Raw genomic sequence first — 54,421 nt, forward strand, 5'->3', positions numbered from 1 at the left:
GGTCCGCCGGACGGGGCGCCTCAGGCGGCGCTGCCGACGGATTCGGCCGCCGCGCGGACCACCTGGCGGCGCGTGCGCACGGCCGCGGCCAGGCGATCGAGCACGGCCACCGTCGTGTCCCAGTCCACGCAGCCGTCCGTGATGCTCTGACCATACACCAGGGGCTTGCCCGGCACCAGATCCTGGCGCCCGCCCACCAGGTGGCTTTCCACCATGACGCCGAACAGGCGCGTGTCGCCGGCCTCGACCTGGGTGCAGATGTCCTCGATCACCAGGGGCTGGCGCGCGTAGTCCTTGCTGCTGTTGGCATGGCTGGCGTCCACCATGACGCGCGGGCGCATGCCGGCCTTTTCCAGGGCCTGGGCCGCGGCCTGGACGTGCTCGGCCTGGTAGTTGGGCGCCTTGCCACCGCGCAGGATCACGTGGCAGTCCTCGTTGCCGCGCGTGGACACGATGGCGGAATGCCCGCCCTTGGTGACCGACAGGAAGTAGTGCGGCTGCGACGAGGCCTTGAGCGCGTCGATGGCGATGCGGGTGTTGCCGTCGGTGCCGTTCTTGAAACCCACCGGGCAGGACAGCCCCGAGGCCAGCTCGCGGTGCACCTGGCTTTCGGTGGTGCGCGCCCCGATGGCTCCCCAGGACACCAGGTCGGCGATGTACTGCGGCGTGATCATGTCCAGGAACTCGGTGCCGGCCGGCAGGCCCAGCGCGTTGATGTCGATCAGCAGTTCGCGCGCGGTGCGCAGGCCCTGGTTGATGTCGAAGCTGCCGTCCAGGCCCGGGTCGTTGATCAGGCCCTTCCAGCCCACCGTGGTGCGGGGCTTCTCGAAGTACACCCGCATGACGATTTCCAGGTCGGCGCCCAGGCGCTCGCGCTGCGGCGCCAGGCGGCGGGCGTATTCCATGGCCGCCTGGGTGTCGTGGATGGAACACGGGCCGACCACGACGACCAGGCGGTCGTCCGCGCCGTACAGGACATTGTGGATGGCGTGCCGCGCATCGTGGACCGTGCGGGAGATGTCCGCCGTGCAGGGAAATTCGCGCATCACATGAGCGGGCGGAGCCAGCTCGCGGATTTCTCGGATGCGGGTATCGTCGGTATTGTGTGACACGGTCATGCTCCATTCATGGGCCGGATGCGGGGGCGGCAACAAAAAAGCCGCCTGGCAGCGCCGGCGGCTTTTTCGGGAATGTGTGGTCTACCTTTTTGTACAGCGATTCCCTTCCTCCACCAGCGGCTTTGGAAACGTAAAAAAGTAGAAAAAATAAGGAATCGAGTGCATTGGTGAATCCTAGCACAGTCCCCGCCCCCGGGGCAAGAAAGTTGCTCCGGCGAAGCCCGCCGGACATCCCGCGCCCGAAGGATTTCCTACGCTCCCCCAGCCTTTTCCATGCGATCCGGACGTTCCGCATGAATTGATGGGTGAATCCTAGCATGGCCCCCACCCTCGACGGCAAGAAAATTGCTCCGGTGCCGCCAGAAGGATTTTCCGCCCTCGTGACCACCTTCCGGTTCCCACGGCCCTCTCCGATGCGCCCCTCCTGATTCCATTGAAATATTTCTTGTGAATTGATTAGCACACAAATCATTCTATAATGCATCATTCCACCAGACATCATTTCATCCATACAAGGAGGCCTCCATGAGATCCGCATCGAAGCAATCCTCGCCGAAAACCTGGCTGCTCGCCGCGGCCGCCGCTTGCGTCCTGGGCCCGGGCGCCGCCGCGCAGGCCGCCGACCTGGCCGCCATCCGCGAAAGCGGCACGCTGCGGGTGGCCATCGCCAATGAGATTCCCTACGGCTACATGGACCTGAACGGAGAAGCCAAGGGCGCCGGGCCGGACGTGGCCAAGCACATCGCCAAGGCCCTGGGCATCGGCAAGATCGAATGGACCACCACGGCGTTCGGCTCCCTGATCCCGGGCCTGCAGGCCGACCGCTACGACATGGTGGCCGCCGAGATGGCCATCCTGCCGCAGCGCTGCGAGCAGGTGCTCTATTCCGAGCCGAACAGCTCCTACGGCGAGGGCCTGCTGGTCGCCAAGGGCAATCCGAAGAACCTCCACGGCTACGAAAGCTTCGCCACCTCCAACGGCAAGATCGCCGTCATGGCCGGCGCCGACCAGCTGGAAATCCTCCAGGCCCTGAAAGTCCCCGCCAGCCGGATCGTCACCATCGCCAACAACGCCGACGCGATCTCCACGGTCACCACCGGGCGCGCGGACGGCTACGCCGCCACCAGCCTGACCGTCAGCCAGCTGGCCGCCAAGAGCAAGGGCAAGGCCGAGGCCGCCCGCGGCTTCAAGGACCCGGTGGTCGACGGCCAGCCCGTGCGCAGCTGGGGCGGCTTCGCCTTCTCCAAGGACTCGAAGAACCTGCGCGACGCCGTGAACCAGGAACTGGCGAAATTCAAGAAGACCGAAGACTGGAAGAAGATCATGAGCGGCTACGGCTTTTCCGCCGAGGACGCCTCGCAGTCCTTCGAGCGCACCACGGCGCAGCTCTGCGCCGGGTAAGACCGGTCCGCGCCCGGCATGGACTGGCTGTCCTACCTGAACCCCCTGTTGCAGGGCGCCTGGGTCACGATCCGGCTGGCCCTGTATTCCACCCTGCTGGGGGCGGTGTTCTCCTTCCTGTTCGGCATCGGCCGGCTGTCCGGTTCCGCCCCCTGCCGCTGGGCCTCGATCGCCCTGATCGAGATCTTCCGCGGGACCTCGCTGCTGGTGCAGCTGTTCTGGCTGTTCTTCGCCCTGCCGGTGCTGGGGCAGGCCCTGGGCGTCGACCTGCGCCTGCCGCCGGTGGTGGCGGGCACGCTGGCCCTGAGCCTGAACATCGGCGCCTACGGGGCCGAAGTCGTGCGCGGCGCCATCCAGGCCGTGCCGCGCAGCCAGCACGAGGCGGCCAAGGCGCTGGATTTCACGCCGCGCCAGATCCTGTGGCGCATCGCCATCCCGCAGGCCGTCCCGGAAATGATGCCCAGCTTCTGCAACCTGGCGGTGCAGAACCTGAAGGACACGGCCCTGGTGTCGCTGATCGGCCTGGGCGACCTGGCCTTCCAGGCCGAGCGCGTGCGCAACTTCACCCAGGACAGCATCGGCGTCTACACCCTGCTGCTGCTCATGTATTTCGGCATGGCGCTGGTGCTGGCCGGCCTGATGCGCCTCCTGGAAACCCGCGTCGGGCGCTGGCGCCCCAAGGGGATCTGAATGCTGTTCGGCATCGAATGGAACACCGCCAACGACTGGGTCTTCGCCTGGTCGATCCTGCCCATCCTGCTGCGCGGCCTGGTCGTCACGATCGAGGCCACCTTGCTGGGCTTCGCGGTCGGCGCCGCATTGGGCCTGGTCCTGGCGGCCCTGAAGAGCGTGCGCTTCCGGCTGATCTCATGGCCGGCGCGCGTGTTCACGGAATTCCTGCGCGACACCCCGCTGCTGGTGCAGCTGTTCTTCCTGTACTACGTGCTGCCGGAATACGGGCTGGTGCTGCCCGCCTTCCTGACCGGCGCGCTGGCGCTGGGGGTGCAGTACAGCGCCTACATGTCCGAGGTCTACCGCGCCGGCCTGGAATCGATCACCCGGGGCCAGACCGAGGCCGCGCGCGCGCTGGACATCTCGCCCCTGCGCACCTTCGCGGTCGTCATCCTGCCCCAGGCGATCCCCCGCATCATCCCGGCCCTGGGCAACTACCTGGTGTCCATCATGAAGGACGTGCCGGTGCTGTCCGTGGTGTCCATCCTGGAAATGCTCAACGTCGCGCGCATCATCGGCGACCGCAGCTTCAACTACATGGTGCCGCTGACCCTGGTGGGCGTGCTCTACCTGATCCTGACCCTGGTCGCCTCCGCCGGCGTGCGCCTGCTGGACGAACGCCTGCCCAAGCGCGGCATCCCCTTACGCTGAACCAATATGAACGACGCCTCGAACCCATCCGATCCGGCCTCTCCCATCATCGTCATGGACCAGGTCGTCAAGCGCTTCGGCGATGCCATCGTGCTCGATCACCTGGACTTCCAGGTGGCCAAGGGCGAGAAGGTCACTATCATCGGCCCCTCAGGCTCGGGCAAGTCCACGGTGCTGCGCATCCTGATGACGCTGGAGACCATCGACGCGGGCATGATCCACGTGGCCGGCAAGCCCCTGTGGCACGAATACCGCGACGGCCGCCCCGTGCCCGCGGGGGAAGCCCACCTGCGCGCCATGCGCAAGGAAATGGGCATGGTGTTCCAGCAGTTCAATCTGTTCCCCCACATGACGGTGCGGCGCAACGTCACCGAATCGCCCGTCCACGTGCTGGGCCTGTCGAAGGAGGAAGCGGAACGGCGCGCCCACGAATACCTGGACCTTGTCGGCATGACCGAGCATGCCGACAAGTTTCCCGGCCAGTTGTCCGGCGGCCAGCAGCAGCGCGTGGCCATCGCCCGCGCGCTGGCGATGCGCCCGAACATCATGCTGTTCGACGAACCGACCTCGGCCCTGGACCCGGAGCTGGTCGGCGAGGTGCTGACCGTCATCCGCCGCCTGTCCGAGGAGCACGACCTGACCATGCTGCTGGTCACGCACGAAATGGAATTCGCCCGCCAGATCTCGGACCGGGTGTGCTTCTTCGACCGGGGCGTGATCGTGGAACAGGCGCCGCCCGAGGACATGTTCACCGCACCCCGGGAGGAACGCACCCGGGAATTCCTGAAGACCTTCATCGAGACCCGGCAGACCGGCGGCTGAGCGGCCGGTCCGGAGCTAGGCGGCCACCCGCAGCGGCGTCAGCGGCTCGGCCGAACGCCGCGCCGCGATGTGCTCGGGCCGTGGCTTCATGCCGTGGAACGGCGCCGCCAGGCGGTTCTCCACGCTGTTGTAGACCATGAAGACATTGCTGCGCGGCCAGGGCGACAGATTGCCGGCCGAGCCATGCAGCGTATTGCAGTCGAAGAACACCACCGAGCCGGCGGGTGCGATCGCCGCCTCCAGCCCGCCCCGCTCCGCCAGCAAGCGCAGGCTGACCGGATCGGGCACTCCGACTTCCTGGCGGCGCAGCGAGGTGCGGTAGTGATCCTCCGGCGTCTCGCCGACGCAGGCCACGAACTGCCGGTGCGAGCCCGGGATCAGCATCAGCGGCCCATTGAAGGCCGTGTTGTCCGTCAGCAGCACCGAGCAGCTCAGCGCCCGCATCGCCGGCATGCCGTCCTCGACGTGCCAGGTCTCGAAATCGGAATGCCAGTAGAACTCCTTGCCGTCGAGCGCGGGCTTCATGTTCACCCGCGACTGGTGGATGTAGACCTCGGACCCCAGGATCTGGCGCGCCACGTCCAGCAGCCGGGGATCGCGCGGCAGGTCGGCCAGCCGCCGCCCCAGTTCGTGCACGCGGAAGATCGAGCGCAGCGCCGTGCCGCCCGGCTCGCGGATCACCTCCTCGCCCTCGCGCACCGCCGGATCGCGCTCCAGCGCCTGGGCCTCCTCGCGCAGGGCCTGGATCTCCCCGGCGTCGAACACCCCGGGCAGGACCAGGAAACCGTCCCGCTCGTAGGCCCGCAGCCGCGCCTCGTCCAGCGCGTCGGCGTAACGGCCCTCGTCATACACCACGGGATCGCCGCGCGCGATCAGCGCCGCGTCCCGCCCCGTCCGCGATACGTAGAAATCCTTCATCTTTCATGTCCTCCTGTCGGATGCGGGCGCCCGCGCCCCGCCCGGGACGGGGCGCGCGGCCGGCCTCAGGCCCCGGACGCCTCGGCGGCCGGATAGACGCCGGAGGCGTCGTGGACCTCCCGGCCCGTCAGCGGCGGATTGAATACGCAGATCACCCGCAGCGGCCGCTCGCCGCCGCGCAGCCAGTGCTCGTCGTGCCGGTCCAGTGCATAGACCACCCCGGGGCCCAGGGCGTATTTCCGGCCGTCGGCGATGGTCTCGACCTCGCCGTCGCCCTCGATGCACCAGACGGCCTCCAGATGATTGCGATAATGGATGTGCGTCTCGGTTCCGGGAAAGATCACGGTCTCGTGGAACGAGAACCCCATGCCGTCGGCCGACAGCAGCACCCGGCGGCTGGTCCAGTTGTCCGTGACGATTTCCTGGTCCGTCCCGATGACGTCCCTGACATTGCGCACGATCATCGCCCGCCTCCCGCGACCTTCAGCGTCCGGGGCCGGCGGCCCTCGCCGGCCAGGACCTCGCCCACGCTGCGCTCGATGATCTCCAGCCCCTGCTGCAGCAGCTCGCGCGGGATGGTCAGGGCAGGCAACACCTTCAGCACCTCGTCGTGCGCGCCCGAAGTCTCGATCACCACGCCCTGCTCGAAGGCCCGGCGCGCGATCCGGCCGGCCAGCCCCTCGCCCACCGGCGCGACCAGGCCCTGGATCAGCCCGCGCCCGCGCACGCCCAGGCCCGCGTCCCGGCAGCTGTGCGCCAGGTTCTCCAGCCAGTCGCGCACCAGGCGCTCCTTGGCCGCGACCTCCGCGCTCAGCGCCTCGTCGGCCCAGTAGGTCTCCAGCGCCTGGGCCGCCGTGACGAACGCCAGGTTGTTGCCGCGGAAAGTGCCGCTGTGCGCGCCCGGCTCCCAGATGTCCAGTTCCCGGCGCAGCAGCACCAGCGCCATGGGCAGGCCGAAGCCCGACAGGGACTTCGACAGCGTGACGATGTCCGGCGAAATCCCCGCCGCTTCGAAACTGAAAAAGCCGCCGGTGCGCCCGCAGCCGACCTGGATGTCGTCCACGATCAGCAGCATGTCGTGGCGCCGGCACAGGCGTTCCAGCTCGCGCAGCCAGCGCTGCGAGGCCACGTTCACCCCGCCCTCGCCCTGGACCGTCTCGACGATCACCGCCGCCGGCTGGTCCAGTCCGCTGCTGGGGTCGTCCAGCATGCGCTCCAGGTAGGCCATGGTGTTCACGTCCGGGCCGAAATAGCCGTCGTAGGGCATGAAGCTGATGTTGCCCAGCGCCACGCCGGCGGCCTTGCGGAACTTCCGGTTGGCCGTGGCCGCCAGCGAGCCGCCGGACACGCCGTGGAAGCCGTGGGTGAAGGAAATCACGTTCTGGCGGCCCTTGACCTGGCGCGCGATCTTCAGCGCCGCCTCGACCGCGTTGGTGCCCGTGGGGCCGGTGAACTGCAGCACGTAATCCAGGCCGCGCGGCTCGAGCACCAGCCGGCCCAGCGTCTGCATGAAATATTTCTTGGCGCTGGTGGCCATGTCCAGGCCGTGCGTCACGCCGTCGGACTCCAGGTACGCCATCATGCGCTCGCGCAGGACCGGGTTGTTGTGGCCGTAGTTCAGGGTGCCCGCGCCGCTGAAGAAATCGATGTAGCGGCGGCCGTCCTCGTCAAACAGCTCCGAGCCGCGCGCCTTGCTGAAAATGACTGGAAACGACCGGACGTAGCCTCTGACTTCAGACTCCATCCGGTCGAAAATTTTCAAGTCCATGGGTTCCTCCTTCTCATCGTTCATGGGGTCCGGCCCGGTTCGGGGACCGGCGGGGTGAAGGGGCCGATGCGCAGCAGCGGTTCGGCCTCGTGCGCGTCCGCGCCGAACAGCGCGGCGTCGAACAGGGCCGTCTCGTCCAGCGGGGCGTCCAGGCGGGCGGCCAGCCTGGAAAACAGCCTGCGCGAGGCCCGGTTTCCGGGCCCCACGGTGGTCTCGACCCAGCGTGCCGGGCTCGGCGCCCGGCGCGACAGCAGGCCCAGCAGCATGTCCAGGCCCAGCCCCCGGCCGCGCGCCCGGGGGTCCACCGCCACCTGCCAGACGAACAGCGTGTCGTCCCGGCCCGGAGGGCGGTAGCCCGACACCATGCCCAGCAGGCCGTCCTCATCCTCGGCCAGGATGCAGGTGTCGGGGAAATGCTCCGCCAGGAGCAGATAGAGATAGACGGAATTCAGGTCCAGCGGCGGGCAGCGCGCCACCAGGTCCCGCAGGGCCGGCCCGTCCGCGCGGGCCGGCGGACGCAGCCGCGCCGTGCCGTCCGGTGGCGGCCCCGCGTTCAAACCACCAGTCCGGATTCGGGCGCGACGCTGCCCACGGGGACGTCCAGCATGGGGGACTGGGGGTCGGCCGCCGGGGCCAGCCCCGTGCCGGATTCGATCAGGCCCACCACGCGCTCCAGCGACAGCGTGATCGTGGCCTGCTCCAGTTCCGGCAGCGCCTGCAGCGCCTCGGCCAGCTTCTGCTGCAAGGGCGAGGGCGTGTCCCGCGCCAGGTCGCGCCCCGCCTCGGTCGCGCTGACGAACACGATGCGGCGGTCCGCGCGGCCGCGCTCGCGCACGATCAGGCCCTTGTCCTCCAGCCGGTCGAGGATGCCGACGACCGTGCTGGCGCTGACGTGGACCTCGCGGCTGATGGCCGTGGCCGTCATCGGCCCTTTCTCGATCACGGTCCGCAGGCAGACCAGCTGGGGGCCGGTGATGTGGCTGCAGGCCGACAGCTGCCGGGAATGCAGGGCCACGGCCCGGGTGATGCGGCGCAAGGCCCGCAGGATCCGCAAGTCGTAGGCCTGCTGGGCATCCGTCTGGGTATTCATGGCGATGGAAAGTCCTCAAAAATTGATTTCTGTTGAAATCATAAGCCCATGAATCATGTGGGTCAATAGTCATCGGCACCCATTCATGGCGTTCCGGACAGACAGCGCGGAAAACCGCCGGACCCGCGCCTGGCGCCGGCACCGACATCACGGGGCGATGAAGACAAGATCATTTCCAATCATTTTTTTATTATGTTTGCGATAAAGAATCATTCTCGTTAAGATTCCGGTCGTTCATGTTCCTGAATGCAGCCTGAACAATTCCTGACTGAATCCTGACTTTCAACCAACCCGGCCACGCGCCCCCATCACAATGCCTCCCATCCTCCGCCCCGCTCCGCTCGCCCTCGCCTTGCTGCCCGCCCTGCTGCCGGCGGCCGCCCACGCGCAATCCGACGTGAAACAGCTCGACAAGGTCGTCGTCACCGCCACCGGCTACGAACAGGCCGTCGAGGACGCGCCCGCCTCCATCAGCGTCCTGCCACGCGAAGAGCTCGAGAAACGGTCCTACCGGGACATCACCGACGCCCTGAAGGACGTGCCCGGCGTGGTCGTCACGGGCGGCGCGAGCTCCAGCGACATCAGCATCCGGGGCATGTCCTCGGCCTATACCCTGATCCTGGTCGACGGCAAGCGCCAGAACTCCCGTGAAACCCGCCCCAACAGCGACAACGCCGGCATCGAACAGGGCTGGCTGCCGCCGCTGCAGGCGATCGAACGCATCGAGGTCATCCGGGGCCCGATGTCCTCGCTCTACGGCTCCGAGGCCATGGGCGGGGTCATCAACATCATCACGCGCAAGGTCCACAAGGAATGGACCGGTTCCCTGCGCACGGAAGGCACGTTCCAGGAAGACCGCGATTCCGGCGACATCCACCAGGGGAGCGTCTATCTGGCGGGCCCGATCCAGGAGGACCGCCTGGGGCTGCAGATCTACGGCCAGCAGGTCCGCCGCCAGGAGGACGAGATCCTCAACGGGTTCAATCGGCAGGAAACCCGCGCCGGCACCCTGAAGCTGACGCTGACGCCCAACGCCGACCACGACCTGGTCGCGGAATTCAGCCGTACCCTGCAGACGCGCGCCTCCACGCCCGGCAAGACGGTCGCCCGCGAGAACTGCGCGAAGGGCAAATGCACGCCCAACGCATTCTCCGAATCCAAGTACGCGCGTGATCTCTATTCCCTGCGGCACGCCGGCCGCTGGGGCTGGGCCACCTCGAACACCTACATCCAGCGGGACGAGACCGCCAACCCCGGCCGCGACATGTTCCTGAAGAACACCGAATTCAACACCCAATGGACCCTGCCCCTCGCCAGCCACACGCTGACCGGCGGCTTCCAGTTCCTGCGCGAGGAATTGCGGGACAGCGGCAACCAGTACAAATCCAGCGTGAACCGCCTCGAACGGGACCAGTGGTCCGTCTTCGCTGAGGACGAGTGGTCGCTGACGGACCGTTTCGCCCTGACGGGCGGCGTGCGCATGACCCACGACGAGCACTACGGCAGCCACTGGACTCCGCGCCTGTACGGCGTCTGGCACGCGACCGACACGCTCAGCGTCAAGGGCGGCGTGTCCACCGGCTTCAAGGCGCCCGGCCTGCGCCAGGCCGTGGCCGACTGGGGCCAGATCACCGGTGGCGGCGGCGTCCCCGCGATCATCATGGGCAACCCCGACCTCAAGCCGGAGAAAAGCCTCAGCCAGGAGCTCGGGGTGGTCTGGGACAACCGCAGCGACCTGAGCGCGAGCCTCACCCTGTTCAACACCGACTTCAAGGACAAGATCTCCGAAGTCCGCACCTGCACGGACCCCGGCAACCAGCCGAACTGCCACGTCCAGCCGGGAGACCAGGGCTACAAGTTCATCAGCGAGCGCATCAACGTGGACAAGGCCGTGATGCGCGGGGTGGAAGCCACCGCGACCTGGTCCGTCACCGAACGCCTGCGCCTGGCCGCGAACTACACCTATACCCACTCGAAGCAGAAGAGCGGGCCGTTCGAAGGCCAGCCGCTGAACAAGATGCCGCGCCACATGGCCAACGCGACCCTCGATTGGGATGCGACGGAGCGGACCGGCCTGTGGTCCCGGGTCAACTTCCGCGGCCGCACGTCGGAATACCTGAGCCGCACCAGCATGGCCGACGGCACCCCGTCCCACACGTTCGTCGACGTCGGCCTGAACTACCGCCTGAACAAGCACACGAGCCTCGGGGTCGGGATCTACAACGTCCTCGACAAGCGCATCGACTACGAAGACTTCGACACGGTGCTGGACGGCCGCCGCTACTGGGCGCAGATGACTGTCGGGTTCTGACCGAGGCACCCTCGGACCACGGCTTCGGCCATGTATGAAAAGGGCCCCCGCAAACAGGTTGCGGGGGCCCTGGCTCGACCGGGCGTCCGGCCGAGGCGGGGTCAGTGCCCCGAATGCGGGTCGATCGGCTCGTCGCTGTGGAAGATCGAGGCATCCTCCTTGCCCTTCACCGTCAGGAAGCCGGCCAGGCCCTTTTCCATCCGCGACAGGGCGTGGTCCACCAGCATGTAGCGGCCCGGGTAGTCGGTCTTGAATTCCACCATCGTGGCCCCGCCCGGAGGCACCAGCGTGGTCTGCACGTCGGTCAGGGGCTTGCTGGTCAGGGAAGCCTGGTCGTAGACCCGGTCGAAGACCTCGCCGATGAGGTGCAGGCTGGAAGTCAGGTTGGGCCCGCCGACGCCGAAGAAGATGCGCACCGTGTCCCCGACCCTGGATTCCATGTTGTAGACCTTGGTCAGCGCATCCATGGAGCCGTTGAACATCATGTGCTCGGGGTTTTCCGCCAGCAGCTTCTCCAGCGAGAATTCCTGCAGGCCGCTGCTGCCGTGCGCCTGGGCGGTGTAGAGCTCGCCCTGCATGACGTAGAACTCGCGGTCCACCTTGGGCAGGCCGCCCTCGGGCTCGACCAGGATCATGCCGTACATGCCGTTGGTGATGTGCTGGGCCACCATCGGCGTGGCGCAGTGGTAGACGAACAGGCCGGGATGCAGCGCCTTGAAGGTGAAGGACTTGGTCTGGCCCGGGGGCACCTGGGTCACGGCGGCTCCGCCTCCGGGCCCGGTGACCGCGTGGAAGTCCACGGAGTGGATGTGCGTGCTGTCCTTCGCGTTGGACACGTTGACCGTGACCGTGTCGCCGACCCGCACCCGGATGAACGGCCCCGGCACCTTGTTGTTGAAGGTCCAGAACCGGTAGGTGCTGTTGTCGCCCAGGCGGCCCTCGACTTCCGTGGTCAGCAGGTCCACCGTGACCTTCTGCGGACCCCGCTTGCCCACCGGGGTGCCGACGACGGACGGATCGTGCGCGATCTGCGGCGCCTCGACCTTGGCTTCCTGGGATGGTTCGCCGACGATGAGCTTGCCGACCATCCCCGCCGCCTTGTGGCCCGGCAGGGTGCACAGGTATTCGAAGGTGCCGTTCTTCGCCGCGCGGAACACGATGGCCGTGGCCGCGTTCTTGCCCGAGATCTGGTCCGAATGCGCATGGAATTCCGGTACCGCGATGTCGTGGGTGGCCCCGTCGGCGTTGACGAGGTTGATCTGCACCACCGCCCCTTCGGGCACCTTCAGGTCGGGGTTGACGGCGTCGGTGATCGCGCCGCGTTCGCCGATGAACACCAGCTTGCCGCCGGAGATCGACGTGCGCAGCGTGAAGATGACGTCCGGCTTGTAGGTCACCCCCGGGTTGCCGCCCGAAGCGCCGGCATGATCGGCCCAGGCCGCGCCGGCCAGCCCGAGACTGGCCGCGCACAGCAGGGCGCCGCCCAACAATCGCCCGAAAAGCTTCATGATTTCCCCTACTTGCTTGTTTGACAACGAAATGATTTCTACTTGGATGATGTAGGCTGAGACTTTTGATGTCAACCCACTATGCAGCAACGACCCTTCAAGCGTGGGGAAATCCGCTCGAAAAGCCGACAAATCTCAAGTTTTGCATCCAAGCACGACTAAAAGAATAGTGCAGACCCCAAATGTCCCGGCAAAGAACTTATAATCCCTCACGAGATCAGGGGCCTTTCCCTGAAACTCATCTTTTTGGCAGGTTCTAATTTTGCTGGCTGACCCCCCTTCCTCCGGGCCGATCCGCAGGACCAATGCGCCCCGGCGCATTCCGGTGGCGCCCGAGTCGACACGATGTTCCACGTGCATGCTGAACGCCATCTGCCTGCCGTTGGGCATGACGCGCCAGGACGTGGTCAAGATGGACGAATTGATCAAGGAGCGCTTCCGCCTGTCCAAGGGCGGCACGCTGTATCGCCAGGGCGACGCCGCGGATGCCATCTACGGCCTGCGGTCCGGGTCGATCAAGACCCAGATCGAGGACGCCAACGGGCAGGTCCAGATCACCGGCTTCCTGCTGCCCGGCGAAGTCCTGGGCCTGGACGGCCTGATGAGCGAACAGCAGGTTTCCCATGCCATCGCCCTGGAAGATTCGGAAGTCTGCATCATCCGGCTGGACGAGATGGACCAGCTGGCGCCCCAGCTGCCTTCGCTGCAGCGCCAGCTGCGCCGCCTGATGAGCAAGGAGATCGGCCGTTCCCACCAGCTGCTGCTGGCGCTGGGCAGCCTGCGATCGGAACAGCGCCTGGCGGCCTTCCTGCTGAACCTGTCCCAACGCCTCCAGGTGCTGGGCTATTCGCCCTATGAATTCATCCTGCGCATGAGCCGCGAGGAAATCGGCAATTTCCTGGGCCTGACCCTGGAAACCGTCAGCCGGCTGTTTTCGCGCTTCGCCCGCGAAGGACTGATCCGGGTCCAGCAGCGCGAAGTCCACATCCTGGACATGGCCGGCCTGCAGGCCCTGTCGGGCACGGACTGCAGCTAGGCTCCCTTGAGCGGCATGCAGGCCGCGAGGTGGATGCAAGCGGCCGTAGGCTGCGCAGCGTGGGGGCCTTTTTCGCCGCCGGGCCGCCCCAAGGCGAAAAGCGCCCCCGCGGAGTGCAACAAGCGGCCGTAGGCTGCGCAGCGTGGGGGCTCTTTATTCCACCGGATCGCCGAATTCGTCCAGCTCGACCCCGCGCGGGGCGATGCGCAGCGTGAGCGCGCTAGACAGGGCCGCCATGATCCAGAAAATGAAGAAACCCACGGTGTACACCGTGAGGCGGCCGGCCTGGAGATGCCCCAGGAACACGACGTCCAGGGGATCGACCAGCGCGAACACGACCGCGCTCGCCGCCCCCGCCATGAGGAAGGACGGCCACAGGATCCACATCAGATTGCGCACGTGCAAAGCCTGTCTCCCATATGTGAACAGTGAATTCAGCGTTGCGCCGCCGGGGCCGCCGGAGCGGTGACGACCAGGCCCTGCCGGGCCCCTCCGTCGATGATAGCCTGATCCCCGTAGGACTGGAACGCCAGCACGATGGTGATGATGCAGCCGACCACCGATACGGCGGGTCCCAGGATCAGCAGCCAGGGCCAGCGGTGCCGCCACCAGGGCCGGCCTTCGGACAGCCCTTCCGTTTCCCGTGTCTTCGATGTCATGGTGTTTTCCTCCCGGGACCTAGTTCGGTACATAGAAACTGGACTGCTCGACCACCGAGGCGGATTCGCCGGAATCCCGCTTGCCGGAGGTCTCGAACCGGATGTCGTACAGGCCCGGCTTGAGCCCGTCGGCGGGCGCCCGCAGCACCACCGGCACCAGCCGGTTGGCCGAGCCGTCCACCCGCACCCGGGTGGCGCCCTGGTCGGCGGTCTGCAGGACCAGGCCCGGCACGCCCGTGGCGCGCAGGTCCAGTTCGACCGGACTTTCGTCCGAATTGATGATCTGCAGCCGGTAGACGTTCTCGATCAGGCCGCCGGCGACTTCGCGCCCGAGCGCCCCCCGGTCGCGGATCACGTCCACCCGCAGCGTCGTGCGCGTGGCCAGCGAGAAGACGAACGCGATGGCGATCGCCCCCAGCAGGGCCGAATAGGCCAGCACGCGGGGACGCAGCATGCGGCGGCGCACCTGCGGCTGGGTCAGCCGCTCCGTGATGGCGTTGCCGGACGTGTAGCGGATCAGGCCACGCTCGTAGCCCATCTTGTCCATCACCGTATCGCAGGCGTCCACGCAGGCCCCGCAGCCGATGCACATGTACTGCAGGCCGTCGCGGATGTCGATGCCGGTCGGACAGACCTGCACGCACAGGCTGCAGTCCACGCAGTCGCCCATGCCGGCTTCCTTGTGGTCGATCTTGCGCGAGCGCCCGCCGCGCGGTTCGCCGCGCACGTGATCGTAGGTCACGACGAAGGTGTCGTCGTCCACCATCACGCTCTGGAAGCGGGCGTAGGGGCACATGTACTTGCAGACGGCCTCGCGCATGAAGCCGGCGTTGCCCCAGGTGGCGAAGGCGTAGAACAGCATCCAGAACCACTGCCAGGGACCGAGGTCGAAGGCCATCAGGTGCGCGCCCAGTTCGCGGATCGGCGCGAAATAGCCGATGAAGGTGTAGCCCGTCCACAGGGCCAGGACCACCCACAGGAAGTGCTTGGTCGCCTTGATGCGCAATTTCCGGGCGTTCCAGGGCTGCTCGTCCAGGCGGATGCGGGCCAGGCGGTCGCCCTCGACCCTGGCCTCGATCCACATGAACAGTTCGGTGTAGACCGTCTGGGGACAGGCGTAGCCGCAGAACAGGCGCCCCGCCATGGCGGTGAACAGGAACAGGGCGAAGGCCGACAGCACCAGCAGCACCGTCAGGTAGATCACGTCCTGGGGCCACAGCACCATGCCGAACAGGTAGAACTTGCGCGCGCCCAGGTCGAACAGCACGGCCTGGCGGCCGCCCCATTCGATCCAGGGCAGGCCATAGAAGACCAGCTGGGTCAGGAACACCATCAGCACGCGGATGCGTGCGAAATTTCCCTGGACGGACCGGGGATAGATCTTCGAGCGGACCTCGGCCAGCGCCTTCTCGACCTGGGGCGAAGTCCCGCCCCCGGAGCCCTTGCGTATCCGGCGCGCGGGCTGCCAGGCCGGGTCGTCGCGCGGCGGCTGCGCTTCGGCCTGCGAGGAGGGGTCCTTCTGCATGGTGTCCTCTGTCCGTGAATGGTTGCCTGTACGACAGGCCCTTCTGAAAATGGGGGCGGCCGGCCCCGCGCGACGGGGCCGGCCGGCTGCGGGTTAGCGGTTGGACTGGCCCCAGACCCAGGCCGCCAGCAGGCGGATCTGCTCGGGGGTCAGGTTCTGCTTCTGGGCCGGCATCTGGTTGTCGCGGCCATTCAGGATGGTCTCGACGATGGTCGCCTCGGAACTGCCGTACAGCCAGACGTCGTCGGTCAGGTTCGGGGCGCCCAGCGCCTGGTTGCCCTTGCCGTCGATGCCGTGGCAGGCCACGCAGTAGGTCTCGAACCCGCGCTTGCCGGCGTTGACCCGCAGCGGATCGTGGGCCAGCCCGGACAGGGAGCGGACGTACTGGGCGATGGCGGAAGCCTCGTCGGGCTTGATCGCCGCGCCCCAGGGCGGCATCACGCCGTGGCGGCCTTCCGTGATGGTCTCCAGGATCTGATCCGGCGCCCCGCCGTGCAGCCAGTCGCCGTCGGTCAGGTTGGGGAAGCCGCGGCCGCCCTTGGCGTCCGACCCGTGGCACTGGGCACAGTTGTTCAGGAACAGGCGCTGGCCGATGTCCCGCGCCTGGTCGTCGCGGGCGATGTCCTCGATCGGCATGTCGCGGAAGCGCTCGTACACGGGCTGGATGCGCGCGTTGAACGCCTCCTGCTCCTGCAGGACCTGCTGGCCCGCCGTGAAGCCGAGCGTGCCCTTCCAGGAACCCAGCCCCGGATACAGCACCAGGTAGCCCAGCGCGAAGATGCACAGCCCCAGGTACATCACCGTCCACCAGCGCGGCACCGGGTTGTTCAGTTCGGTCAGGTCGCCATCCCAGACGTGGCCGGTGTCCTCGACCTGCTCGACGTTGCGCTTGAGCCAGGCGCGCTGGGAAAACAGCAGGTACACGCACCAGGCGATCCCGCCCAGGGCGATGACCGCGATGTAGTAGCTCCAGAAACTGCTGACGAAATCACTCATTTGATTCCCCGGTGTTCTTGTCGTTCTGATATTCCTCGGGCAGGGCGAAGGGCAGCATCGCCGCCTGCCGGTTGGCCTCGGCCCGATGCGCCGACCAGGCCCACCACACGATGCCGGCGAACGTCGCCATCGCCAGCGCCGTCACGATCCCATTGATGACGCCGAGCATGTCAGCTTCCTCCCTTGGCCATGGCTTCCTGGGCGGCGGCACGCCCGCCCACGCCCAGGCCCTGCAGGAAGGCCACGACCGCGTCTTCCTCGGTCTTGCCCTTGAGCTGCTCGGGCGCGGCGGCGATTTCCTCGTCCGTGTAGGGCACGCCCAGGGTGCGCAGGACCTTCATGCGGGCCTGGACGTCGGTGCCCTCGACCGTATTCTTCTGCAGCCAGGGATAGGCCGGCATGTTGGATTCCTTGACCACGTCGCGCGGATTGCGCAGGTGGATGCGGTGCCATTCGTCGGAATAGCGCTGGCCGACGCGGGCCAGGTCCGGACCCGTGCGCTTGGAACCCCACAGGAAGGGATGGTCGTAGACGGATTCCGCGGCGATCGAGTAGGGGCCGTAGCGCTGGACCTCCGACTGCAGCTTGCGGACCTGCTGGGAATGGCAGCCCACGCAGCCCTCGCGGATGTAGATGTCGCGGCCCACCAGCCGCAGGGCCTCGTAGGGCTTGACGCCCTCGGCCGCCGTGGTGGTGGAATGCTGGAAGAACAGCGGAATGATCTGCACCAGGCCGGAGAACGACACCACCAGGATGCTGAAGATGATCAGCAGGCCGACGTTGCGCTCCAGCATTTCATGGGAGAAGCGTTTCTTGGTACCAGACATGGTCAACTCCTTAGGCCGACGCCGGCACGGCGGATTGGGGGGCGGCATGGGCATCCGGGCTTTCCAGGGGCACCGCCGGATTGACCCGGGGCTGGCCGCGCACCGTCAGCCAGGTGTTCCAGGCCATCAGGCCCATGCCCGACAGGAAGAGCAGGCCGCCCGTCATGCGGATGACGTAGAACGGGTAAGTGGACTTCACGGCCTCGACGAAGCTGTAGGTCAGCATGCCGTCCTCGCCCGTGGCGCGCCACATCAGGCCCTGCATCACGCCCGCGATCCACATCGAGGCGATGTACAGCACCACCCCCAGCGTCGCCAGCCAGAAGTGCAGGTTGATGAAGTCCGGACGGGCCATGCTTTCGCGGCCGTACAGGCGCGGGATCAGGTAGTACAGCGAGCCGCAGGTGATCATGGCCACCCAGCCCAGCGCGCCCGAGTGCACGTGGCCGATCGTCCAGTCGGTGTAGTGCGACAGCGCATTGACCGTGCGGATCGACATCATGGAGCCTTCGAAAGTCGACATGCCGTAGAAGGACAGCGCCACCACCAGGAACTTCAGGATGGGGTCGGTGCGCAGCTTGTGCCAGGCGCCCGAGAGCGTCATGATGCCGTTGATCATCCCGCCCCAGGACGGCGCCAGCAGGATCAGCGAGAACGCCATGCCCAGCGACTGGGTCCAGTCGGGCAGCGAGGTGTACAGCAGGTGGTGCGGACCGGCCCACATGTAGGTGAAGGCCAGCGCCCAGAAGTGCACGATCGACAGGCGGTAGGAATAGATCGGGCGGCCCGCCTGCTTGGGCACGAAGTAGTACATCATGCCCAGGAAGCTGGTGGTCAGGAAGAAGCCCACGGCATTGTGGCCGTACCACCACTGCACCATGGCGTCCTGCACGCCGGCGTAGGCGGAATAGGACTTCCACATCGACACCGGCAGTTCCAGGTTGTTGAAGATGTGCAGGATGGCGATCGTCAGGATGTAGGATCCGAAGAACCAGTTCGCCACGTAGATGTGCTTGACGCGGCGCTTGACGATGGTGCCGAAGAACACGATGGCGTAGGCCACCCAGACCAGGGTGATCAGGATGTCCAGCGGCCATTCGAGCTCGGCGTATTCCTTGGTCGAGGTGAAGCCCATGGGCAGGGTGATCACCGCGCCGACGAGCACCGCCTGCCAGCCCCAGAAGGTGAAGGCGGCGAGCTTGTCGGAGAACAGGCGCGCCTGACAGGTGCGCTGCACGACGTAGTAGGACGTGGCGAACAGGGCGCTGCCGCCGAAGGCGAAGATCACCCCGTTGGTGTGCAGCGGCCGCAGGCGCCCGTAGCTGAGCCAGGGCGTGTTGAAGTTCAGTTCCGGCCAGATCAATTGCGACGCGATCAATACCCCGACGGCCATCCCCACCACGCCCCAGAAGATCGTGGCGATGGTGAACTGCCTGACGACGCCGTAATTGAAGGTTTCGGCCGGTGTCCCGGCTGTACCGGTCGTGCCCATAAGCGTTCCCCTCAGAACAAGTTAAGACATGAATTTTTGAAAAGCTGAATAATCCCTTACCTGCCTCGAAACATCCTTGATCTAGGTCAAGGTGCTCCGGGGCGGGCCCGATCGTCATCGTCCAGGATGGCGGTGGCCGCATCCCGGGTGTCGTCGAACTGGCCGGCGAAGATCGCCCACCAGAACGCCGCGCCGATCCCCAGGACGAACAGCAGGGAAATCGGCAAAAGCAGAAACAGCGCGTCCATGGCCGTCAGCCCGACATGGCGTCGGCGGGCCGGACGGCCCCCCGCTGCCCGGCCGCGCCGCCGCCCGCCGGGCGCGCCAGGCGCCAGGCGTTGGCCGCGACGGCCAGGGAGGACAGCAGCATGGTGATGGCGGCCACCCAGGGCTGCACCCAGCCGCAGGCGGCCAGGGGCGCCATCAGCAGGTGCCAGGCCAGGGACCCATGGAGATTCTGGCGCGCGACGCGCCGCATGGCGCGATCCAGCGCGGCGGGATCGCGCACCCCGTCCGCGCCCGCGCGCAGCCGCGCCGCGTGGCGGGCCGCCAGGGCGGCCGGCACCGACATGGACATGGCGCAGGGACAGCTCATGACCAGCAGGGCGACCGTCACGGCGACCGCGTGGTCGGGCCGGACGTTCCACCAGTACAGGCCGACCAGGGCGGCCAGCAGGATCTGGGCACAGACGAACCAGAAGGCCAGGCGGTCGGCCGAACGCAGCAGTTCGGCGTCCCGGCCTTCGTGGGGCTGGCCGCTGACGGCCTGGCGGGCACAGGTTTCGAGGAAACGGGCCGTCAGCAGGAAGGCCACGAACATGGACACCGAATCGAAATAGACTTCCCCCGCGTCGCGCCAGGTGGCGATGACGCTGGGCACGAAAGCGGCCAGTATCCCCAGCGCCACCGGCACGTCCATGCCGACGCGCCGGCGCGCCAGGGCGCGCCAGGCGCCGCGCCACACGGGCCAGGCGCAGTACAGGACCAGGGGAACGCACAGGGTCAGGCTGAGCCAGTTCATCAGCACGATGGCCTGCTCCAGGGACTGCTGGGCGTCGGGGGCGCGCACGCCATGGCGCAGATAACCTGGGAAGGCCAGCATCATGACCTGCATCATCACCAGCCAGGCCAGCCCGGTGCGGGCCAGCATGTGCCGCCGCGCACTGCGCATGGCATCGGTCATGTTCGGCGGAGGCGTGAAGAGGGATGGAGCGCGCATACGGGCACTATAGCCACGCGCCAGGAAGCAAACTTTGATGCAGATCAAAACCATCTCCGGACCAGGGGAACTCTGGCCCGCCCGCCGCGACAATTTGCTTCCTATATAATTTGATTTGCAAATCAATTTATATGGAATCCCCCGATGAAGAATCCGACGACGGCCCATCCGTCCGGTCCCCGTTCGCGCTTCGGCATCCGCTTCTCGCTGCTGGCCCGCCGCTGGCGCCACAGGCTCGACGCGCACCTCGCACGGGCCGGGCTCACCGACGCGACCTGGGTACCGCTGATCCACCTGGACGAGACGGGCGGCGGGATGAGCCAGAAAGACCTAGCGCTGCTGGTCGGCGTGGACGGCTCGAGCCTGGTCCGGGTGCTCGACATCCTCGAACGCCAGGGCCTGGTCGAACGGCGGCGCTGCGAGACCGACGGACGCGCCCGGCTGGTGCGCCTCACGCCCGATGGCGAGCGGCGCGTAGCCGGCATCCGCCAGGAACTCGGCAAAGGCGAACGGGCGCTGCTGGCCGATCTTTCGGAACAGGAGATCGCCGCCATGCTGGAATGCTTCGACCGCATCGACCGCCGGATCGCCGCGCTCGAGCGCGCGGCGGCGGACAATGGCCCGGGAGCGCTGTGACATGACCGGAACCCCGATGCCCCGCGATCCCGAGGATTCCAGCCTGCCTATGCGCCGGCGCGACGCGGTGCGCCATCTCCTGCACACGCGCCGCTTCGAGGAAAGCGTGAAGCTGGGCACGCCACCCCCGGTGCGCAACTCGGCGCTCGCGGGCCTGCAGGCGGCGCTCGCCACCGCCCTCTGCGTACCGCTGTTCCTGCTCTCGCCCTGGGCGCACCTGGTGGGCTTCGCATCGCTGGGCGCGCTGGTCGCGCTGTTCGGGCGCTTCGCCCCGAGGCGCAGCCGCACGGGCATCGTGCTGCAATGCGCGTTCTGGCAGACCTTCGGGGTCTTCGCCATGTCGGCGACCGCCTGGCTGGGCTGGCCGCGGGCGGCCCAGCTGGCCCTGCTGGCCGCGTCCTGCGGCTTCTACCTGCTGATCAGCTTCCGGAACCGGTTCGGCGCACCCGGCCCGCTGATCTTCATCTTCGCGGTCGGCGCCTCGATGGCGGACACGCTGGACCTGGCGCAAGTCGCCGAACGCGCGCTGGCGACCGCGATCGCCGCCGCACTCGCCTGGCTGATCTGCGTCGCCAGCGAAACCCTGCGCCACCCGCCGACGCCGGAGCGCCCCTTTCCCAAGGACCCGGAGCGGTCCCCAAGCGGGCTGCGCTTCATGGCGGCGCGCGTCGCGATCGCGGCGCTCATCGTCGTCTTCGCCAGCCACGCCCTGGGCCTGAGCCACCCGGCCTGGGCGGCGATGGGGGCGGTCGCCGTCATGCAGGGCAGCCATCTCCATGTCAGCATGCACCGCGCCCTGCAGCGCATGGCCGGCACGATGGTGGGCGCGGCATTCGCGTGGCTGCTGCTCGTCCAGCAGCCCTCGGCCTGGCTGATCCTGGCCGTGCTCGCGCTGCTGCAGGTCCTCACGGAAATCGTGATCGGCGTGAACTACGGCCTCGCGCAGGTGCTCGTCACACCCATGGCCCTGCTGATGACCCATCTCGCCGCGCCCGCCGCGGCCGGCGCGGCCCTGGCGCCGGAGAGGGTGGCCGACACCCTGCTGGGCGCCCTGATCGGCATCGTGATCGCCGTGGCGCTCTCGAGCATCGAGGACCGGCGGATGCTCGCGCATCACCACCAGACGCGCCTGCCCGGCTGAAGCGTTGCGCGAAACGCGGGCGAAAAAAACGGGAAGGCATACGCCTTCCCGAAAGCACACCGCAGGGAAGCCCCTCTTCTTCCCTGCCCTCTCTCAAATCATCGCAATCAGGCCACCTGCGTTTCGTGCGCCTGGTCGAACTGGGCTTCCTCGGTCGAGCCGGTCAGCGCCGTGGTGGACGATTGGCCGCCTTCGATGGTCTGGGTCACGGCGTCGAAATAGCCCACCCCGACCTCGCGCTGGTGCTTGACGGCGGTGAAGCCCTTGTCCGCGGCGGCGAATTCCTTCTGCTGCAGTTCCACGAAGGCGCTCATCTGCGTGCGGGCATAGCCGTAGGCCAGATCGAACATGCCGTAGTTCAGGGCGTGGAAGCCGGCCAGCGTGATGAACTGGAACTTGTAGCCCATGGCGCCCAGCTCGCGCTGGAACTTGGCGACCGTGGCGTCGTCCAGGTTCTTCTTCCAGTTGAACGAGGGCGAGCAGTTGTAGGCCAGCATCTTGCCCGGGAACTGGCGGTGGATGGCCTCGGCGAACTTGCGCGCGTATTCCAGGTTGGGCGTGGAGGTCTCGCACCAGATCAGGTCGGCGTAGGGGGCATAGGCCAGCCCGCGGGAAATCGCCTGGTCCAGGCCGGCGCGGGTGCGGTAGAAGCCTTCCACGGTGCGCTCGCCGGTGACGAAGGGCGCGTCGTTCTCGTCGATGTTGCTGGTCAGCAGGTCGGCGGCCTCGGCGTCGGTGCGCGCCACCAGCAGGGTCGGCACGTTCAGCACGTCGGCCGCCAGGCGGGCCGACACCAGCTTGGCCACGGCCTCGCGGGTGGGCACCAGCACCTTGCCGCCCATGTGGCCGCATTTCTTGACGGAAGCCAGCTGGTCTTCGAAGTGCACGCCGGCGGCGCCCGCCTCGATCATGGACTTCATCAGTTCGAAGGCGTTCAGCACGCCGCCGAAGCCGGCCTCGGCGTCGGCCACGATCGGGGCGAAGTAATCGATGTAGCCCGCGTCGCCCGGATTCTTGCCTTCCATCCACTGGATCTGGTCACAGCGCGTCAGCGTATTGTTGATGCGCTTGACCACGCTGGGCACGGAGTTGGCCGGGTACAGCGACTGGTCAGGGTACATTTCGCCGGCGATGTTGGCATCGCCCGCCACCTGCCAGCCCGACAGGTAGATGGCCTTCAGGCCGGCCTTGACCTGCTGCATGGCCTGGTTGCCGGTCAGCGCGCCCAGCGCGTTCACGAAGTCTTCGGTATGCAGCAGATCCCACAGCCGTTCGGCGCCGCGGCGCGCCAGGGTGTGTTCCACCACTACCGAGCCGCGCAGCCGCACCACTTCGTCGGCGCCGTAGCCCCGCTTGATGCCTTGCCAGCGGGCGTCTTCGGCCCAGCTGCGTTGCAGATTGCGCACTTCGGTTTCGCGAGAGGTCATGATGGTGCTCCTGAGAAAGAAGAAAAAACAAACCGTCGATGAGGAACAGTCTACGCCTATGACGCGCTGCACACATGACTTCTATCTTATATAAGATAGAAAATTTTTATCTTTTAAATCATATATATATGATATTTATTCCATGTCGTGAAATAATATTCCTGGTTATGAAAATGGAGAACGCGCAGCGCAGCATTCGGTTTTCACATCCTGGAATCAAAACGCCATGATGTGAAAAACCAGCCGGGAAACGGCACGGGCGGCAGTAGAATGATGAGCGCCGTCCCCTCCGAGGGACCATCGGACCGACCTCTTCGCAACGCCATGAACCCCGATTCCCTTTCCGCCAGCCCGCTGGGACGATCCACCCCGGGTTCGACGCGCTACGATCCGGCTCTGCTATTCCCGATCGCCCGCGCCGACACGCGCGCCGGGCTGGACCTGCCCCAGGCGGCCCACGGCGCCGACATCTGGAACGCCTACGAGCTGTCCTGGCTGAACGCCAAGGGCAAGCCCGTCGTGGCGATCGGCCGCTTCACCGTCCCCATGGACAGCCCCAGCCTGATCGAGTCCAAGTCCCTCAAGCTCTATCTGAACAGCTACAACGAAGAACGCTTCGAGTACGCGGACATCGTCCGCCAGCGACTGCACACGGACCTGTCGCGGGCCTGCGGCAAGCCGGTTCACGTGGAGATCCTGTCGGTGCGCCCGGCCTTCGAACTGAGCTGCGCGCCGCTGCGCGGCACCTGCATCGACGACCAGGACCTGGATTTCGATGCGGTCCAGGCGCCGCGGCCCGACAGCCTGGCCCTGTCGGACCCCGCCCCCTTCGTGCGCGAGAACCTGGTGTCCGAACTGCTGAAATCCAACTGCCCCGTGACCGGCCAACCCGACTGGGCCAGCCTGCAGATCCGCTATGCCGGCCCGCGCATCGACCACGCCGGGCTGCTGCGCTACATCGTGTCGCTGCGCCGCCACCAGGAATTCCACGAGCTGTGCGTGGAAAAGATCTACGGGGAAATCATGCGGCGCTGCGCGCCGGAGGAACTGCTGGTCTACGCGCGCTACACCCGGCGCGGCGGGCTGGACATCAACCCCTGGCGGGCCAGCTACCAGCCCACCGACATCGGCCAGACGCGGACGCTGCGGCAGTAGGCGCTGCCAAAAGGGAGGCCTCGGTCCGGGGTCAATGGCCTCGTGCGATCTGATCCCGGACCTGCTGGCGGAACTCAACCGGACTCAAGCCAGCGTGCTTGCGGAAGAAACGGCTGAAATACACCTCGTCCTCAAACCCCAGGCGTCCCGCCAGCACCTTGATGGCGTCTGACGTATAGACCAAGTCGCGCTGTGCCTCGCGAACCAGGCGAGCATTGATCACGGCGGAAGCCGGCATCCCCAGAACATCCCTGCACAGGCGCGACAGATTACCCACCGTCATGCCCAATTCATCCGCATAGGCGCTCAGAGCCACATGATCCTTGAACCGCTGGTCCACCAGTTCACGGAATTTCTGGATCTGCCGCGCCTTGCGAGTGCTCCCCGCCCGCAGCGGCAAGCCTTTGCTGTGGCGAATGCGGCCAATCCTCATCACCAGAGCTGACAGCAGGGACATGCAGATCCCCGACTGGCCGACCCGATGGCTGCGAAATTCGTCGAAGATCCCCTCGAACAAGGGCGCCAGCCCCCCGGCCTCAGGATCATTCTCGTCGAATTCCATCACGATCGGCTCGCGCACCGCCTGCAGCATGTCGGGCTCGGCCGCCCCCACCATCAATTCCAGCACGTGCTGAACCGCCGTGATCACAGGCCCGTCGACCTCCGGCAGAAAGCTGAATGAGTGCACTATCTGTTCTGGAATTGACAAAATGCACGGAGCCTTCACATGCCAGATCCGGCCATCGATCCCGATGGCGCCGCCCCCCTTGGTCAGGTGCAGTATCTGGATGAAGGATTGATGCAGATGAGGCTTGATTTCCCAATTATTTAGCGAAGATCGCTTGGGAATCGATTCAATGTGCACGGAATCGACCCAATGATCGAGTCCTTGCGTCGCATACAAACCATAGCTAGGGATTTCCCTCATCCTGCTTTCCTGGCCATCAGAAAATGCACGAATTGTCCTGCCACATGCATGAATTGTCAATTCAATAGGCTTCAAATATCCAGATAATGAAAAAACGCGCAAACGTCCGGCGGATACGTCGAGAAAGCGGCGCGAGGCGCCGCAGAATGCGCATCGAACGGAGACAAATATGCAAGATTCCCATTGGCTCGGGCTGCAGGGCCGCGCCTGCGCCGTGACCGGCGCCGCGCGCGGTATCGGCCGGGGCATCGCCCAGGCGCTGGCCGACGCCGGTGCCCGCGTCGCCCTGCTGGACTACGATGCCGGCGCCTGCGAAGAAACCGCGGCCGCCCTGCGCGCTCAGGGTGCCGACGCCACCGCGTTCGCCTGCGACACCTCGGACCCCGACAGCGTCGCCCGAGCCGCGACTGCGGTGCACGACGTGCTGGGCCCCTGCGCCGGCCTGGTCAACAACGCAGGGATTCTGCGGTCCGGCGCCCTGCAGGACGTGGAGCTCCAGGAGTGGAACCGCGTGCTGGATGTGAACCTGACTGGCTACCTGCTGACCGCGCGGACATTCGCCGCCCGGATGAGGGACGGCGGAGGGGGAAGCATCGTGCACATCGCCTCGATCTCGGGCAGCTTTCCCCAAACCCGCAGCGGCGCCTACAGCGCCAGCAAGGCGGGGGTCATGCTCATGTCGCGCCAGATGGCCGTCGAATGGGGCGCGGACGGCATCCGCAGCAACACAGTCTGCCCCGGCATGATCCGCACGCACCTGTCGGCGGCTTTCTATGCCGAACCCGGCAACGAGCAGAAACGCGCAGCCATGACCGCCAGCCGCCGGGTCGGCGAGACGGACGACATCGCCAACGCGGCCCTGTTCCTGCTCAGCCCCCGGTCGAGCTACATCAATGCCGCCGACCTCGCCGTGAACGGCGGCATGGACGCCATGCTGATGGACATGGTTCCGCGGCCGGGATTCAACCACACGGCCGCCCCCGACACAACCCGGCAATGAGGCTCGACATGAACACATCTCCACTGCAAGATGGCGCGCATTGCGACGTCCTCGTGATCGGCGCAGGCGTATCGGGCCTGACGACCGCGATCGTCGCGGCCAAGAAGGGCCTGAAAGTCATCGTGGCGGAAAAGGCCCCGGTGTTCGGCGGCACCGCCGCCTATTCGGGCGGGGTTCTCTGGATCCCGGGCAACCACATCGCACGCAAGGCGGGCATCCCGGATTCACGGGAAGCGGCCCTGACCTACATCCGCAACGAGGCCGGCGCCTATTTCGACCCCGAGGCCACCGACGCCTTCCTGGACACGGCGCCCGAAATGGCGGAATTCTTCGAACGGGAAACCCACGTCCAATTCGTCCCCACGCTGTACCCGGACTACCATCCCGACCGCGAAGGCGGCGCCCAGCAGGGACGCTCCATCCTCGCGAAACCCTTCGACATCCGGGCCCTGGGACCGGACATGAAGCGCCTGCGCCCGCCCCTGCGTTCGATCACCTTCATCGGCATGATGTTCAATTCATCGAACGCGGACATCAAGCACTTCTTCAATGCAACCCGGTCTCTGACCTCGTTCCTATACGTCGCCAAGCGCTTGGCCGCCCACATCAAGGAGCTTGCCCTGTACCGCCGGGGAGTCAATGTCACGAGCGGCAACGCGCTCATGGCTCGTCTGGCGAAAACGGCGCTGGACCTGGGCATCCCCATTCACACGGAATGCCCCGCGCGCAGCCTGATCGAGGAAAACGGCCGCATCACGGGCGCGATGCTCTCCACGCCGCACGGCGAGGTCCGCATCCTGGGCGACAGGGCCGTGGTCCTGGCGGCAGGAGGTTTTCCCCACGACGAGGCGCGCATCCGGGAAATCTACCCGCACCTGAAGCGGGGTGGGGAACACCTGTCCCCAACTCCCGATGAAAACACGGGCGACGGCATCCGGATGGCCGAGCGGCTCGGCGCGTCGCTGGCCACGGACTACCCCAACGCATCGGCCTGGATGCCCGTGTCCCGTGTCCCGCACGGGCGGGGCCGGTACGATGTTTTCCCGCACCTGCTGGACCGCTACAAACCTGGCGTGATCGGTGTCCTGCGCAACGGCCGGCGCTTCACCAACGAGTCGAATTCCTACCATGACGTAGGCCAGGCGATGATCGAGGCCTGCGCGCCGTCCACGGAAACCGCGATGTGGCTGATCTGCGATCAGGCCACCATCGGCAAGTACGGCCTGGGCTATGCCAAACCGGCGCCCCTGCCCCTGGGACCCATGCTGCGGCGGGGCTACCTGCACAAGGGCCGCACGCTGAAGGAACTGGCACAGGCCGCCGGCATCGATCCCGACGGACTCGAAGCCACGGTCCGCGCCTACAACGAGCATGCGAAGAACGGCCAGGACCCCGAGTTCCACCGCGGCGCCACGGCCTTCAACCGCTACTTGGCCGACCCCGAGCACCGGCCCAACCCCTGCGTCGGCCCGATCCTCCATGCCCCCTTCTATGCCCTGAAGGTGGTGATGGGAGACCTGGGGACTTTCGACGGCATCCGCACTACCGTGACGGGAGAAGTCCTGGATGGCGAATCCAGGCCGATCCCGGGCCTGTACGCCGTCGGCAATGACCGGGCCAGCATCATGGGCGGCAGCTATCCCGCAGCCGGCATCACGCTCGGACCGAACATGACATTCAGCTACATCACCGCGCTGCACATCGCCCGGACCGGTACCTGAGACCGCCACACCCGGCAGGAGACCCCATGCACATCGACGAAACCCTTTCCCTGGTGGATCACCGGATCTACACCATCGCCCTGCGCAAGATGCCGGAATTCCTGGACGTCTTCGACCGGCTGGCCATGCCGATCCTGCTGGAGACCCTGGGCAACCCCATCGGCATCTACACCAGCCACGTCGGGCCGCTCAATCAGGTCGTGCATCTATGGGCCTACAAAGATCTGGCGGACTACCAGGCACGTTGCCTGCGCCGCGACACGCACCCGGACTTCCCCGCCTATCTCGAGGCATCGAGCCACCTGATCGTCGCGCAGGAGAACCGGCTGCTGACCTGCGCACGGCTGCCGAGCATGCGGGAGCGCCTCCAATGACGACACATACCCCCAACCCGGCGCCGGTGGCCATCGTCACGGGCGCGGCCACCGGTATCGGCTGGGCGACGGCCCGGCTGCTCGCAGTCGAGGGCCACCGCTTGAGCCTGCTGGACCTGGACGGCGCCCGGGCCCGGGAGCGCGCCGACGAACTCGGCCCCGGCCACCTTGGCGTAGCCTGCGACGTCGCCGCCGAGGCAGCCGTCGACGAAGCCATCGCCCGCACCCTGGAGCGGTTCGGCCGCATCGACGTCCTGGTCAACAACGCGGGCATCGGCGACCAATCGGCCGCCACCGTGGACCAGTCGGCGGAACGCTTCGACCAAGTCCTGGACGTTCATCTGCGCGGCACATTCCTGATGTGCCGCGCCGTGGCAGCCCATATGCTCGTCCGTAAACGCGGCGCCATCGTCAACCTGAGCTCGATCGCGGGCATGGCCGGCATCCCGGGACGCAACGCCTATTCCGCCGCCAAGGCCGGCATCGCGGCCATGACACGCTCGATGGCCTGCGAGTGGGCGCGCGCCGGCATCCGGGTGAACGCCGTCGCGCCGGGATACGCCCGCACGGCCCTGGTGGAAGAGCTGGAGGCCCGCCATGCCATCGACACACGCGGCATCGCGGCACGCACGCCGATGGGACGCCTGGCACGGCCCGAGGAAATCGCCGCCGTGATCGCGTTCCTGGTCTCGGATCGCGCCAGCTACGTCACCGGGACGACGATCCACGCCGACGGCGGCTGGCTCGCCCTGGGCGCGCCCGAAGACTCCCTGGCGCCGCAAAGCGTCTGATCCCTCACGGAGACCGCGAACATCATGCTCGCCATCAACATCATCAACGGCCTGGTCTACGGCGCCCTGCTGGCCATCGTCGCCTCGGGACTGGCGCTCATCTACGGACTGAGGCGCGTCGTCAACTTCGCCCACGGGTCGCTCTACATGCTGGGGGCCTACATCGGCTACACCGTCGCGATCCATGCCGGCTTCTGGGCCGCCCTGGCCGCCGCCCCCCTGGCCATGTTCCTGATCGGTGTCCTGCTCGACCGCTACGGCCTGAGGCTGCTGCGCGATTACGACCCGCTCAGCGTGATCCTGGTCACGTTCGGTCTGCTGCTGATCATCGAGGATCTGGTGCAGACGCTCTGGGGCAAGGGCAACCTCTCGCTGGCCGAACCCGACATCCTGAGCCACTCGCTGCACATCGCGGGGATGACGCTCCCGGCCTACCGGATCGCGGTGGTCGCCGTCGGCATCCTGGTCGCCATCGGGCTGACGTTCTGGCTGCAAAAGACCCGCATGGGGCTCTTCGTGCGGGCATCGAGCACCGACCCCGACACCACCGCCATGCAGGGCGTCAACACGGACCGCCTCGGCGCCTTCGTGGTTGGCCTGGGAACCGCGCTCGCGGGGTTCGCGGGCATCGTGACGGCGCCCTTCCTGTCACTGTCCCCGACCATGGGCAGCAGCGTCCTCATCGACTCGTTCATGGTCGTGGTGATCGGCGGCCTGGGCAGCCTGCCCGGCGCATTTCTCGCCGCCCTGGTCCTGGGCCAGGTGCAAACGCTGGGAGCCACCTATCTCCCCGAGATATCGGCTTCCCTACCCTTCATCCTGATGATCGCCATCCTGATCTGGAGGCCGGCGGGCATCGCCGGAAACCGCACATGAATACCCTGTTCCGTCCCGGCCGGCTCACCCTGACGACGATAAGCTGCATCGCCCTGACCGTGGTCATCGGCCAGGTCGTCACTTCCGCAACAGCCCTTTCCATCCTGACCCAGGCCGCCATCTTCGCGCTGTTCGCCACCGGCGTGGGCGTCCTGTTGAAGCAGAACGGCATGGTGAGCTTCGGCCACGCCGCATTTTTCGGCCTGAGCGCGTATTGCGTCGCCATCTTCCTTCAGGAGACTCTCCTGCCGGCCGAGCTCGTCATTCTGATCAGCCTGGCCGCGACGGCGATATTCGCTTTCGTCCTGGCCCTGGTCATCGTGCGGGTCCCCGGCATCGCATTCGCCATGCTCACGCTGGCCTTTGGCCAATTGTTCTACCAGCTGACGCTGAAATCCCGCGGCCTGACCGGGGGCGCGGACGGCATCAGCATCGCCTGGCCGGACACGCTGTTCGGCATCCCGACCTCGACGCTCCTGGAGAACAGCATCATCTTCACCATCAGCTGGGCCCTCCTCATCCTCGCCCTGGCGCTCCTGGTGCGCCTGCATCATAGCCGCTTCGGCCAAATGACCGAGGCAATCCGGGACAATCCGGAACGCGCCACCTTCATCGGCATCCGCCCCACCCTCCCTCGAGCCTTGATCTTCACGCTGTCGGCGGTGATCACGGCGGCCGCCGGCATCCTGGCCTCCTTCAACTCCGGCTTCATCTCTCCCGACAGCCTGCACTGGAGCGTCTCCGGCACCGTACTCATGATGGTCGTCGTCGGCGGCTACTGGAACGTCACGGGCCCGGCGCTTGGGGCCGTCATCTACGTTGTCGCCAAGGATCTGATCGGGGACCTGTCGACACACTGGCTGTCCCTGTTCGGCCTCCTGCTGATCGTGATCGTCGTGTTCACGGACAACGGGCTGAGCGGCGCGCTGCGCTCGCTCGCTGCCCGGGCCCGCACGCCCTCCGCCCCCCGCCACCCCTAGCCGAGATGCCCCATGACGAACGAAAACATGATCCTGAGAGTGACCGACGTGGCCGTCCATTACGGCGGCGTGAAAGCCGTGGACGGCGTGTCCTTCGACCTGCGCCAAGGCGAAATCCGCGGCCTGATCGGTCCAAACGGCGCAGGCAAGTCCACCGTCATCGACGCCATCAGCGGACGGCACGGCCTGACGCGCGGCACGGTCCGCCTGGCGGGCCAGGACATCACACGCTGCAGCGTGATCGACCGACGCAGGCGGGGACTCGCCCGATCCTTCCAGCGAACCAGCATCTTCCCTAACATGACCGTCAGCGCGCAGATCGGCCTGGCGGCCCATAAAGTCGGCGCCGAAGCACCGGAACAGGATGCCCGGCGAGTGATGGATCAGCTCGATCTGTCGGGCGAGGCCGACGCCACGGCCGGCAGCCTGGGCTATGGGCAGCAACGCCGCCTCGATCTGGCGCTCGCTCTGGTGGGCCGGCCCATCGTGCTGCTCCTGGACGAGCCCATGGCCGGCCTGTCCCCCCAGGAATCCGCCGATCTGGCGAGCCATCTGCTGAAACTCACCGGCGACTGGGGCGTGTCCATCCTGCTGGTGGAGCACGACACCGACACCCTGTTCAGCATCTCGAATTCCGTCACGGTCTTCGAGCTCGGACGCGTCATCGCCAGCGGCCGGCCGGAAGAAGTCAGGATCGAGCCTCGCGTGCGCGAGGCCTACCTGGGGAGCGCCGCATGAAAACCCTGCTTCACATGGACGACGTACACGCCTACTACGGCGCGGCGCACATCCTGCAAGGACTCAGCCTGCGGGTCGACGAAGGTGAACGGGTCGCCCTGATCGGACGCAACGGGGTGGGAAAGACCACCACGGTCAACACCCTGATGGGCATCGCCCGCCTCGGGTCGGGCGAGATCCGGCTGGACGGCACCCTCGTGCGCAAGGCGCTGCCCTACACCCCCGCCCAGTTCCAGATCGCCATCGTCCCGCAGGGCCGGTGCATCATCGCGAACCTGACGATCGAGGAAAACCTGCTGCTGGGCTCGGCGAGCCGGCGCTCCGGCCCCTGGAACCTGCGGGAAATCTACCGCCTGTTCCCGATCCTGAAGGAACGCGCACGCACGCCCGGCACCGCGCTTTCGGGAGGCCAGCAGCAGATGCTGGCCATCGGCCGCGCTCTGATGGCCAACCCCAGGCTGATGATCCTCGACGAACCCACCGAAGGACTCGCGCCCGTCATCGTCGATCAACTGGCGGACACCCTGAACCAGGTGACCCACCAGGGGACGGCCATCCTGCTCATCGAGCAGAACCTGGGGCTGGTGGCCCGCACGACCGCACGCTATTACGCCGTCGAAAAGGGCCGCATCACGACCAGCGGCGCCGTCGATCCCGCCAACCTCAACGAGCTTCACAGCCACATCGCAGTCTGACACCCCGCAGTCCGATACCTACCCCGACAGGAGACAACATCATGAAAACCAGCCCATTCAAACTTTCCCTCATGGCGCTCGCGATCGCCGCCTGCGTGACCGGCACGAACGCACAGGCGGCCGACAAGGATCCGCTCAAGATCGGCGCAGTGACCTCGCTGTCCGGCGTGTTCGCACAGCAGGGCGAGGAGGTCCTGCGCGCCATCCAGTTCGCCGTGGACGAGGCCAACGCCAACGGCGGCGTCGATGGTCGCGAAGTCATGATAAAGACCGGCGACGACGAAAGTACCCCCAAGGAGGGGCTCCAGGCATCCGAAAAACTCGCACGTGACGGCTACAAGTTCCTCATTGGGCCCATCGCCTCGTCCATCACCATGGCCATCGGCCAGAACCTCAACCGCTGGGACGCAATGCTCGTGGCCACGGTCAGCAAGAGCGACAAAATCACCGGCGACAGTTGCAAGCCCAGGATGTTCCGGACCAATCACTCGGACGCCATGGACGTGGCCATGTTCGACCAGTGGATGAAGGACATTCCGCAAAAGAACTTCGCCATCCTCGCAGCCGATTATGCCTGGGGCCATGACTCCGCGAAGACCTTCACCAAAGCGGCCGAAGCCCAGGGCAAGAAGGTCTCCCTGACGCTCTTTCCACCGCTGGGGACCAAGGATTTCGCTCCCTATATCTCCCAGATCAAGGCAGACCCGAACATAGACGGGCTGTGGGTGGCGCTTGTCGGAAGCGACCTCATCGCCTACGCCAAGCAGGCGCAAAGTTTCGGACTCACGTCCAAGACGACGCTGGGCCACGCCATGATCATGAACTTCGCGGTCAACGCGACCGGCAATGCCATGAAGGGGATCGAAGGCAACATGGAATACGGCGCCGAAATCGACACGCCCAGGAACAAGGCCTTCGTCAAGGCCTGGGAAGCCAAATTCCACCGGGTGCCGACCGACAATGAAGGCGCGGCTTACAACGGCATGGAAGCCATCTTCGCCGGCGTGAAAAAAGCGGACAGCGTGGATCCCGGCAAGGTCGCCAAGGCGCTGGGCGGACTGGAATACGACACCATCTACGGTCCGGCCACGATGCGCGCCCAGGACCACCAACTGGTAATCCCCAACTACGTGGGCGAAGTCAGGGAAGCCGGCGGCACGCTGCGGCCGGTGATCACCCACAGCTTCCCGGCCTCGATCGTCCCCGCACCCTCGGGTGAATGCAAGATGCGCTGAAGAAACCCGTCGGCGAGGCCCCACGCGGGGCCCGCCACGAGGACGGCCCCTAGGCCCGGTCGCGGATCTCCGGCCAGGCCTTCCTCAGGTAGTAGCACATCGACCAGACCGTGAGGATGGCGGCGACCACGATCAGGACTTCGCCGACGATGTGGGTGGAAACGCCTTCCAGGGGCTGCCAGTACAGCAGGCAGGGGATGGCGACCATCTGCGCGGCGGTCTTGAACTTGCCCAGCCAGTGGACGGCCACGCTGCTGCTGGCGCCGATCTTCGCCATCCATTCGCGCAGCGCGGAAATGGTGATTTCCCGGCCGATGATCACCAGGGCGATCAGGGAATCGACGCGGTCCAGGTTCAGCAGGATCAGCAGCGCCGCGCAGACCATCAGCTTGTCGGCCACCGGGTCCAGGAAGGCGCCGAACGCCGAGGTCTGGTTCCAGCGCCGCGCCAGCCAGCCATCGAGCCAGTCGGTGGCGGCGGCCACGATGAAGGCCAGGGCGGCGGCCGTGTCGCGCCAGCCCGACCCGGTCCAGGCGTCGGGCAGGTAGTACAGTCCCACGATCAGGGGGATCATGGCGATGCGCAGCCAGGTCAGGGCGATGGGGATATTGAGCGGCATGATAGGCGTAATACTACCCTAAGGAACCGCCCGCCGCCCGGGCGCCCGGCCCGTTGCGCGCCGCGGCCGCCCGTCGGGACTCCGCGAGGGCGGCCGACGCGCCCGCGGCCCCTACCTCAGGGCATGGTAGATGCGTTCGGCCAGCGCCTCGGAAATCCCCTCGACGCCGCGCAGTTCGTCGATGCTGGCGTCCGCCACCCCGCTGAAGCCGCCAAAGCGCGCCAGCAGGTTCTGACGCCGCTGCTTGCCCACGCCCTCGATGTCTTCCAGGCGCGAGACGTTGCGGGCCTTGGCCCGCTTGGCGCGCATGCCGGTGATGGCGAAGCGGTGGGCCTCGTCGCGGATCTGCGCCACCAGCATCAGGGCGGCGGATTCCACCCCCAGCGCCACCGGGGGCCGGCCGTCGACGAAGACCAGGGTCTCCAGGCCGACCTTGCGGTGGTCGCCCTTCTTCACCCCGACGATGCGGCTGACGTCCAGCCCCAGTTCGACGAAGACCTGGCGCGCGATCCCGACCTGGCCCTCGCCGCCGTCGATCAGCACCACGTCGGGCATCTCGGCATCGCCGTCGGCCACCCGCGCGTAGCGCCGCGTGAGCGCCTGGCGCATGGCGGCGTAGTCGTCGCCCGGCTCGATGCCGGCGATGTTGAAGCGCCGGTACAGCGACGATTGCATGGCGTGATGGCGGTACACCACGCAGGACGCCTGGGTGGCCTCGCCCGCCGTATGGCTGATGTCGAAGCACTCGATGTGCAGGGCGTCGAGCGCGTCGTCATCCGTGTCCAGGTCCAGCTCCACGGCCAGCGCCCGCGTGCGCGCCTCGCGCGCGCTGGATTCGGACAGGCGCTGCGCCAGCGCCATCCGGGCGTTGCGCTGCGCCTGTTCCAGCCAGGCGCGGCGCGCGCCCTGGGGGCGGGTCAGCACGCGGATGCGGTGGCCGTGCTGCTCGGCCAGCAGCGCCGCCAGGTCGGGGTCGGACAGGGCGTGCGAACACACCAGCACGGGCGGGGCCGGGTTGTCGGCGTAGTGCTGGGCCACGAAGGCGCTCAGCACTTCCTCGGCGGATTCGTCCTGGGCCTGGGTGGGGAACAGGGGCTTGTCGCCCAGGTGCCGGCCGGCCCGCACCATCGCCAGGTTGACGCACACGCGTCCGCCCGCGAGTTCCACCGCGATGATGTCGACGCTGTCGTCGCCCACCTGCTCCATGGTCTGCTGCTGCAGGACCTTCGCCAGCGCGCGCATCTGGTCGCGCAGCGCGGCGGCCTGCTCGAAATCCTGGCGCTCGGCGGCGGCGGTCATGCGCCGCTCGATGTCCTCCAGGACTTCGCCGGCCCGGCCTTCCAGGAAGCGGATGGCGCGCTCGACGTCGGCCCGGTAGTCCTCGGGCGAGATCAGGTTGACGCAGGGCGCGGAGCAGCGGCCGATCTGGTAGAGCAGGCACGGGCGCGTGCGGTGGGCGTAGACGCTGTCCTCGCAGGTGCGCAGGCGAAAGACCTTCTGCAGGATCTGGATGGTCTCGCGCACCGCCCAGGAATTGGGATAGGGGCCGAAGAAGCGGCCCGGCCCGTGGGTGCTGCCCCGGTAGTACACGATGCGCGGGGCCTCGTGCGCGGTGATGTGCAGGTAGGGGTAGGACTTGTCGTCCCGGAAGAGGATGTTGTAGCGGGGCTTGAGGCGCTTGATCAGGTTGTTTTCCAGGATCAGGGCCTCGGCCTCGGTGCGCGTGACCGTGATCTCGGTGCGCGCCACGCGCGCCAGCATGTGCTCGATGCGCGGACCATGGCCGGACTTCTGGAAATACGAGCTGACGCGGCGCTTCAGGTCGCGCGCCTTGCCGACGTACAGGACCTCGCCCTGTGCGTCGATGTGGCGGTAGACCCCCGGCAGGTGCGGCAGGTCAGATAGAAAGGTTTTCAGATCGAAGGCTTCGGGCACGGAGATACCTCGGATCGGACAGCAGCCCCGTCCAGTCGGGCGCGGGCCGGAACGGCATCAGCCGCCGGATGCGGCGCACGGCCTGGGGGTCCAGGGGGCGGTCCGCCAGCGCCGCCAGCAGCTCGTCGGCCAGGTCGGGGCGATTGCACACCAGCACCATGTCGCAGCCGGCCTCCAGCGCGGCCCGGGCCCGGGCGTGGATGTCGCCGGCCACGCTCGCGCCTTCCATGGTGAGGTCGTCCGAGAACACCACGCCATCGTATTCCATCCGGCCGCGCAGGATGTCGGTCACCCAGCGGCGCGAGAATCCGGCCGGCTCGGGCGCCACTTGCGGATAGATGACGTGGGCCGGCATCACGGCCGGCAGCGCCAGGTCGCCCAGCCAGCGGTACGGCGCGGCGTCGGCGTCCAGGATCTCGTCCAGCGGCCGGTCGTCGACGGGGATCGCCAGGTGGGAATCGGCCGCCACCGCGCCGTGACCGGGGAAGTGCTTGCCGCAGGCCGCCATGCCGGCCTGGGACAGGCCCTGGATCAGCGCGCGGGCCAGCAGAGCCACGGCCGCCGGATCCTCGTGCAGCGCCCGGTTGCCGATCACCTGACTGACCCCGTAATCCAGGTCCAGCACGGGCGTGAAGCTGAAATCCACGCCGCAGGCGCGCAGCTCGCTCGCCAGCACGAAGCCGGTCTCGGTGGCCGCGCGCAAGGCGGCCTGGGGATCCCGGTCGTACCAATGGCCGAAGACCCGCATGGCCGGCAGCGGGGTGAAGCCGTCCGTGCGGAAGCGCTGGACCCGGCCGCCCTCGTGGTCCACGGCGATCAGCAGGGGCTCGTCGCGCGCACCGTGGATGGCGGCGCACAGGGCGGAGAGCTGGGCCCGGTCGGAGAAATTGCGCGCGAAGAGGATCACGCCGCCGACCTGGGGGTGGCGCAGGCGGACGCGCTCGGCGTCCGTCAGTTCCAGCCCGGCCACGTCGACCATGACGGGGCCCGGGGCCATGAGGGCGGCGCGGCCGCCGGAATGCGCGTTCTGTGGCGTGGTCATGCGGTGCTTTCCTTGGGGTGCGGCCCGGCGGGCAGGGCCTCGATCACGACGAAGGCCGCCACCATGTCGGCCTCGTCGGTCATGGACACGTGCGCCCGGCCGAAGCGGGCGGCGTACCAGTCGGCCAGGGGGCCGGACAGGTGGATCTCGGGCGCCCCGCCGGGCCGGTTCAGGATCTGCGCCCGCGACCAGGTCATGGGCATGTGGATGCCCAGCCCGATGGCCTTGGAGAAGGCTTCCTTGGCCGCGAAGCGGGTCGCCAGGTAGAGGATGCCCCGGCGCGGATCGCGCCCCCGGCGGCGGTGGTGGACGAGCTGCTCGTCAGGTCCCAGGACGCGGCGGACGAAGCGGTCGCCGTGCCGCGCGTAGATGCGCTCGATGCGCTCGACCCGCAGCAGATCGGTGCCGATGCCGGCGATGGCTCCAGTGGACACGGAAGGACTCCGAAGAAACGGCGATGGAAACGGCGCCCGGGCCGCCGCGCGGGCGGCCCGGCGCGGGTCACAGCCGGATGAAATGTTCCCGGTAGTGCTTGAGCTCGTCGATGGATTCCTGGATGTCGGCCAGGGCCTCATGCTTGCTGGCCTTGACGAAGCTGCGGTAGACCTCGGGCTTCCAGCGCAGGGACAGTTCCTTCAGCGTGCTGACGTCCAGGTTGCGGTAATGGAAATAGGCTTCCAGGCGGGGCATGTACTTGACCATGAAGCGGCGGTCCTGGCCGATGGTGTTGCCGCACATCGGCGACTTGCCGGCCGGCACCAGCGGGGCCAGGAATTCCAGCAGGATGTCCTCCGCCCCCGATTCGGTCAGGGTCGAGGCCTTGACCTTGTCGATCAGGCCGCTCTTGCCGTGGGTGGACTGGTTCCATTTGTCCATGCCGTCCAGCACGGCGTCGTCCTGGTGGATCACCAGCACCGGCGCCTGCGCCACCGGGGTCAGGTCAGGCTCGGTGACGACCATGGCGATCTCGAGGATGCGTTCCTTTTCGGGATCCAGGCCCGACATTTCCATGTCCAGCCAAATCAGGCGCTGATCGTTCGCGGCCATATCCTATAATCCTTTGCTTGCAAAGAACCGATTTTCGCACATTGGCCGGACGGACATGCTGACCTTCCTGTTTCTCGCCTGCCTGGTGGGCGACCTGCTCCTGCGCTACTGGCTGGCGCGCCGGCAGATCCGCCATGTGCTTGCGCACCGCGACGCGGTCCCCGCCGCCTTCGCCGACCGCGTCGGCCTGCACAGCCACCAGCGCGCCGCCGACTACACCGTGGCCCGCTGCCAGTTGTCCATGGTCGAACGCATCGTCGAGGCCGCCGTGCTGCTGGGCCTGACCCTGCTGGGCGGCCTGCAGGCCCTGGACCTGGCCCTGGGCCGCCTCATCGAGTCCGAACTCTGGCGCCAGATGGCCCTGGTGGGCGTCGTGCTGGCCCTGCTGGGCGCCGTCGGGCTGGTCTTTTCCGCCTGGCGCACCTTCCGCCTGGAAGCCCGCTTCGGCTTCAACCGCATGACGCCCCGCCTGTTCGTCACCGACGCCCTCAAGATGCTGGCCGTCACCCTGGTGCTGGGCGCCCCGCTGCTGGCCGCCATCCTGTGGATCATGCGGTCGGCCGGCACCGACTGGGCCTGGTGGGCCTGGGGCGTCTGGGTGGGCTTCAACCTGCTGGTCCTGTGGCTGTACCCCAGCTTCATCGCCCCGCTGTTCAACCGCTTCACGCCCCTGAACGACCCCGAGCTCACCCAGCGCATCCACGCCCTGGCCAAGCGCTGCCATTTCGGCCTGGCGGGCCTGTTCGTCATGGACGGCTCGCGGCGGTCCGCCCACGGCAACGCCTATTTCACCGGTTTCGGCCGCCACCGCCGCATCGTGTTCTTCGACACCCTGCTCTCGCGCCTGAACACCGACGAGGTCGAGGCCGTCCTGGCCCACGAGCTGGGCCACTTCGCCCACCGCCACATCCTGCGGCGCATCGTCGTCAGTTTCGCGGCGGCCGGCGTGCTGCTGCACCTGCTGGCCTGGCTGTCCACCCAGCTCTGGTTCTACACCGGCCTGGGCGTCATCCCGCAACTGGGCCGGCCCAACGACGGCCTGGCCCTGGTGCTGTTCATGCTGGCCCTGCCGGTGCTGACGTTCTGGTCCACGCCCATCGCCAGCCTGCTGTCGCGGCGCGACGAGTTCCAGGCCGACCGCTACGCGGTGCGGCAATGCGGCGCGGCGCCCCTGGCCAGCGCGCTGGTCAAGCTCTACGACGACAACGCCGCCACGCTGACGCCGGACCCGATCCATTCCGCCTGGTACGACAGCCACCCGCCGGCCCCCGTGCGCATCGCGCACCTGCGCGATGGCTGAACCCGCCGCGCTGCAGGGCCTCGTCATCGCCGCCCACGGACGCCACTACGACGTGGAGATCGACGGCGACGGCCATCGCCAGTGCTACACGCGGGGCAAGAAGGCCGGCCCGGCCGTGGGCGACCGGGTGCGCGTGCGCCCCGAGGGCCGCCAGGAAGGCGTCATTCTCGACATCCTGCCGCGCCGCAACCTGTTCTACCGCTCCGACGCCCAGCGCAGCAAGCAATTCGCCGCGAACATCGACCAGCTGCTGCTGGTGCTGGCCCCGGAACCCGAATTCTCCGAGGACCTGACCGGACGCGCCCTGGTGGCGGCCGCCAGCGCCGGCGTGCCGGCGCTCATCGTGCTGAACAAGGCCGACCTGCCCGGCGCCGCCGCCGCCCGCGCGCGGCTGGCGACCGTGGAATCCCTGGGCACGCCGGTCATCATGCTCAGCGCCCTGGACATGGACCAGGTCCGCACCCTGCTGGGGCCCCGCCTGCGGGACCGCCTCACGCTGCTGCTGGGGCAGAGCGGCATGGGCAAGTCCACCCTGCTCAACGCGCTGGTGCCCGAGGCCCTGGCGGCAACCCGGGCGCATTCCGAGGCCCTGGGCACCGGCCGCCACACCACCACCCGCACGCAGCGCTACGCCCTGCCCGGAGGCGGCGGCCTGATCGACTCGCCCGGCTTCCAGGCCTTCGGCCTGCAGCACCTGAGCGCCCACGACATCGAGCAGGGCTTTCCGGAATTCGCGCGGCCGATCGCCGAATGCCGCTTCTACAACTGCACCCACCGCCACGAACCGGGCTGCGGCGTGCTGGCGGCCGTCGAGCGCGGCGACGTGCGCGCCGAGCGCCATGCCCTCTACATGCGCATCCTGGCCGAAAACGAGGCGGCGCGGCGGTACTAGGCGCCCCGGTTCCTGGCCCCGCGGCCCGGATTGTCACAAAATGGGGGTCTCGATCGTCTGGATGCCGACATGAGCGACGCGACCCTCACCTTCAATCTCCACCGCCCCCGCCTGCAGCGCATCGCCTACCGCATGCTCGGCTCCTGGGCCGAGGCCGAGGACGTCGTCCAGGACGCCTGGCTCAAATGGCACGCGGCGGACCGGAGCGCCCTGGCCAACATCGAGGCCTGGCTGGTCGCCGTCACGACCCGGCTGTCCATCGACCGGCTCCGGGCCGCCAAGGCCCGGCGGGAACATTACGTCGGCGCCTGGCTCCCGGAACCCGACCTGGCGGACCTGGCCGATCCCGCGCCTTCACCCGAACAGGCGCTGGAGCGCTCGCACGACGTGTCCTACGCCCTGCTGGCCATGCTGGAACGGCTCTCGCCCGAGGCGCGCGCGGCCTTCCTGCTGCGGGACGTGTTCGACGAGGGCTACGACGAGATCGCCCGGGTGCTGGACCGGACCGAGGCCGCCTGCCGCCAGTTGGTGCATCGCGCCCGGACCCGGCTCAAGGACGAGCGCAAGCCGGCGCCCGTGGATCCCGAGGCGCAACGCAGCCTGCTCCAGGCCTTCGCCCGGGCCGCCTCGACGGGCGACTTCACGGCGCTCAAGTCGGTGCTGGCGGCCGACGCCCAACTGGTCGGCGACGGCGGCGGCAAGGTCGCCAGCTTCGGCGTGCCGCTGCTGGGCGGACAGCGCATCGCGCAGCTCTACCTGGCGACCTGCCTGCGCTTCCGCGGCCGGGTGCGCTGCGAAATCGCCCTTGCCGACGGCCAATGGCGGCTACTGCGCTTCATCGACGACAAGCTGGAATCGGCGCAATACCTGGAAACCGACGGCGCGCGCATCACCCGCATCCACGCGCAGCGCAACCCCGACAAGCTGGCGCGGCTGGCGCGGCTCCTGGGCCGCGAACTGAGCGTCCGGCCCTGATCCGCCGACCGGCGCCGTGGCGCCGGGATGGAAAATTTTTTCGCCGCCGTTGACCGATGCCGTCACAAGACGGCATCGCCGTTCGTCTTGAGTGTGAACCCTTCAACTTCCCACTCGAGGTGATTCCATGTCGCACCCCCGCCTGAACTGGACGGACATCGCGCCCAAGACCTACAAGGCCATGGCCGGCGTCAACGCCACCCTCTCCAGCTCCACCCTGGGACCGATCCTGACGGACCTGGTCCAGACCCGCGTTTCGCAGATCAACGGCTGCGCCTTCTGCCTGGACATGCACGCGCGCGACCTGCGCAAGCACGGCGAGACCTGGCAGCGCATCAACAGCCTCTCGACCTGGCGCGAGACCGAACTGTACAGCGCCCGCGAACGGGCGGCGCTGAACTGGGCCGAAACCATGACCCGCCTGGCCGACCGGCACGACCCCGACCGGGACGCCGCCTTCGAGGCGCTGCGGGCCGAGTTCGACGACCAGGAGATCGTGGAGTTGTGCTGGGGGATCGCCGCGATCAACGCCTGGAACCGGATGGCCATCGGCATGAGCGCGCCCATCCCCGCGCAAGCGATCGACTGAACGCCGCCCTCTCCTGCGATTCCCGGGAGGGCGCCCGCCCTCTCCGTTTCATCCCCATGCAAGGAACCCTGATGAACATCGTCATTATCGGCGGCACCGGCCTCGTCGGCCGCAAGCTCACGGCGCGCCTGGAACAGGCGGGCCACACCGTGCTGGCCGCCGCCCCCTCCTCGGGCGTGAACTCGGTGACCGGCGAAGGCCTGGATCGGGCGCTGGCAGGCGCCGAGGTCCTGATCGACGTCACCAACGCCCCCTCCTTCGAGGAAAGCGCTGTGATGGCGTTCTTCCGCGCCTCCACCGACAACCTGTTGCGCGCCGGTCGGACCGCCGGCATCCGCCACTACGTCGCGCTGTCCGTGGTCGGCTCCGAACGCCTGCCCGACAGCGGCTACTTCCGCGCCAAGATCGCCCAAGAAGCCCTGATCGCGGACGGCGGGCTCCCCTACACGATCGTCCGGGCGACGCAGTTCTTCGAATTCCTGGACGCCATCGCCCAGTCCTTCACGCGGGACGGCGCCATCCGCGCGCCCGCCGCCCTGCTTCAGCCGATGGCCGCGGACGACGTCGCCGCGGCGCTCGCCCGGGTCGCCGCCGAGCCGCCCCTGAACGGCATGCGCGAAGTCGCCGGCCCCGCGCCGTTCCGCCTGACCGACCTGCTGCGCAAGACGCGCCCGGCACAGGCCGCGCCGGAGATCGTCCAGGACGACGACGCGCCGTATTTCGGCGACCGGATCGACGACACGACCCTGATGCCCGGCGCGCAGGCCAGGCTCGGGACCCTGTCCCTGGAAACCTGGCTGTCGGCCCAGGCCGCGCCGGTCCGCTGATGGAGGGCGCCATGCAGGCAGACTCGCCGCGAATCGCGCTCATCACCGGCGGCGGCGCCGGCATCGGCCTGGCGACGGCCAGGGCCTTTGCCGCCGCCGGCACCCGCGCCGTCATCACCGGACGCAACGAGGCCCGTCTGGCCGCCGCCGCCCGGCAGGCGCCGGGCATCGACTACATCGTCGCCGACGCGGCCAGCGAAGCGGACGCGGAACGCACCGTCGCCACCACCGTCCAGCGCTGGGGCCGGCTGGACGTCCTGGTCAACAATGCCGGCGCCGGCGCCATCCTGCCGCTGGCCCATGCCGGCGCCGACCGCATCGCCGCGATCTTCGCCACCAACGTCATCGGTCCCTCGCTGCTCGCGCGCGCCGCCCTGCCCCACCTGAAGGCGGCCGCCGGCGCCATCGTCAACGTGTCCAGCACCTTCGGCCACAAGGCCGCAGCCAGGCTCTCGCACTACGCCGCCAGCAAGGCGGCCCTGGAGCACATGACGCGCTGCTGGGCGCTGGAGTTCGCGGCGGACGGCATCCGCGTCAACGCGGTCGCCGCCGGGCCGACCGAAACCCGCTTCCTGGAAGACCGGATGCGGCTGACCCTCGAACAGATCGAGGCGGTGAAGGCCGACGAGCGCGCCAGGATCCCCCTGGGCCGGCGCGGCGAGCCCGAGGACGTCGCGCCCTGGATCGTGTCGCTGGCCATGCCCGGATCCGCCTGGATCACCGGCCAGGTCCTGCGCGTCGACGGCGGCCTGGTCATCGCCTGAACCCGTGTCCAATCCATCACCGAGGAACACAGCCATGTCCCATCCGAAGACACTCGCAGCGCTGCTCTGCCTGGCCTGCGCCGCATCCGCGGCCGAGCCGTCCTCCGCGCCTCCGCCCGGACCGGTCGTCACCCAGGTCCTGCGGCAGGACCTGCCCGACATGCCGGGCAAGGAAGCGCTGATGCTGCTCGTCGAATACCCGCCCGGCGGCGTCGACCCCGTCCACCGGCACGACGCCCACGGCCTGATCTACGTGCTGGAAGGGGAAATCGTGATGGGCGTCCGCGGCGGACCGGAGACGGTCCTGCGCCCCGGCCAGGCCTTTCACGAAGGCCCGGACGACGTCCATACCGTCGGCCGCAACGCCAGCGCCACCCGGCCCGCCCGGTTTCTGGCGGTGCTGATCAAGGACGAGGGAAAGCCGCCTGTCCTGCCGGCCCGCTAGCGGGCCGTTCGTCCAGAACGCCGGCGGCCGGGGCCGCGAGGCCCTGCGCCGCCGCCAGGAAATGGTAGAAGTTGCGGATCAGGATCGCCGTGGCGCCCCAGATGAAATGGGATTCCCAGCGGATCGAGAAATAGCACCGGCCATGGCCCAGCGAGGTTTCCAGCCGGTGCAGCACGTGCCGGTCCGGGTCCATCAGGACCGACAGGGGCACCTCGAAGACCTCGGCGACCTCGGACTCGTCGGGCCGGATATGAAAGCCGGGCAGCAGCTCTCCGATCACCGGCGTCATCAGGAACCGAGTCGTGGTCAGCAACGTCGGCTGCGTGCCGATCACCTGGACAAAGCGCCGCTCGACGCCAATTTCCTCGCGGGTCTCGCGCAGGGCCGCCGCGATCGGGTCGCTGTCGGAAGATTCGATGCGCCCGCCCGGAAAGCTGACTTGGCCCGCATGATGGTGCAGGTGTTCGGCGCGGCGGGTGAACAGCACGTGAAGTCCGGCGTCGCGCTGGACCAGCGGCATCAGGACCGCAGCCTGGCGCGCCCGGGCATGGGCATCGCCGCCGGGAGTGAAAGCCTGGGCGAAGAGAGGCTCGACCCGCCAATCGACCGGACGCAGGAACGCCTGGCGAATGTAGTCCAGCCGCAGACACTCCGGCGGCAACGCCGGCAGGGGCGCGCTGGGCAGAACAGGCTGGATCTGGGGATCGAAGCTCGTGGCGCGATCCCCGTCCGAACTCGGCATCCGATACGACATGAAATCCCGACAAAAAAACAAGGCACCCGAACGGGTGCCTTGGATCGATCCGCGATGCCGCGATCAGACGGCCTTGCGAACCAGCTTTTCCTTGATGCGAGCGGCCTTGCCCGTCAGGTTGCGCAGATAATACAGTTTAGCACGGCGAACGTCGCCACGACGCTTGACCTCGATCGAGGCGATCTGCGGCGAATACAGCTGGAAGGTCCGTTCGACGGCTTCGCCCGACGAGATCTTGCGCACGGTGAAGGCGGAATTCAGGCCGCGGTTGCGACGGGCGATGACCACGCCTTCGTAGGCCTGGGCGCGCTTGCGCGAGCCTTCGACCACGTTGACGCTCACGATGACCGTGTCGCCGGGGGCGAATTCAGGGATGGTGCGGCCTTCGGTCAGGCGCGCGATTTCTTCTTTTTCGAGGGTTTCGATCAGGTTCAAGATAGGCTCCAAGGCATCGTGGACACCGGGCATGGAATATGGGAATACCGGGCCAGAGGATGCAAACCAGGGATTATATCAGAACCCGGCCGCCGCCCCCAGCCACATCATGCCGGGAATCATGGCGGCCCAGGTCAGGACCATGAGGACGTCGCCCGCCAGGGCCGCCAGGCGGCGCCAGCCGATCCGCAGGCCGGCACGGGGCCGATGGACCCGCGCCGCCGTCCGGGCCGGTACCGCCCGCCCCTGCCGCGCGGCGCGCCCCGCCGGACGGCCGCCCCACGACCCACCCGATACCCAGGGCCCCTGCAGCACGCCCGGGACATTCGGACGCAAGGCCCGCGCCGGACCGCGGACCGATCCGCCACGCCCGTCGGCGCCCGCGTCCGCGCCGGCCCAAGCCCACGTTCCATTCCAAGCCATCGATCCAGCCATGTCGTATCTCCCGGGTGCGTCCGGCGCACGAACCGCCGGAACTGTTGTTTTATACAGTGCTCATGAATACTGTACAAAGAAACAGTGTGCGGCGCAAGCGGAAAATCACGGGCGGATGATCCGGGCCCGACGGCGGCTGGGACCGGCGCGCGACGCCCGAAAACGAAAACCCCGGCGCGGGACGAAGTCCGGCGCCGGGGTCCGGCCGGCCCGCGTGGCGGGGCCGGCATGCCCTGGATCCGATCCGGTGATCAGAGGTCCGGCTGCGGCGTGGTACGCAGGTAGGGACGGATTTCGGTGTAGCCCTTGGGGAATTTTTCCTTCAGGACGGCCGGGTCCTTGATCGACGGGGCGATGATGACGTCCTCGCCCTGCTTCCAGTTCACCGGAGTGGCGACGCTGTAGTTGTCGGTCAGCTGCAGGGAATCCAGCGCGCGCAGGATCTCGTCGAAGTTGCGGCCCGTGCTGGCAGGATAGGTCAGGATCAGGCGGATCTTCTTGTTCGGGTCGATGACGAACACCGAGCGAACCGTGGCGGTGGTGCTGGCGTTCGGGTGGATCATGTCGTAGAGGGTCGCGACCTTGCGGTCCTCGTCGGCCAGGATCGGGTACCGGACGTCGGTCTTCTGGGTGTCGTTGATGTCCTTGATCCAGTCCAGGTGCGACTGCTTGCCGTCGACCGACACGGCGATCACCTTGGCGCCGCGCTTGGCGAATTCGCCCGACAGGATGGCGGTGTAGCCCAGTTCGGTGGTGCAGACCGGCGTGAAGTCGGCCGGATGGGAAAACAGGACGCCCCAGCTGTCACCCAGGAATTCATGGAACTTGATTTTCCCCAGGGAGGATTCCTGTTCGAAATCGGGGGCGGTGTCGCCCAGACGCAGAGTGGCCATCGATAGCTCCTGTTTCAAGTGTCTGCCGCCCGGACGATCCGGGCGGCGAATTAGTTTAGACACTTAAGATTCTTGCAGAATATAGGACGCTATTGAAATACCCTATCGTTATTTCTATATCCGCATCCTATACCTGCGCCTGGCGCACGTAGCGGTCGACCAGCCCGCCGTCGCGGATGGCGGACTGCAGCGCCAGCGCGCGCGGCAGCACGTGGGCGGCGTACTGCACGGCCGTGGCGATCTTGTTCGGATGGAAGGCATCCGTCGATCCCTCGCCGATGGCCGCGGCCGCGGCCAGGGCGGAACGCCCCAGCTGCCAGCCCGCGTGGGCCGTCCCGGCCAGCATCAGGCACGGCACGCTGCCGGTGAAGACGCCCCGGATGTCCTCGCGCACGTGCTCCAGGACAAAGGCCAGCGCCGACTCGTAGGCCCCGGCCGCCGTTTCCAGGCGCTCGCCGATCATGCCCAGCGCCTCGGCATGCACGCCGCCGGCCGACCGCAAGGCCGCCGCCGTGTCGCGCATTCCAGCGATCTGCTCGCGCGCCACGGCGCCGCCGTCGCGCACCAGCTTGCGGCCGATGAAGTCGTTGGCCTGGATCGCCGTGGTGCCTTCGTAGATGGGCAGGATGCGGGCGTCGCGGTAATACTGGGCGGCGCCGGTTTCCTCGATGAAGCCCATGCCGCCGTGCACCTGCACGCCCAGCGAGGCGACCTCGACGGAGGACTCGGTGGAAAACGCCTTGACGATGGGTACGAAGTATTCGTACGCGGCCTTGCAGCGGGCGCGTTCCGCCTCGTCCGTCAGATGGGCCGCCTTGTCACGATAGCCCGCCGCCACGTAGGCCACGGCCCGCGCGCCCTCGGTCAGGCCGCGCATGATCCCCAGCATGCGCGCCACGTCGGGATGGCGGATGATGGGCACCGGGCCGTCGGAGCCTTCCAGGGCGTTGCCCTGGATGCGCTCGGCCGCGTAGGCCGCCGCGTGCTGCAGCGCGCGTTCGGACACCGCCACGCCCTGCAGGCCGACCGCGTAGCGCGCCGCGTTCATCATGATGAACATGGCTTCCAGACCACGGTTTTCCTCGCCGATCAGGTAGCCGACGGCGCCGCCCTCGCCCACATCGCCCTGGCCCGAGCCATACAGCAGCACCGCCGTCGGACTGCCGTGGATGCCGAGCTTGTGCTCCAGGGACGCGCACACCACGTCGTTGCGGGCGCCCAGGCCGCCATCGTCCTCGACCAGGAATTTGGGCACGACGAACAGGGAAATGCCCTTGACGCCCTTGGGCGCATCCGGCGTGCGCGCCAGCACCAGATGGATGATGTTTTCCGCCATGTCGTGATCCCCATACGTGATGAAGATCTTCTGGCCGGTGATGCGGTAGCTGCCGTCGTCTTGGCGCACGGCCCGGCTCTTGAGCAGCGCCAGGTCGGAGCCGGCCTGCGGCTCGGTCAGGTTCATGGTCCCGGTCCAGCGGCCTTCCAGCATGGGCGGAATGAAGCGGGCCTTCTGCTCGTCCGAGCCTACTATGGACAGGGCCTCGATCACACCATCGGTCAGCAGCGGACACAGGGAAAAGGCCAGGTTGCCGGCGTTGATGCTTTCGGTGACCGGCGCGGCGACGAGCTTGGGCAGGCCCTGGCCGCCGAATTCGGCTTCGTGCGGCAGGCCCTGCCAGCCGCCCTGCGCAAAGGCCTGGAACGCCGCCTTGAAGCCGGGCGTGGTGCGCACGCCGTCCTCGCTCCAGCGGGCAGGCTCGGTGTCGCCCACGCGGTTCAGCGGCGCGATCTCCTGCTCGACGAAGCGCGCGTTTTCCTCCAGCACGGCATCGACGAGATCCTCGGAGACTTCCTCGAAGCCCGGCAGCGCCAGCACCCCTTGCAGGTCGGCAAGCTCGCGCAGAATGAAACGGATATCCTGGGTAGGAACCTGGTATGTCATGGCAATTCCTGTGGTGCGCGGAGGCCCCGCCTCCGCATGAAGCGGTGCGGGCCCCCTGGACTCGATCCCCCGAGTGGCTCGGAGGATCTCCCGGGGCCCGCGATGTCGGTCAGGCTCAGAGGGCCTGGACCAGTTCGGGCACGGCCTGGAACAGGTCGGCCACCAGGCCGTAGTCGGCCACCCCGAAGATCGGCGCCTCGGCGTCCTTGTTGATCGCCACGATCACCTTCGAGTCCTTCATCCCCGCCAGGTGCTGGATCGCCCCGGAGATCCCGATCGCCACGTACAGCTGCGGCGCCACGATCTTGCCCGTCTGGCCCACCTGCCAGTCGTTGGGCGCATACCCCGCGTCCACCGCCGCGCGCGACGCGCCCAGCGCCGCGCCCAGCTTGTCGGCCAGCGGATCCAGGATCTTGAAGTTCTCCGCGCTGCCCAGCCCGCGTCCACCCGACACCACCACCGTGGCCGCCGTCAGTTCCGGCCGGTCGCTCTTGGCCAGCTCGCGGCCCACGAACGACGACTTGCCCGAATCGCCCACCGCCTCGATCGTCTCGACCGCCGCGGAGCCGCCCGTGGCGGCCGCCGGATCGAAGGCCGTCGTGCGCACGGTGATGACCTTCTTCGCGTCGGCGGACTGCACCGTCGCCAGGGCGTTGCCGGCGTAGATCGGCCGCACGAAGGTGTCGGCCGACTCCACGGCGACGATGTCGGAGATCTGCGCCACGTCCAGCCTGGCCGCCACGCGCGGAGCGACGTTCTTGCCCGAGGCCGTGGCCGCGAACAGGATGTGGCCGTAGCCGCCGGCCACCGCCAGCACCTGCGCGGCCAGATTCTCGGCCAGGCCATGGGCCAGGGCCGGGCCGTCGGCCAGCAGCACCTTGCTCACGGACGCGACCTGCGCGGCCTGGTCGGCCACGGCGCGCGCCCCGGCGCCCGCCACCAGCACGTGCACTTCGCCCCCGATGGCCGCGGCCGCCGCCACCACGTTGCGGGTCGCCGCGCCCAGTTGGGCGTTGTCATGTTCAGCAATGACCAGAATGCTCATTTACACCACCTTCGCTTCGTTCTTGAGTTTGTCCACCAGGGCGGCCACGTCGGGCACGATCACGCCGGCCGCGCGGCTGGGCGGCTCGGCCACTTTCAGCGTCTTCAACCGCGGCGTCACGTCCACGCCCAGGGCGTCGGGCGCCACGGTGTCCAGAGGCTTTTTCTTCGCCTTCATGATGTTGGGCAGCGTCACGTAGCGCGGCTCGTTCAACCGCAGGTCGGTGGTGATGATCGCCGGCAGCGCCAGGCTGAGCGTCTCCAGGCCGCCATCGACCTCGCGCGTGACCTGGACGCGGTCGCCCTGCACTTCGACCTGGCTGGCGTTGGTCGCCTGCGGCCAGTCCAGCAGCGCGGCCAGCATCTGGCCGGTCTGGTTGGCGTCGTCGTCGATCGCCTGCTTGCCCAGGACCACCAGGCCGGGCTGTTCCTTGTCCACCAGCGCCTTCAGCAGCTTGGCCACCGCCAGCGGCTGCAGCTCGGCGTCGGTCTGCACCAGGATGCCCCGGTCCGCGCCGATGGCCATCGCCGTGCGCAGGGTTTCCTGACACTGCGCCACCCCGCACGACACCGCCACGATTTCGGCGGCCGCGCCCTTTTCCTTGAGCCGCACCGCTTCCTCGACGGCGATTTCGTCGAACGGGTTCATCGACATCTTGACGTTGGCGATGTCCACGCCAGTGTGATCGGATTTCACGCGAACCTTGACGTTGTAGTCAACCACGCGCTTGACCGGTACCAGGACCTTCATCGAGCATACTCCAGAATGGAAAGAAAACAGGACGGTCGCGCCCGACGACGATGAATCGCATCGCGCGCGGCCCCATCAGTAACCGCCCAGCGCCCGCACATGCGCCACCGCGCTGCGCCCCAGGGCGGACAGGTCGTAACCGCCTTCGAGAAAGCTGACGATCCGCCCCTGGGCGGATTCGGCCGCGACCTCGACCAGACGTTCGGTGATCCAGGCGTAATCCGCCTCGACCAGTTTCAGGCTGCCCATGTCGTCCTCGCGATGGGCGTCGAATCCCGCCGACACCAGGATCAGCTCGGGCCGGAAATCATGCAGTGCCGGCAGCCAGTATTTCGACACCAGGGCGCGGATCACGTCGCCGCCGGAATACGCGTCGACCGGGATATTGAGCATGTTCGGCCCCAGATTCTCGTGGCGGGTGTCCGGGAACAAGGGATATTGATAGAAGCTGCACATCAGGATCCGCGGCTCCTTCAGGAAGACTTCTTCCGTGCCGTTGCCGTGGTGGACGTCGAAATCCACGATGGCGACGCGCGACAGTCCGTAGTGGTCCAGCGCATAGCGCGCCGCGATGGCGATGTTGTTGAAGAAGCAGAATCCCATCGCCTTTTCGGGACACGCGTGATGGCCCGGCGGGCGGATGGCGCAGAACGCGGTCTGCGCATGGCCGGCCATGATCTCGTCCAGGGCCGTCAGGCCGGCGCCGGCCGCCGCCCAGGCCGCCTGCAGGGTGTCCGGATTCATGATCGTGTCCGGATCCACCGGGAAATAGCCGTGCGCCGGCGCGTGCTGGCGCAGGAACGCCAGATATTCCGGCGTGTGCACCCGCAGCACGTCTTCGGGCTGGGCCGGGCGCGCCACGCGGTGAGACAGGAAATCCATCAGGCCATTGGCGGTCAGCTGATCGGCCACCGCGTCCAGGCGTTGGGGGGATTCGGGGTGCCAGGCCCCCATCTCATGCAGGCGACAGGCCGGATGGGTAATATAGAGTGTCTCCATAAGGGCGATTATGTTCAGACCAACCCGTATTTTGCAAGTTGCCGTAGCGTCGCTTTTCATATCGGGCTGCGCCAGCAGCCATAGCGATTCCGGACCGTCCGCCGCCGCCCTTGCGGGGACAACGAATCAAACAATTGTTTCAAACGATCGTACTAATTCTAGCAGAACCCGACCCGCCGGGGAACCGGCGCCGGCACGGGGGGATTTCCTCGGCGCCGACGGCCGCCTGCTGCCCGAAGTGCGGACTTTCGCCCTTGAAACCGCCCAGGCCCACGCCCTGCCCCTGAAAGACGTCGAGGCCCTGCTGGCCGAGGCGCGCTACGATGCCACGGCGGCCCGGCTGATGGCGCCGCCCGCGCGTTCGGGCCGCATCCGCCGCGCCTGGAACAGCTACCGCCAGCGCCACGTCGACGCGGTGCGCATCCGCGAAGGCGTCTCCTTCTGGCAGGCGCATCGGGCCGCGCTCGACCGGGCCAGCGCCCGCACGGGCGTGCCGCCCTCGATCATCGTCGCCATCATCGGCATCGAAACCATCTACGGCCGCTACACCGGCGACCACCGGGTCCTGGATACCCTGACCACCCTGGGGTTCCGCTATCCCGATCCGAGCCGGCCGGAACGCCAGGCGATGTTCCGCGAGCAGCTGGCCGACCTGATCGTGCTGGACCACCGGGGGGAACTGGATGCGCGGGTCGTGGAAGGTTCGTTCGCGGGCGCCATGGGGCTGCCGCAGTTCATGCCGGGCAGCCTGATGCGCTACGCCGCGGACGGCGACGGCGACGGCCGCGTGGACCTGGCCGGCAACACGGACGACGCCATCGCCTCGGTGGCGGCGTTCCTGCAGGCCCATGGCTGGGTGCGCGGCGTGCCGGTCTTCGCCCCCGTGATCCTGCCCGCCGATGCCGCGCGGCGGGCCCAGGACGGACTGAAACCCGAGACCGACTGGGCCGCGCTGCGGGCCCTGGGCGCCCGGGCGCTGCCGGGCGGCGGCTCGGCCTGGCAGGCCCAGCCGCTGGGGGTGATCGACCTGCGCGACGAGATCCGCGGGACCCACGACGTGCGCTGCGCCACGCCCAATTTCTTCGCCATCACCCACTACAACCGCAGCTATTTCTACGCTGCGTCGGTGGCGGACCTGGCCCACGAGATCGCCGACCGCATCGGCTACGGGGATCCAAACCGCCTGGACGGACCGGGCGCCTGAGCGTCTTGCGAAGCGGCGTTCAGTTGAAAACGCCGGAAGACAGGTAGCGGTCGCCCCGGTCGCAGACGATGAAGACGATGGTGGCGTCCCGCGCCGTGGCGGCCACGCGCAGCGCGGCCACGGCCGCGCCGGCCGAGGAAATCCCGCCGAAAATGCCTTCCTCGGCGGCCAGGCGCCGGGCCATGCTTTCCGCCTGTTCCTGGGTGATGGGCTCGAAGGCGTCGACGCCGGCCGGGTCGTAGATGCTGGGCTGGTAGGCTTCCGGCCATTTGCGGATGCCGGGAATGTGCGCGCCTTCGGCCGGCTGGGCGCCGATGATGCGCACGGCCGGATTGCGTTCGCGCAGGTAAGCGCCCACGCCCATGATGGTGCCGGTCGTGCCCATGGCGCTGACGAAGTGCGTGACCTCGCCGCCAGTCTGTTCCCAGATTTCCGGACCGGTGGTCTCGTAGTGGGCGCGGGGATTGTCGGCGTTGGAGAACTGGTCCAGGACCTTGCCCTTGCCTTCGGACTGCATCCGCAGCGCCAGGTCGCGGGCGTATTCCATGCCCCCGCCCTGGGAAGGCGTCAGGATGAGCTCGGCCCCGTAGGCCGTCATGGCGGCGCAGCGTTCCTGGGTCGAATTGTCCGGCATGATCAGGACCATGTGGTAGCCGCGCACGGCGGCGGCCATGGCCAGGGCGATCCCGGTGTTGCCGCTGGTCGCCTCGATCAGGGTGTCGCCGGGGCGGATGTCGCCGCGCGATTCGGCCTGGCGGATCATGCTGAGGGCGGCGCGGTCCTTGACCGAGCCGGCCGGATTGTTGCCTTCCAGCTTGGCCAGGATCACGTTGCCGCGCGGCTCTCCGACGTCGCCCGGCAGCCGCTGCAGGCGCACCAGGGGCGTGGAACCGATGATGTCTTCGATGGTGGGGTAGGTTTTCATGGACGAAATCATACACCCGCCCATCCGCCGCGCCGGCCTTGTCCCCAGGCCGGAATATGCTTATGAAAGGACGGCATATCGTGGGCCGGGGGATGGGGAGCGCGGACTCAGCGCTTGCCCGCCGGAGGCCTGCCGGGGCCGACGGCGCCGGCCGATCCTCCGGCGCCGGCCGTCCCGGCGGGCCCGACACCGGCTCCCTGCCCCGACAGGCGCGTGCCGCCGCCGTCGATGGTCAGGCCCGCCGACTGCAGGGACTGGGCCCGGCGCGGGCCGATGCCGCGCACCCGGTCCGACAGGTCGGCGAACGACAGGTAGCGCCCGCCCCGCTCGCGCTCGTCGAGGATGACCTGGGCGGTCTTGGGGCCGATGCCGCGGATCCCCCGCAGTTGGTCCAGCGTGGCGGTGTTCAGGTCCACGGCGCCCGCCGCGCCCGCCCAGGCCAGGGCGGCGATACCGGCCGCCGCCAGCAGCCGCGACAGGCCGCGCGCATGCGGCCGCCCGGCGCGCCGGGCGCACGGCCGGCCCCGGCCCGCGGCACCGGAGTCGGAAGGCCGGGCGGCGCCCGCGAGCCGGGAAGGACCGGCGGCCGGCGCGCTGGTGCCGGACGCGCGGGAACGGAGCGCATCCGGGCAAGCGCGGGCGGCATCGGAAGACGCGTCCGCCGGCCGACCGGCCGTATCGTGCAGAAAGGGATTCATGACCGACTCCTGTGGTGTGAGGGTCCGGTCATGATGCCCTGGACGGACGGCGAATGGAGGGGGTTTTGACCCGGAATGTCCGTGCGGGAAAACACGCGGGACGCGCGTGCGCCGGTGACGAAGGCGGCGGAAGCCG

Annotated in this window: 60 protein-coding genes; 26 read left to right on the forward strand and 34 right to left on the reverse strand. The window is 67.8% G+C overall.

Annotated features, from left to right (window positions below; all coding sequences use genetic code 11):
• Positions 1-20: 20 nt before the first annotated feature.
• Both aroG and ACFO27_RS00275 read right to left on the reverse strand, forming a co-directional pair.
• Entirely contained in the window at positions 21-1,112 is a 1,092-nt protein-coding gene (aroG, locus tag ACFO27_RS00270; RefSeq protein WP_376816367.1) for a 3-deoxy-7-phosphoheptulonate synthase AroG, read from the reverse strand.
• 13 nt (positions 1,113-1,125) lie between these two features.
• Positions 1,126-1,629: a hypothetical protein gene (locus ACFO27_RS00275; RefSeq protein ID WP_376815480.1), complete on the reverse strand. Its 504-nt coding sequence runs from the start codon at positions 1,627-1,629 to the stop codon at positions 1,126-1,128.
• A 14-nt stretch (positions 1,630-1,643) separates the two neighbouring features.
• Between ACFO27_RS00275 and ehuB the strand changes: the two genes are divergently transcribed.
• The 4 genes from ehuB to ehuA are packed head-to-tail and all read left to right on the forward strand — an operon-like array spanning position 1,644 to position 4,724.
• On the forward strand, positions 1,644-2,519 hold the full coding sequence (ehuB, locus tag ACFO27_RS00280) for an ectoine/hydroxyectoine ABC transporter substrate-binding protein EhuB (RefSeq protein WP_376815481.1): 876 nt from the start codon (positions 1,644-1,646) through the stop codon (positions 2,517-2,519).
• Between the two features lie 18 nt (positions 2,520-2,537).
• Positions 2,538-3,209: an ectoine/hydroxyectoine ABC transporter permease subunit EhuC gene (gene ehuC, locus ACFO27_RS00285; RefSeq protein WP_376815482.1), complete on the forward strand. Its 672-nt coding sequence runs from the start codon at positions 2,538-2,540 to the stop codon at positions 3,207-3,209.
• Positions 3,210-3,902 (forward strand): ectoine/hydroxyectoine ABC transporter permease subunit EhuD, encoded by a 693-nt coding sequence (gene ehuD / locus ACFO27_RS00290; RefSeq protein WP_376815483.1) that lies wholly within the window; start codon positions 3,210-3,212, stop codon positions 3,900-3,902.
• Positions 3,903-3,908: 6 nt separating this feature from the next.
• Positions 3,909-4,724, forward strand: coding sequence for an ectoine/hydroxyectoine ABC transporter ATP-binding protein EhuA (gene ehuA, locus ACFO27_RS00295; RefSeq protein WP_376815484.1), 816 nt, complete (start codon positions 3,909-3,911; stop codon positions 4,722-4,724).
• A 15-nt stretch (positions 4,725-4,739) separates the two neighbouring features.
• Here the strand turns inward: ehuA and thpD are convergent, their stop codons facing one another.
• The 5 genes from thpD to ACFO27_RS00320 all read right to left on the reverse strand — a co-directional run bounded on the left by thpD (position 4,740) and on the right by ACFO27_RS00320 (position 8,500).
• On the reverse strand, positions 4,740-5,642 hold the full coding sequence (gene thpD, locus ACFO27_RS00300) for an ectoine hydroxylase (RefSeq protein ID WP_376815485.1): 903 nt from the start codon (positions 5,640-5,642) through the stop codon (positions 4,740-4,742).
• A gap of 65 nt (positions 5,643-5,707) precedes the next feature.
• The gene (locus tag ACFO27_RS00305) at positions 5,708-6,106 is read right to left on the reverse strand and encodes an ectoine synthase (protein ID WP_323026375.1); all 399 of its coding nucleotides are present in this window, start codon (positions 6,104-6,106) and stop codon (positions 5,708-5,710) included.
• Entirely contained in the window at positions 6,103-7,410 is a 1,308-nt protein-coding gene (gene ectB / locus ACFO27_RS00310; protein ID WP_376815486.1) for a diaminobutyrate--2-oxoglutarate transaminase, read from the reverse strand. The genes ACFO27_RS00305 and ectB overlap by 4 nt, the downstream gene beginning before the upstream one ends.
• Before the next feature lie 20 nt (positions 7,411-7,430).
• Positions 7,431-7,967 (reverse strand): diaminobutyrate acetyltransferase, encoded by a 537-nt coding sequence (ectA, locus tag ACFO27_RS00315; RefSeq protein ID WP_376815487.1) that lies wholly within the window; start codon positions 7,965-7,967, stop codon positions 7,431-7,433.
• Complete coding sequence (locus ACFO27_RS00320; RefSeq protein ID WP_376815488.1) at positions 7,964-8,500, reverse strand: MarR family winged helix-turn-helix transcriptional regulator; 537 nt, start codon at positions 8,498-8,500, stop codon at positions 7,964-7,966. Before ACFO27_RS00320 ends, ectA begins: the two co-directional genes overlap by 4 nt.
• 313 nt (positions 8,501-8,813) lie before the next feature.
• Here ACFO27_RS00320 and ACFO27_RS00325 point away from each other — a divergent pair, with 313 nt between their 5' ends.
• Positions 8,814-10,811, forward strand: a complete 1,998-nt coding sequence (locus tag ACFO27_RS00325) for a ligand-gated channel protein (protein WP_376815489.1) — start codon at positions 8,814-8,816, stop codon at positions 10,809-10,811.
• A gap of 101 nt (positions 10,812-10,912) precedes the next feature.
• On the opposite strand, the gene nirK is transcribed toward ACFO27_RS00325, so the two are convergent.
• Positions 10,913-12,319 carry a copper-containing nitrite reductase gene (gene nirK / locus ACFO27_RS00330; RefSeq protein ID WP_376815490.1) on the reverse strand — a complete coding sequence of 469 codons (1,407 nt, stop codon included), beginning with the start codon at positions 12,317-12,319 and terminating at the stop codon, positions 10,913-10,915.
• 358 nt (positions 12,320-12,677) lie between these two features.
• On the opposite strand from nirK, the gene ACFO27_RS00335 reads away from it, so the two are divergent.
• A complete protein-coding gene (locus ACFO27_RS00335) occupies positions 12,678-13,355 on the forward strand; it encodes a helix-turn-helix domain-containing protein (protein WP_376815491.1) in 678 nt (225 codons plus the stop codon).
• 153 nt (positions 13,356-13,508) lie between these two features.
• Here the strand turns inward: ACFO27_RS00335 and ACFO27_RS00340 are convergent, their stop codons facing one another.
• The 9 genes from ACFO27_RS00340 to ACFO27_RS00380 all read right to left on the reverse strand — a co-directional run bounded on the left by ACFO27_RS00340 (position 13,509) and on the right by ACFO27_RS00380 (position 20,073).
• A complete protein-coding gene (locus ACFO27_RS00340; protein ID WP_376816368.1) occupies positions 13,509-13,742 on the reverse strand; it encodes a hypothetical protein in 234 nt (77 codons plus the stop codon).
• Positions 13,743-13,789: 47 nt separating this feature from the next.
• Positions 13,790-14,014, reverse strand: coding sequence for a hypothetical protein (locus tag ACFO27_RS00345; protein WP_376815492.1), 225 nt, complete (start codon positions 14,012-14,014; stop codon positions 13,790-13,792).
• A 19-nt stretch (positions 14,015-14,033) separates the two neighbouring features.
• A complete protein-coding gene (gene ccoG / locus ACFO27_RS00350; protein ID WP_376815493.1) occupies positions 14,034-15,539 on the reverse strand; it encodes a cytochrome c oxidase accessory protein CcoG in 1,506 nt (501 codons plus the stop codon).
• Between the two features lie 93 nt (positions 15,540-15,632).
• Complete coding sequence (gene ccoP, locus ACFO27_RS00355) at positions 15,633-16,535, reverse strand: cytochrome-c oxidase, cbb3-type subunit III (protein ID WP_376815494.1); 903 nt, start codon at positions 16,533-16,535, stop codon at positions 15,633-15,635.
• Entirely contained in the window at positions 16,528-16,704 is a 177-nt protein-coding gene (locus ACFO27_RS00360) for a cbb3-type cytochrome oxidase subunit 3 (protein ID WP_376815495.1), read from the reverse strand. Before ACFO27_RS00360 ends, ccoP begins: the two co-directional genes overlap by 8 nt.
• Position 16,705: 1 nt before the next feature.
• A complete protein-coding gene (gene ccoO, locus ACFO27_RS00365) occupies positions 16,706-17,362 on the reverse strand; it encodes a cytochrome-c oxidase, cbb3-type subunit II (RefSeq protein ID WP_376815496.1) in 657 nt (218 codons plus the stop codon).
• 10 nt (positions 17,363-17,372) lie between these two features.
• Positions 17,373-18,854 carry a cytochrome-c oxidase, cbb3-type subunit I gene (ccoN, locus tag ACFO27_RS00370; protein ID WP_376815497.1) on the reverse strand — a complete coding sequence of 494 codons (1,482 nt, stop codon included), beginning with the start codon at positions 18,852-18,854 and terminating at the stop codon, positions 17,373-17,375.
• A gap of 86 nt (positions 18,855-18,940) precedes the next feature.
• Positions 18,941-19,102 carry a cbb3-type cytochrome oxidase assembly protein CcoS gene (ccoS, locus tag ACFO27_RS00375; RefSeq protein ID WP_376815498.1) on the reverse strand — a complete coding sequence of 54 codons (162 nt, stop codon included), beginning with the start codon at positions 19,100-19,102 and terminating at the stop codon, positions 18,941-18,943.
• Positions 19,103-19,107: 5 nt separating this feature from the next.
• Positions 19,108-20,073 (reverse strand): P-type ATPase actuator domain-containing protein, encoded by a 966-nt coding sequence (locus ACFO27_RS00380; RefSeq protein ID WP_376815499.1) that lies wholly within the window; start codon positions 20,071-20,073, stop codon positions 19,108-19,110.
• Positions 20,074-20,217: 144 nt separating this feature from the next.
• On the opposite strand from ACFO27_RS00380, the gene ACFO27_RS00385 reads away from it, so the two are divergent.
• Together ACFO27_RS00385 and ACFO27_RS00390 are read left to right on the forward strand one after the other, a co-directional pair.
• Complete coding sequence (locus tag ACFO27_RS00385; protein WP_376815500.1) at positions 20,218-20,709, forward strand: MarR family winged helix-turn-helix transcriptional regulator; 492 nt, start codon at positions 20,218-20,220, stop codon at positions 20,707-20,709.
• Between the two features lies 1 nt (position 20,710).
• Entirely contained in the window at positions 20,711-21,850 is a 1,140-nt protein-coding gene (locus ACFO27_RS00390) for an FUSC family protein (RefSeq protein ID WP_376815501.1), read from the forward strand.
• Between the two features lie 107 nt (positions 21,851-21,957).
• On the opposite strand, the gene aceA is transcribed toward ACFO27_RS00390, so the two are convergent.
• Positions 21,958-23,277 carry an isocitrate lyase gene (gene aceA / locus ACFO27_RS00395; protein ID WP_376815502.1) on the reverse strand — a complete coding sequence of 440 codons (1,320 nt, stop codon included), beginning with the start codon at positions 23,275-23,277 and terminating at the stop codon, positions 21,958-21,960.
• Positions 23,278-23,601: 324 nt separating this feature from the next.
• Between aceA and queF the strand changes: the two genes are divergently transcribed.
• Positions 23,602-24,432, forward strand: a complete 831-nt coding sequence (gene queF / locus ACFO27_RS00400) for an NADPH-dependent 7-cyano-7-deazaguanine reductase QueF (protein WP_376815503.1) — start codon at positions 23,602-23,604, stop codon at positions 24,430-24,432.
• A 31-nt stretch (positions 24,433-24,463) separates the two neighbouring features.
• Here queF and ACFO27_RS00405 read toward each other — a convergent pair whose 3' ends face one another.
• Positions 24,464-25,360, reverse strand: a complete 897-nt coding sequence (locus ACFO27_RS00405) for a helix-turn-helix domain-containing protein (protein ID WP_376815504.1) — start codon at positions 25,358-25,360, stop codon at positions 24,464-24,466.
• Between the two features lie 169 nt (positions 25,361-25,529).
• On the opposite strand from ACFO27_RS00405, the gene ACFO27_RS00410 reads away from it, so the two are divergent.
• From ACFO27_RS00410 to ACFO27_RS00450, 9 genes are read left to right on the forward strand one after another with little or no spacing between them, the layout of a single operon-like run.
• The gene (locus ACFO27_RS00410; protein WP_376815505.1) at positions 25,530-26,360 is read left to right on the forward strand and encodes an SDR family NAD(P)-dependent oxidoreductase; all 831 of its coding nucleotides are present in this window, start codon (positions 25,530-25,532) and stop codon (positions 26,358-26,360) included.
• Between the two features lie 8 nt (positions 26,361-26,368).
• Positions 26,369-28,081, forward strand: a complete 1,713-nt coding sequence (locus ACFO27_RS00415; RefSeq protein ID WP_376815506.1) for an FAD-dependent oxidoreductase — start codon at positions 26,369-26,371, stop codon at positions 28,079-28,081.
• Positions 28,082-28,107: 26 nt separating this feature from the next.
• A complete protein-coding gene (locus tag ACFO27_RS00420) occupies positions 28,108-28,455 on the forward strand; it encodes an NIPSNAP family protein (protein WP_376815507.1) in 348 nt (115 codons plus the stop codon).
• Positions 28,452-29,246 (forward strand): SDR family NAD(P)-dependent oxidoreductase, encoded by a 795-nt coding sequence (locus tag ACFO27_RS00425; RefSeq protein WP_376815508.1) that lies wholly within the window; start codon positions 28,452-28,454, stop codon positions 29,244-29,246. Before ACFO27_RS00420 ends, ACFO27_RS00425 begins: the two co-directional genes overlap by 4 nt.
• A gap of 24 nt (positions 29,247-29,270) precedes the next feature.
• Positions 29,271-30,122, forward strand: a complete 852-nt coding sequence (locus tag ACFO27_RS00430) for a branched-chain amino acid ABC transporter permease (protein ID WP_376815509.1) — start codon at positions 29,271-29,273, stop codon at positions 30,120-30,122.
• Positions 30,119-31,102 carry a branched-chain amino acid ABC transporter permease gene (locus tag ACFO27_RS00435; RefSeq protein ID WP_376815510.1) on the forward strand — a complete coding sequence of 328 codons (984 nt, stop codon included), beginning with the start codon at positions 30,119-30,121 and terminating at the stop codon, positions 31,100-31,102. The genes ACFO27_RS00430 and ACFO27_RS00435 overlap by 4 nt, the downstream gene beginning before the upstream one ends.
• A gap of 12 nt (positions 31,103-31,114) precedes the next feature.
• Positions 31,115-31,840, forward strand: coding sequence for an ABC transporter ATP-binding protein (locus ACFO27_RS00440; protein ID WP_376815511.1), 726 nt, complete (start codon positions 31,115-31,117; stop codon positions 31,838-31,840).
• Positions 31,837-32,535 carry an ABC transporter ATP-binding protein gene (locus ACFO27_RS00445; RefSeq protein WP_376815512.1) on the forward strand — a complete coding sequence of 233 codons (699 nt, stop codon included), beginning with the start codon at positions 31,837-31,839 and terminating at the stop codon, positions 32,533-32,535. The genes ACFO27_RS00440 and ACFO27_RS00445 overlap by 4 nt, the downstream gene beginning before the upstream one ends.
• A gap of 41 nt (positions 32,536-32,576) precedes the next feature.
• Complete coding sequence (locus ACFO27_RS00450) at positions 32,577-33,770, forward strand: ABC transporter substrate-binding protein (RefSeq protein WP_376815513.1); 1,194 nt, start codon at positions 32,577-32,579, stop codon at positions 33,768-33,770.
• Positions 33,771-33,819: 49 nt separating this feature from the next.
• Here the strand turns inward: ACFO27_RS00450 and pgsA are convergent, their stop codons facing one another.
• From pgsA to orn, 5 genes are all read right to left on the reverse strand, one after another.
• Positions 33,820-34,389, reverse strand: coding sequence for a CDP-diacylglycerol--glycerol-3-phosphate 3-phosphatidyltransferase (pgsA, locus tag ACFO27_RS00455; protein ID WP_376815514.1), 570 nt, complete (start codon positions 34,387-34,389; stop codon positions 33,820-33,822).
• A 111-nt stretch (positions 34,390-34,500) separates the two neighbouring features.
• Positions 34,501-36,324: an excinuclease ABC subunit UvrC gene (gene uvrC / locus ACFO27_RS00460; protein ID WP_376815515.1), complete on the reverse strand. Its 1,824-nt coding sequence runs from the start codon at positions 36,322-36,324 to the stop codon at positions 34,501-34,503.
• Positions 36,287-37,366 carry a beta-N-acetylhexosaminidase gene (gene nagZ, locus ACFO27_RS00465; RefSeq protein ID WP_376815516.1) on the reverse strand — a complete coding sequence of 360 codons (1,080 nt, stop codon included), beginning with the start codon at positions 37,364-37,366 and terminating at the stop codon, positions 36,287-36,289. Before nagZ ends, uvrC begins: the two co-directional genes overlap by 38 nt.
• A complete protein-coding gene (gene acpS, locus ACFO27_RS00470; RefSeq protein WP_376815517.1) occupies positions 37,363-37,800 on the reverse strand; it encodes a holo-ACP synthase in 438 nt (145 codons plus the stop codon). The genes nagZ and acpS overlap by 4 nt, the downstream gene beginning before the upstream one ends.
• Positions 37,801-37,867: 67 nt before the next feature.
• Positions 37,868-38,413: an oligoribonuclease gene (gene orn, locus ACFO27_RS00475; RefSeq protein WP_376815518.1), complete on the reverse strand. Its 546-nt coding sequence runs from the start codon at positions 38,411-38,413 to the stop codon at positions 37,868-37,870.
• Positions 38,414-38,468: 55 nt separating this feature from the next.
• Between orn and ACFO27_RS00480 the strand changes: the two genes are divergently transcribed.
• The 7 genes from ACFO27_RS00480 to ACFO27_RS00510 all read left to right on the forward strand — a co-directional run bounded on the left by ACFO27_RS00480 (position 38,469) and on the right by ACFO27_RS00510 (position 44,205).
• Positions 38,469-39,713: a M48 family metallopeptidase gene (locus ACFO27_RS00480; protein WP_376815519.1), complete on the forward strand. Its 1,245-nt coding sequence runs from the start codon at positions 38,469-38,471 to the stop codon at positions 39,711-39,713.
• Complete coding sequence (gene rsgA, locus ACFO27_RS00485; RefSeq protein WP_376815520.1) at positions 39,706-40,605, forward strand: ribosome small subunit-dependent GTPase A; 900 nt, start codon at positions 39,706-39,708, stop codon at positions 40,603-40,605. The genes ACFO27_RS00480 and rsgA overlap by 8 nt, the downstream gene beginning before the upstream one ends.
• 69 nt (positions 40,606-40,674) lie before the next feature.
• A complete protein-coding gene (locus ACFO27_RS00490) occupies positions 40,675-41,580 on the forward strand; it encodes an RNA polymerase sigma-70 factor (protein WP_376815521.1) in 906 nt (301 codons plus the stop codon).
• 127 nt (positions 41,581-41,707) lie between these two features.
• On the forward strand, positions 41,708-42,169 hold the full coding sequence (locus tag ACFO27_RS00495) for a carboxymuconolactone decarboxylase family protein (RefSeq protein WP_376815522.1): 462 nt from the start codon (positions 41,708-41,710) through the stop codon (positions 42,167-42,169).
• Between the two features lie 71 nt (positions 42,170-42,240).
• Positions 42,241-42,996 carry an SDR family oxidoreductase gene (locus ACFO27_RS00500; protein WP_376815523.1) on the forward strand — a complete coding sequence of 252 codons (756 nt, stop codon included), beginning with the start codon at positions 42,241-42,243 and terminating at the stop codon, positions 42,994-42,996.
• An 11-nt stretch (positions 42,997-43,007) separates the two neighbouring features.
• Entirely contained in the window at positions 43,008-43,760 is a 753-nt protein-coding gene (locus ACFO27_RS00505; RefSeq protein WP_376815524.1) for an SDR family NAD(P)-dependent oxidoreductase, read from the forward strand.
• A 34-nt stretch (positions 43,761-43,794) separates the two neighbouring features.
• Positions 43,795-44,205 (forward strand): cupin domain-containing protein, encoded by a 411-nt coding sequence (locus tag ACFO27_RS00510; RefSeq protein WP_376815525.1) that lies wholly within the window; start codon positions 43,795-43,797, stop codon positions 44,203-44,205.
• On the opposite strand, the gene ACFO27_RS00515 is transcribed toward ACFO27_RS00510, so the two are convergent.
• The 8 genes from ACFO27_RS00515 to ACFO27_RS00550 all read right to left on the reverse strand — a co-directional run bounded on the left by ACFO27_RS00515 (position 44,165) and on the right by ACFO27_RS00550 (position 51,458).
• Positions 44,165-44,947 (reverse strand): CoA pyrophosphatase, encoded by a 783-nt coding sequence (locus tag ACFO27_RS00515; protein ID WP_376815526.1) that lies wholly within the window; start codon positions 44,945-44,947, stop codon positions 44,165-44,167. The two genes, ACFO27_RS00510 and ACFO27_RS00515, sit on opposite strands and share 41 nt — an antisense overlap.
• 75 nt (positions 44,948-45,022) lie before the next feature.
• The gene (gene rplS / locus ACFO27_RS00520; RefSeq protein WP_323023975.1) at positions 45,023-45,394 is read right to left on the reverse strand and encodes a 50S ribosomal protein L19; all 372 of its coding nucleotides are present in this window, start codon (positions 45,392-45,394) and stop codon (positions 45,023-45,025) included.
• A gap of 78 nt (positions 45,395-45,472) precedes the next feature.
• Entirely contained in the window at positions 45,473-45,730 is a 258-nt protein-coding gene (locus ACFO27_RS00525; RefSeq protein ID WP_376815527.1) for a hypothetical protein, read from the reverse strand.
• A gap of 350 nt (positions 45,731-46,080) precedes the next feature.
• The gene (locus tag ACFO27_RS00530) at positions 46,081-46,722 is read right to left on the reverse strand and encodes a peroxiredoxin (protein WP_376815528.1); all 642 of its coding nucleotides are present in this window, start codon (positions 46,720-46,722) and stop codon (positions 46,081-46,083) included.
• Between the two features lie 127 nt (positions 46,723-46,849).
• Positions 46,850-48,664, reverse strand: coding sequence for an acyl-CoA dehydrogenase (locus tag ACFO27_RS00535; protein WP_376815529.1), 1,815 nt, complete (start codon positions 48,662-48,664; stop codon positions 46,850-46,852).
• A gap of 115 nt (positions 48,665-48,779) precedes the next feature.
• Entirely contained in the window at positions 48,780-49,709 is a 930-nt protein-coding gene (locus ACFO27_RS00540; protein ID WP_376815530.1) for an electron transfer flavoprotein subunit alpha/FixB family protein, read from the reverse strand.
• Positions 49,710-50,459 (reverse strand): electron transfer flavoprotein subunit beta/FixA family protein, encoded by a 750-nt coding sequence (locus ACFO27_RS00545; RefSeq protein ID WP_376815531.1) that lies wholly within the window; start codon positions 50,457-50,459, stop codon positions 49,710-49,712.
• A 75-nt stretch (positions 50,460-50,534) separates the two neighbouring features.
• Positions 50,535-51,458, reverse strand: coding sequence for a histone deacetylase family protein (locus tag ACFO27_RS00550; protein WP_376815532.1), 924 nt, complete (start codon positions 51,456-51,458; stop codon positions 50,535-50,537).
• Positions 51,459-51,468: 10 nt separating this feature from the next.
• On the opposite strand from ACFO27_RS00550, the gene mltB reads away from it, so the two are divergent.
• Positions 51,469-52,662, forward strand: coding sequence for a lytic murein transglycosylase B (gene mltB / locus ACFO27_RS00555; RefSeq protein WP_376815533.1), 1,194 nt, complete (start codon positions 51,469-51,471; stop codon positions 52,660-52,662).
• 19 nt (positions 52,663-52,681) lie between these two features.
• Here the strand turns inward: mltB and cysM are convergent, their stop codons facing one another.
• Together cysM and ACFO27_RS00565 are read right to left on the reverse strand one after the other, a co-directional pair.
• Complete coding sequence (gene cysM / locus ACFO27_RS00560; RefSeq protein WP_376815534.1) at positions 52,682-53,587, reverse strand: cysteine synthase CysM; 906 nt, start codon at positions 53,585-53,587, stop codon at positions 52,682-52,684.
• A gap of 107 nt (positions 53,588-53,694) precedes the next feature.
• A complete protein-coding gene (locus ACFO27_RS00565) occupies positions 53,695-54,285 on the reverse strand; it encodes a ComEA family DNA-binding protein (protein ID WP_376815535.1) in 591 nt (196 codons plus the stop codon).
• Positions 54,286-54,421 lie beyond the last annotated feature (136 nt).

This window comes from Castellaniella denitrificans (assembly GCF_042653765.1).
In the GTDB taxonomy this organism is placed as follows: domain Bacteria; phylum Pseudomonadota; class Gammaproteobacteria; order Burkholderiales; family Burkholderiaceae_B; genus Castellaniella; species Castellaniella denitrificans.

Excerpts from the sequence above, each read along its gene's own strand:
- ACFO27_RS00275 (WP_376815480.1), bottom strand. The coding sequence starts at position 1,629 with ATGGATGAAATGATGTCTGGTGGAATGATGCATTATAGAATGATTTGT.
- ehuB (WP_376815481.1), top strand. The coding sequence starts at position 1,644 with ATGAGATCCGCATCGAAGCAATCCTCGCCGAAAACCTGGCTGCTCGCC.
- ehuC (WP_376815482.1), top strand. The coding sequence starts at position 2,538 with ATGGACTGGCTGTCCTACCTGAACCCCCTGTTGCAGGGCGCCTGGGTC.
- ehuD (WP_376815483.1), top strand. The coding sequence starts at position 3,210 with ATGCTGTTCGGCATCGAATGGAACACCGCCAACGACTGGGTCTTCGCC.
- ehuA (WP_376815484.1), top strand. The coding sequence starts at position 3,909 with ATGAACGACGCCTCGAACCCATCCGATCCGGCCTCTCCCATCATCGTC.
- thpD (WP_376815485.1), bottom strand. The coding sequence starts at position 5,642 with ATGAAGGATTTCTACGTATCGCGGACGGGGCGGGACGCGGCGCTGATC.
- ACFO27_RS00305 (WP_323026375.1), bottom strand. The coding sequence starts at position 6,106 with ATGATCGTGCGCAATGTCAGGGACGTCATCGGGACGGACCAGGAAATC.
- ectB (WP_376815486.1), bottom strand. The coding sequence starts at position 7,410 with ATGGACTTGAAAATTTTCGACCGGATGGAGTCTGAAGTCAGAGGCTAC.
- ACFO27_RS00320 (WP_376815488.1), bottom strand. The coding sequence starts at position 8,500 with ATGAATACCCAGACGGATGCCCAGCAGGCCTACGACTTGCGGATCCTG.
- ACFO27_RS00325 (WP_376815489.1), top strand. The coding sequence starts at position 8,814 with ATGCCTCCCATCCTCCGCCCCGCTCCGCTCGCCCTCGCCTTGCTGCCC.
- nirK (WP_376815490.1), bottom strand. The coding sequence starts at position 12,319 with ATGAAGCTTTTCGGGCGATTGTTGGGCGGCGCCCTGCTGTGCGCGGCC.
- ACFO27_RS00335 (WP_376815491.1), top strand. The coding sequence starts at position 12,678 with ATGCTGAACGCCATCTGCCTGCCGTTGGGCATGACGCGCCAGGACGTG.
- ACFO27_RS00340 (WP_376816368.1), bottom strand. The coding sequence starts at position 13,742 with ATGTGGATCCTGTGGCCGTCCTTCCTCATGGCGGGGGCGGCGAGCGCG.
- ACFO27_RS00345 (WP_376815492.1), bottom strand. The coding sequence starts at position 14,014 with ATGACATCGAAGACACGGGAAACGGAAGGGCTGTCCGAAGGCCGGCCC.
- ccoG (WP_376815493.1), bottom strand. The coding sequence starts at position 15,539 with ATGCAGAAGGACCCCTCCTCGCAGGCCGAAGCGCAGCCGCCGCGCGAC.
- ccoP (WP_376815494.1), bottom strand. The coding sequence starts at position 16,535 with ATGAGTGATTTCGTCAGCAGTTTCTGGAGCTACTACATCGCGGTCATC.
- ACFO27_RS00360 (WP_376815495.1), bottom strand. The coding sequence starts at position 16,704 with ATGCTCGGCGTCATCAATGGGATCGTGACGGCGCTGGCGATGGCGACG.
- ccoO (WP_376815496.1), bottom strand. The coding sequence starts at position 17,362 with ATGTCTGGTACCAAGAAACGCTTCTCCCATGAAATGCTGGAGCGCAAC.
- ccoN (WP_376815497.1), bottom strand. The coding sequence starts at position 18,854 with ATGGGCACGACCGGTACAGCCGGGACACCGGCCGAAACCTTCAATTAC.
- ccoS (WP_376815498.1), bottom strand. The coding sequence starts at position 19,102 with ATGGACGCGCTGTTTCTGCTTTTGCCGATTTCCCTGCTGTTCGTCCTG.
- ACFO27_RS00380 (WP_376815499.1), bottom strand. The coding sequence starts at position 20,073 with ATGCGCGCTCCATCCCTCTTCACGCCTCCGCCGAACATGACCGATGCC.
- ACFO27_RS00385 (WP_376815500.1), top strand. The coding sequence starts at position 20,218 with ATGAAGAATCCGACGACGGCCCATCCGTCCGGTCCCCGTTCGCGCTTC.
- ACFO27_RS00390 (WP_376815501.1), top strand. The coding sequence starts at position 20,711 with ATGACCGGAACCCCGATGCCCCGCGATCCCGAGGATTCCAGCCTGCCT.
- aceA (WP_376815502.1), bottom strand. The coding sequence starts at position 23,277 with ATGACCTCTCGCGAAACCGAAGTGCGCAATCTGCAACGCAGCTGGGCC.
- queF (WP_376815503.1), top strand. The coding sequence starts at position 23,602 with ATGAACCCCGATTCCCTTTCCGCCAGCCCGCTGGGACGATCCACCCCG.
- ACFO27_RS00405 (WP_376815504.1), bottom strand. The coding sequence starts at position 25,360 with ATGAGGGAAATCCCTAGCTATGGTTTGTATGCGACGCAAGGACTCGAT.
- ACFO27_RS00410 (WP_376815505.1), top strand. The coding sequence starts at position 25,530 with ATGCAAGATTCCCATTGGCTCGGGCTGCAGGGCCGCGCCTGCGCCGTG.
- ACFO27_RS00415 (WP_376815506.1), top strand. The coding sequence starts at position 26,369 with ATGAACACATCTCCACTGCAAGATGGCGCGCATTGCGACGTCCTCGTG.
- ACFO27_RS00420 (WP_376815507.1), top strand. The coding sequence starts at position 28,108 with ATGCACATCGACGAAACCCTTTCCCTGGTGGATCACCGGATCTACACC.
- ACFO27_RS00425 (WP_376815508.1), top strand. The coding sequence starts at position 28,452 with ATGACGACACATACCCCCAACCCGGCGCCGGTGGCCATCGTCACGGGC.
- ACFO27_RS00430 (WP_376815509.1), top strand. The coding sequence starts at position 29,271 with ATGCTCGCCATCAACATCATCAACGGCCTGGTCTACGGCGCCCTGCTG.
- ACFO27_RS00435 (WP_376815510.1), top strand. The coding sequence starts at position 30,119 with ATGAATACCCTGTTCCGTCCCGGCCGGCTCACCCTGACGACGATAAGC.
- ACFO27_RS00440 (WP_376815511.1), top strand. The coding sequence starts at position 31,115 with ATGACGAACGAAAACATGATCCTGAGAGTGACCGACGTGGCCGTCCAT.
- ACFO27_RS00445 (WP_376815512.1), top strand. The coding sequence starts at position 31,837 with ATGAAAACCCTGCTTCACATGGACGACGTACACGCCTACTACGGCGCG.
- ACFO27_RS00450 (WP_376815513.1), top strand. The coding sequence starts at position 32,577 with ATGAAAACCAGCCCATTCAAACTTTCCCTCATGGCGCTCGCGATCGCC.
- pgsA (WP_376815514.1), bottom strand. The coding sequence starts at position 34,389 with ATGCCGCTCAATATCCCCATCGCCCTGACCTGGCTGCGCATCGCCATG.
- nagZ (WP_376815516.1), bottom strand. The coding sequence starts at position 37,366 with ATGACCACGCCACAGAACGCGCATTCCGGCGGCCGCGCCGCCCTCATG.
- orn (WP_376815518.1), bottom strand. The coding sequence starts at position 38,413 with ATGGCCGCGAACGATCAGCGCCTGATTTGGCTGGACATGGAAATGTCG.
- ACFO27_RS00480 (WP_376815519.1), top strand. The coding sequence starts at position 38,469 with ATGCTGACCTTCCTGTTTCTCGCCTGCCTGGTGGGCGACCTGCTCCTG.
- rsgA (WP_376815520.1), top strand. The coding sequence starts at position 39,706 with ATGGCTGAACCCGCCGCGCTGCAGGGCCTCGTCATCGCCGCCCACGGA.
- ACFO27_RS00490 (WP_376815521.1), top strand. The coding sequence starts at position 40,675 with ATGAGCGACGCGACCCTCACCTTCAATCTCCACCGCCCCCGCCTGCAG.
- ACFO27_RS00495 (WP_376815522.1), top strand. The coding sequence starts at position 41,708 with ATGTCGCACCCCCGCCTGAACTGGACGGACATCGCGCCCAAGACCTAC.
- ACFO27_RS00500 (WP_376815523.1), top strand. The coding sequence starts at position 42,241 with ATGAACATCGTCATTATCGGCGGCACCGGCCTCGTCGGCCGCAAGCTC.
- ACFO27_RS00505 (WP_376815524.1), top strand. The coding sequence starts at position 43,008 with ATGCAGGCAGACTCGCCGCGAATCGCGCTCATCACCGGCGGCGGCGCC.
- ACFO27_RS00510 (WP_376815525.1), top strand. The coding sequence starts at position 43,795 with ATGTCCCATCCGAAGACACTCGCAGCGCTGCTCTGCCTGGCCTGCGCC.
- ACFO27_RS00515 (WP_376815526.1), bottom strand. The coding sequence starts at position 44,947 with ATGCCGAGTTCGGACGGGGATCGCGCCACGAGCTTCGATCCCCAGATC.
- ACFO27_RS00530 (WP_376815528.1), bottom strand. The coding sequence starts at position 46,722 with ATGGCCACTCTGCGTCTGGGCGACACCGCCCCCGATTTCGAACAGGAA.
- ACFO27_RS00535 (WP_376815529.1), bottom strand. The coding sequence starts at position 48,664 with ATGACATACCAGGTTCCTACCCAGGATATCCGTTTCATTCTGCGCGAG.
- ACFO27_RS00540 (WP_376815530.1), bottom strand. The coding sequence starts at position 49,709 with ATGAGCATTCTGGTCATTGCTGAACATGACAACGCCCAACTGGGCGCG.
- ACFO27_RS00545 (WP_376815531.1), bottom strand. The coding sequence starts at position 50,459 with ATGAAGGTCCTGGTACCGGTCAAGCGCGTGGTTGACTACAACGTCAAG.
- ACFO27_RS00550 (WP_376815532.1), bottom strand. The coding sequence starts at position 51,458 with ATGGAGACACTCTATATTACCCATCCGGCCTGTCGCCTGCATGAGATG.
- mltB (WP_376815533.1), top strand. The coding sequence starts at position 51,469 with ATGTTCAGACCAACCCGTATTTTGCAAGTTGCCGTAGCGTCGCTTTTC.
- cysM (WP_376815534.1), bottom strand. The coding sequence starts at position 53,587 with ATGAAAACCTACCCCACCATCGAAGACATCATCGGTTCCACGCCCCTG.
- ACFO27_RS00565 (WP_376815535.1), bottom strand. The coding sequence starts at position 54,285 with ATGAATCCCTTTCTGCACGATACGGCCGGTCGGCCGGCGGACGCGTCT.